This is a genomic window from Streptomyces sp. NPDC026062 (genome assembly GCF_055568375.1).
Genome location: NZ_JBVHOQ010000016.1, coordinates 115,344 through 171,581, shown reverse-complemented (window position 1 = coordinate 171,581; position 56,238 = coordinate 115,344). Strand labels below are relative to the sequence as shown.

General features: G+C 70.9%; 54 protein-coding genes (2 of these 54 running past the window's edge). 34 read left to right on the top strand and 20 right to left on the bottom strand.

The genetic code is table 11. The features are described from left to right. From ACZ4LX_RS17280 to ACZ4LX_RS17265, 4 genes are all read left to right on the top strand, one after another. Positions 1–413, top strand: the 3' portion of a protein-coding gene (locus ACZ4LX_RS17280; RefSeq protein WP_467711153.1) for a GGDEF domain-containing protein. Its footprint begins 739 nt before the window's first position; 413 of the gene's 1,152 nt are visible here — the last part of the coding sequence; its start codon lies off the left edge, out of view; its stop codon occupies positions 411–413. A gap of 131 nt (positions 414–544) precedes the next feature. Next, positions 545–2,083: a histidine ammonia-lyase gene (hutH, locus tag ACZ4LX_RS17275; RefSeq protein WP_467711277.1), complete on the top strand. Its 1,539-nt coding sequence runs from the start codon at positions 545–547 to the stop codon at positions 2,081–2,083. A gap of 218 nt (positions 2,084–2,301) precedes the next feature. Further along, the gene (locus ACZ4LX_RS17270) at positions 2,302–2,505 is read left to right on the top strand and encodes a cold-shock protein (RefSeq protein WP_168510673.1); all 204 of its coding nucleotides are present in this window, start codon (positions 2,302–2,304) and stop codon (positions 2,503–2,505) included. Between the two features lie 134 nt (positions 2,506–2,639). After that, entirely contained in the window at positions 2,640–4,439 is a 1,800-nt protein-coding gene (locus ACZ4LX_RS17265; RefSeq protein ID WP_467711155.1) for a DEAD/DEAH box helicase, read from the top strand. A gap of 203 nt (positions 4,440–4,642) precedes the next feature. Here the strand turns inward: ACZ4LX_RS17265 and ACZ4LX_RS17260 are convergent, their stop codons facing one another. Next, a complete protein-coding gene (locus ACZ4LX_RS17260; RefSeq protein WP_467711156.1) occupies positions 4,643–5,392 on the bottom strand; it encodes a DUF2625 family protein in 750 nt (249 codons plus the stop codon). A gap of 38 nt (positions 5,393–5,430) precedes the next feature. Continuing rightward, a complete protein-coding gene (locus tag ACZ4LX_RS17255; protein WP_467711157.1) occupies positions 5,431–5,748 on the bottom strand; it encodes a hypothetical protein in 318 nt (105 codons plus the stop codon). A 110-nt stretch (positions 5,749–5,858) separates the two neighbouring features. Here ACZ4LX_RS17255 and ACZ4LX_RS17250 point away from each other — a divergent pair, with 110 nt between their 5' ends. Both ACZ4LX_RS17250 and ACZ4LX_RS17245 read left to right on the top strand, forming a co-directional pair. Further along, positions 5,859–6,203 (top strand): hypothetical protein, encoded by a 345-nt coding sequence (locus ACZ4LX_RS17250; RefSeq protein ID WP_095936253.1) that lies wholly within the window; start codon positions 5,859–5,861, stop codon positions 6,201–6,203. A gap of 206 nt (positions 6,204–6,409) precedes the next feature. After that, on the top strand, positions 6,410–7,678 hold the full coding sequence (locus ACZ4LX_RS17245; protein WP_467711158.1) for a L,D-transpeptidase: 1,269 nt from the start codon (positions 6,410–6,412) through the stop codon (positions 7,676–7,678). A 116-nt stretch (positions 7,679–7,794) separates the two neighbouring features. Here ACZ4LX_RS17245 and ACZ4LX_RS17240 read toward each other — a convergent pair whose 3' ends face one another. From ACZ4LX_RS17240 to ACZ4LX_RS17230, 3 genes are all read right to left on the bottom strand, one after another. Next, on the bottom strand, positions 7,795–8,370 hold the full coding sequence (locus tag ACZ4LX_RS17240; RefSeq protein WP_467641913.1) for a TerD family protein: 576 nt from the start codon (positions 8,368–8,370) through the stop codon (positions 7,795–7,797). 149 nt (positions 8,371–8,519) lie between these two features. Continuing rightward, the gene (locus tag ACZ4LX_RS17235) at positions 8,520–8,978 is read right to left on the bottom strand and encodes a peroxiredoxin (RefSeq protein ID WP_467641916.1); all 459 of its coding nucleotides are present in this window, start codon (positions 8,976–8,978) and stop codon (positions 8,520–8,522) included. A gap of 252 nt (positions 8,979–9,230) precedes the next feature. After that, positions 9,231–9,668, bottom strand: a complete 438-nt coding sequence (locus ACZ4LX_RS17230) for a DUF3052 domain-containing protein (protein WP_467641919.1) — start codon at positions 9,666–9,668, stop codon at positions 9,231–9,233. Between the two features lie 616 nt (positions 9,669–10,284). Here ACZ4LX_RS17230 and aceE point away from each other — a divergent pair. Then, a complete protein-coding gene (gene aceE, locus ACZ4LX_RS17225) occupies positions 10,285–13,026 on the top strand; it encodes a pyruvate dehydrogenase (acetyl-transferring), homodimeric type (RefSeq protein WP_467641922.1) in 2,742 nt (913 codons plus the stop codon). Between the two features lie 317 nt (positions 13,027–13,343). On the opposite strand, the gene ACZ4LX_RS17220 is transcribed toward aceE, so the two are convergent. Continuing rightward, entirely contained in the window at positions 13,344–13,706 is a 363-nt protein-coding gene (locus tag ACZ4LX_RS17220; RefSeq protein WP_467641925.1) for a peptidase inhibitor family I36 protein, read from the bottom strand. Between the two features lie 236 nt (positions 13,707–13,942). Then, positions 13,943–15,553, bottom strand: a complete 1,611-nt coding sequence (locus ACZ4LX_RS17215; RefSeq protein WP_467641928.1) for an MFS transporter — start codon at positions 15,551–15,553, stop codon at positions 13,943–13,945. A gap of 128 nt (positions 15,554–15,681) precedes the next feature. On the opposite strand from ACZ4LX_RS17215, the gene ACZ4LX_RS17210 reads away from it, so the two are divergent. From ACZ4LX_RS17210 to ACZ4LX_RS17180, 7 genes are all read left to right on the top strand, one after another. After that, positions 15,682–16,362 (top strand): TetR family transcriptional regulator, encoded by a 681-nt coding sequence (locus ACZ4LX_RS17210; protein WP_467641931.1) that lies wholly within the window; start codon positions 15,682–15,684, stop codon positions 16,360–16,362. Between the two features lie 216 nt (positions 16,363–16,578). Then, positions 16,579–17,790: an alpha/beta hydrolase gene (locus tag ACZ4LX_RS17205; protein ID WP_467641933.1), complete on the top strand. Its 1,212-nt coding sequence runs from the start codon at positions 16,579–16,581 to the stop codon at positions 17,788–17,790. A gap of 115 nt (positions 17,791–17,905) precedes the next feature. Then, a complete protein-coding gene (locus ACZ4LX_RS17200; protein ID WP_467641936.1) occupies positions 17,906–18,871 on the top strand; it encodes a DUF4429 domain-containing protein in 966 nt (321 codons plus the stop codon). A 245-nt stretch (positions 18,872–19,116) separates the two neighbouring features. Next, positions 19,117–20,502 (top strand): sensor histidine kinase, encoded by a 1,386-nt coding sequence (locus tag ACZ4LX_RS17195; protein WP_467641939.1) that lies wholly within the window; start codon positions 19,117–19,119, stop codon positions 20,500–20,502. Then, positions 20,499–21,182, top strand: coding sequence for a response regulator (locus tag ACZ4LX_RS17190; RefSeq protein ID WP_467641941.1), 684 nt, complete (start codon positions 20,499–20,501; stop codon positions 21,180–21,182). Before ACZ4LX_RS17195 ends, ACZ4LX_RS17190 begins: the two co-directional genes overlap by 4 nt. A gap of 310 nt (positions 21,183–21,492) precedes the next feature. Beyond that, a complete protein-coding gene (locus tag ACZ4LX_RS17185) occupies positions 21,493–22,554 on the top strand; it encodes an alpha/beta hydrolase (protein WP_467641944.1) in 1,062 nt (353 codons plus the stop codon). After that, complete coding sequence (locus ACZ4LX_RS17180) at positions 22,551–23,759, top strand: acyltransferase family protein (RefSeq protein ID WP_467641947.1); 1,209 nt, start codon at positions 22,551–22,553, stop codon at positions 23,757–23,759. The genes ACZ4LX_RS17185 and ACZ4LX_RS17180 overlap by 4 nt, the downstream gene beginning before the upstream one ends. Before the next feature lie 105 nt (positions 23,760–23,864). On the opposite strand, the gene ACZ4LX_RS17175 is transcribed toward ACZ4LX_RS17180, so the two are convergent. The 3 genes from ACZ4LX_RS17175 to ACZ4LX_RS17165 form a co-directional block, all read right to left on the bottom strand. Continuing rightward, positions 23,865–24,881 carry an aldo/keto reductase gene (locus tag ACZ4LX_RS17175; RefSeq protein ID WP_467641950.1) on the bottom strand — a complete coding sequence of 339 codons (1,017 nt, stop codon included), beginning with the start codon at positions 24,879–24,881 and terminating at the stop codon, positions 23,865–23,867. After that, entirely contained in the window at positions 24,881–25,375 is a 495-nt protein-coding gene (locus ACZ4LX_RS17170; RefSeq protein ID WP_467641953.1) for a MerR family transcriptional regulator, read from the bottom strand. The genes ACZ4LX_RS17175 and ACZ4LX_RS17170 overlap by 1 nt, the downstream gene beginning before the upstream one ends. A 100-nt stretch (positions 25,376–25,475) precedes the next feature. Then, positions 25,476–26,294 carry an isocitrate lyase/PEP mutase family protein gene (locus tag ACZ4LX_RS17165; RefSeq protein WP_467641956.1) on the bottom strand — a complete coding sequence of 273 codons (819 nt, stop codon included), beginning with the start codon at positions 26,292–26,294 and terminating at the stop codon, positions 25,476–25,478. A 179-nt stretch (positions 26,295–26,473) separates the two neighbouring features. Here ACZ4LX_RS17165 and ACZ4LX_RS17160 point away from each other — a divergent pair, with 179 nt between their 5' ends. After that, the gene (locus ACZ4LX_RS17160) at positions 26,474–27,289 is read left to right on the top strand and encodes a serine hydrolase domain-containing protein (protein WP_467641959.1); all 816 of its coding nucleotides are present in this window, start codon (positions 26,474–26,476) and stop codon (positions 27,287–27,289) included. Here the strand turns inward: ACZ4LX_RS17160 and ACZ4LX_RS17155 are convergent. Continuing rightward, complete coding sequence (locus tag ACZ4LX_RS17155; protein WP_467641962.1) at positions 27,255–27,716, bottom strand: ATP-binding protein; 462 nt, start codon at positions 27,714–27,716, stop codon at positions 27,255–27,257. The genes ACZ4LX_RS17160 and ACZ4LX_RS17155 overlap by 35 nt on opposite strands. An 84-nt stretch (positions 27,717–27,800) precedes the next feature. Between ACZ4LX_RS17155 and ACZ4LX_RS17150 the strand changes: the two genes are divergently transcribed. From ACZ4LX_RS17150 to ACZ4LX_RS17130, 5 genes are all read left to right on the top strand, one after another. After that, a complete protein-coding gene (locus ACZ4LX_RS17150) occupies positions 27,801–28,649 on the top strand; it encodes a helix-turn-helix domain-containing protein (RefSeq protein ID WP_467641965.1) in 849 nt (282 codons plus the stop codon). Beyond that, positions 28,609–28,884 (top strand): DUF397 domain-containing protein, encoded by a 276-nt coding sequence (locus ACZ4LX_RS17145; RefSeq protein ID WP_467641968.1) that lies wholly within the window; start codon positions 28,609–28,611, stop codon positions 28,882–28,884. Before ACZ4LX_RS17150 ends, ACZ4LX_RS17145 begins: the two co-directional genes overlap by 41 nt. Before the next feature lie 139 nt (positions 28,885–29,023). Beyond that, a complete protein-coding gene (locus ACZ4LX_RS17140; protein ID WP_467641971.1) occupies positions 29,024–29,803 on the top strand; it encodes a VOC family protein in 780 nt (259 codons plus the stop codon). A 294-nt stretch (positions 29,804–30,097) separates the two neighbouring features. Further along, positions 30,098–30,745 (top strand): RNA polymerase sigma factor, encoded by a 648-nt coding sequence (locus tag ACZ4LX_RS17135; RefSeq protein ID WP_467641973.1) that lies wholly within the window; start codon positions 30,098–30,100, stop codon positions 30,743–30,745. Between the two features lie 77 nt (positions 30,746–30,822). Further along, on the top strand, positions 30,823–31,650 hold the full coding sequence (locus ACZ4LX_RS17130; protein ID WP_467641976.1) for a hypothetical protein: 828 nt from the start codon (positions 30,823–30,825) through the stop codon (positions 31,648–31,650). Positions 31,651–31,791: 141 nt separating this feature from the next. On the opposite strand, the gene ACZ4LX_RS17125 is transcribed toward ACZ4LX_RS17130, so the two are convergent. Beyond that, complete coding sequence (locus ACZ4LX_RS17125; RefSeq protein ID WP_467641979.1) at positions 31,792–33,900, bottom strand: alkaline phosphatase family protein; 2,109 nt, start codon at positions 33,898–33,900, stop codon at positions 31,792–31,794. 311 nt (positions 33,901–34,211) lie between these two features. On the opposite strand from ACZ4LX_RS17125, the gene ACZ4LX_RS17120 reads away from it, so the two are divergent. Both ACZ4LX_RS17120 and ACZ4LX_RS17115 read left to right on the top strand, forming a co-directional pair. Further along, the gene (locus tag ACZ4LX_RS17120) at positions 34,212–34,802 is read left to right on the top strand and encodes a GNAT family N-acetyltransferase (protein ID WP_467641982.1); all 591 of its coding nucleotides are present in this window, start codon (positions 34,212–34,214) and stop codon (positions 34,800–34,802) included. A gap of 103 nt (positions 34,803–34,905) precedes the next feature. Further along, positions 34,906–35,220 carry a hypothetical protein gene (locus ACZ4LX_RS17115; RefSeq protein ID WP_467641985.1) on the top strand — a complete coding sequence of 105 codons (315 nt, stop codon included), beginning with the start codon at positions 34,906–34,908 and terminating at the stop codon, positions 35,218–35,220. A 93-nt stretch (positions 35,221–35,313) separates the two neighbouring features. Here ACZ4LX_RS17115 and ACZ4LX_RS17110 read toward each other — a convergent pair whose 3' ends face one another. Next, positions 35,314–35,970 (bottom strand): pirin family protein, encoded by a 657-nt coding sequence (locus tag ACZ4LX_RS17110; protein WP_467641988.1) that lies wholly within the window; start codon positions 35,968–35,970, stop codon positions 35,314–35,316. Between the two features lie 140 nt (positions 35,971–36,110). Between ACZ4LX_RS17110 and ACZ4LX_RS17105 the strand changes: the two genes are divergently transcribed. From ACZ4LX_RS17105 to fabF, 5 genes are all read left to right on the top strand, one after another. After that, on the top strand, positions 36,111–37,310 hold the full coding sequence (locus ACZ4LX_RS17105; protein ID WP_467641991.1) for a PucR family transcriptional regulator: 1,200 nt from the start codon (positions 36,111–36,113) through the stop codon (positions 37,308–37,310). An 89-nt stretch (positions 37,311–37,399) separates the two neighbouring features. Continuing rightward, positions 37,400–38,314 carry an ACP S-malonyltransferase gene (locus ACZ4LX_RS17100; protein WP_467642204.1) on the top strand — a complete coding sequence of 305 codons (915 nt, stop codon included), beginning with the start codon at positions 37,400–37,402 and terminating at the stop codon, positions 38,312–38,314. Positions 38,315–38,327: 13 nt separating this feature from the next. Then, a complete protein-coding gene (locus ACZ4LX_RS17095) occupies positions 38,328–39,359 on the top strand; it encodes a beta-ketoacyl-ACP synthase 3 (RefSeq protein WP_467641994.1) in 1,032 nt (343 codons plus the stop codon). 63 nt (positions 39,360–39,422) lie between these two features. Further along, positions 39,423–39,671 carry an acyl carrier protein gene (locus ACZ4LX_RS17090; RefSeq protein ID WP_467641997.1) on the top strand — a complete coding sequence of 83 codons (249 nt, stop codon included), beginning with the start codon at positions 39,423–39,425 and terminating at the stop codon, positions 39,669–39,671. A gap of 77 nt (positions 39,672–39,748) precedes the next feature. Continuing rightward, positions 39,749–41,011 carry a beta-ketoacyl-ACP synthase II gene (gene fabF, locus ACZ4LX_RS17085; RefSeq protein ID WP_467641999.1) on the top strand — a complete coding sequence of 421 codons (1,263 nt, stop codon included), beginning with the start codon at positions 39,749–39,751 and terminating at the stop codon, positions 41,009–41,011. A 96-nt stretch (positions 41,012–41,107) separates the two neighbouring features. Here the strand turns inward: fabF and ACZ4LX_RS17080 are convergent, their stop codons facing one another. After that, complete coding sequence (locus ACZ4LX_RS17080) at positions 41,108–41,602, bottom strand: DUF3145 domain-containing protein (RefSeq protein ID WP_467642002.1); 495 nt, start codon at positions 41,600–41,602, stop codon at positions 41,108–41,110. A 357-nt stretch (positions 41,603–41,959) separates the two neighbouring features. On the opposite strand from ACZ4LX_RS17080, the gene ACZ4LX_RS17075 reads away from it, so the two are divergent. From ACZ4LX_RS17075 to ACZ4LX_RS17065, 3 genes are all read left to right on the top strand, one after another. Continuing rightward, entirely contained in the window at positions 41,960–42,874 is a 915-nt protein-coding gene (locus ACZ4LX_RS17075) for an SGNH/GDSL hydrolase family protein (RefSeq protein WP_467642003.1), read from the top strand. An 11-nt stretch (positions 42,875–42,885) separates the two neighbouring features. Further along, positions 42,886–43,884, top strand: coding sequence for an aldose epimerase family protein (locus ACZ4LX_RS17070; protein WP_467642005.1), 999 nt, complete (start codon positions 42,886–42,888; stop codon positions 43,882–43,884). A gap of 258 nt (positions 43,885–44,142) precedes the next feature. After that, the gene (locus ACZ4LX_RS17065) at positions 44,143–46,095 is read left to right on the top strand and encodes a flavin monoamine oxidase family protein (RefSeq protein WP_467642206.1); all 1,953 of its coding nucleotides are present in this window, start codon (positions 44,143–44,145) and stop codon (positions 46,093–46,095) included. 16 nt (positions 46,096–46,111) lie between these two features. Here the strand turns inward: ACZ4LX_RS17065 and ACZ4LX_RS17060 are convergent, their stop codons facing one another. The 6 genes from ACZ4LX_RS17060 to ACZ4LX_RS17035 all read right to left on the bottom strand — a co-directional run bounded on the left by ACZ4LX_RS17060 (position 46,112) and on the right by ACZ4LX_RS17035 (position 52,977). Next, entirely contained in the window at positions 46,112–46,954 is an 843-nt protein-coding gene (locus tag ACZ4LX_RS17060; protein ID WP_467642007.1) for an EI24 domain-containing protein, read from the bottom strand. 53 nt (positions 46,955–47,007) lie between these two features. Then, positions 47,008–48,525, bottom strand: a complete 1,518-nt coding sequence (gene arfA, locus ACZ4LX_RS17055) for an arabinosylfuranosidase ArfA (protein WP_467642009.1) — start codon at positions 48,523–48,525, stop codon at positions 47,008–47,010. Between the two features lie 38 nt (positions 48,526–48,563). Then, entirely contained in the window at positions 48,564–49,433 is an 870-nt protein-coding gene (locus tag ACZ4LX_RS17050; RefSeq protein WP_467642011.1) for a carbohydrate ABC transporter permease, read from the bottom strand. Next, on the bottom strand, positions 49,430–50,371 hold the full coding sequence (locus ACZ4LX_RS17045; RefSeq protein WP_467642013.1) for a carbohydrate ABC transporter permease: 942 nt from the start codon (positions 50,369–50,371) through the stop codon (positions 49,430–49,432). The genes ACZ4LX_RS17050 and ACZ4LX_RS17045 overlap by 4 nt, the downstream gene beginning before the upstream one ends. Further along, complete coding sequence (locus ACZ4LX_RS17040; protein ID WP_467642015.1) at positions 50,368–51,726, bottom strand: extracellular solute-binding protein; 1,359 nt, start codon at positions 51,724–51,726, stop codon at positions 50,368–50,370. Before ACZ4LX_RS17040 ends, ACZ4LX_RS17045 begins: the two co-directional genes overlap by 4 nt. 231 nt (positions 51,727–51,957) lie before the next feature. Then, positions 51,958–52,977, bottom strand: a complete 1,020-nt coding sequence (locus ACZ4LX_RS17035; RefSeq protein WP_467642017.1) for an NADP-dependent oxidoreductase — start codon at positions 52,975–52,977, stop codon at positions 51,958–51,960. A 127-nt stretch (positions 52,978–53,104) separates the two neighbouring features. Here ACZ4LX_RS17035 and ACZ4LX_RS17030 point away from each other — a divergent pair, with 127 nt between their 5' ends. From ACZ4LX_RS17030 to ACZ4LX_RS17015, 4 genes are all read left to right on the top strand, one after another. Beyond that, entirely contained in the window at positions 53,105–53,536 is a 432-nt protein-coding gene (locus ACZ4LX_RS17030) for a MarR family winged helix-turn-helix transcriptional regulator (protein WP_467642019.1), read from the top strand. A gap of 53 nt (positions 53,537–53,589) precedes the next feature. Then, on the top strand, positions 53,590–54,168 hold the full coding sequence (locus ACZ4LX_RS17025) for a hypothetical protein (protein WP_467642021.1): 579 nt from the start codon (positions 53,590–53,592) through the stop codon (positions 54,166–54,168). A 137-nt stretch (positions 54,169–54,305) separates the two neighbouring features. Then, positions 54,306–55,343 carry a rod shape-determining protein gene (locus tag ACZ4LX_RS17020; protein ID WP_467642022.1) on the top strand — a complete coding sequence of 346 codons (1,038 nt, stop codon included), beginning with the start codon at positions 54,306–54,308 and terminating at the stop codon, positions 55,341–55,343. 16 nt (positions 55,344–55,359) lie between these two features. Next, a protein-coding gene (locus tag ACZ4LX_RS17015; RefSeq protein WP_467642024.1) for a GAF domain-containing protein crosses the window boundary here: on the top strand, positions 55,360–56,238 show its 5' portion. Its footprint extends 705 nt past the window's final position; 879 of the gene's 1,584 nt are visible here — the first part of the coding sequence; its start codon is at positions 55,360–55,362; its stop codon lies beyond the right edge, outside the window.

Genomic DNA, 56,238 nt, shown 5'->3' with positions numbered 1-56,238 from the left:
TCCTCGAACGGTTCGGGTCGGTGCTGTCCCTGTGCGGGGCCATGCTTCCGGGCACCCTGGCCGCCCGCCTCGGCGGCGACGAGTTCTGTCTGCTGGCGGTGGGCCCGCCGGCGGCGGACGTGGTCCGGATCGCCGACGAACTGTGCCGCCGTGCGGCCGAGTTGGAGCTCGGCGAGGGTGTGGCGTGCGGGGTCGCCTCGACCGAGGAGGCGATCGGGCCCGTACGGTCCGCCCGCCGGCTGTTCAGGCTCGCGGACGCGGCCCAGTACCGGGCCAAGGCCGTCCGCGCGGCACGGCCCGTCGTCGCCGGGCGTGAGGGCCCCGACGACCCGGTCGTACAGCTGGCGGACGCTCCGTCGCCCACCGAGGGGGAGCGCCGCCGCTTCCGCGGACGCCACCAGCTGCGCCCCTGACCTGCCCGCCGTCGTGGACCGGGTGGCCCGGACGTCCGGAGGTCCGCTGTGACGTTCGCCGGAGTAAGGGGTCAACCCGGCACCCACTAGTGACATCAACGAATTCACTGCGTACGCTCCTGAATATGGATATGCACACTGTGGTGGTGGGGACGTCCGGGGTGACCGCGTCCGACGTTCTTGCCGTGGCGCGCGACGACGCCCGGATCGAGCTCTCCGGCGAGGCGGTGGCGGCCCTCGCCGCGGCCCGCGAGATCGTGGACGCGCTGGCGGCCAAGCCGGAGCCCGTCTACGGCGTCTCCACCGGGTTCGGCGCCCTCGCGACCCGGCACATCAGCCAGGAGCTGCGCGCCCAGCTGCAGCGCAACATCGTCCGCTCGCACGCGGCCGGGATGGGTCCGCGCGTCGAGCGCGAGGTCGTCCGCGCGCTGATGTTCCTGCGGCTCAAGACCGTCTGCTCCGGCCACACGGGCGTACGCCCCGAGGTCGCGCAGACCATGGCGGACATCCTGAACGCCGGCATCACCCCGGTCGTCCACGAGTACGGCTCGCTCGGCTGCTCCGGCGACCTGGCGCCGCTGTCCCACTGCGCGCTCACGCTGATGGGCGAGGGCGACGCGGAGGGCCCCGACGGCACCGTGCGCCCCGCCGGCGAACTCCTCGCCGAACACGGCATCACCCCCGTGGAGCTCCGCGAGAAGGAGGGGCTCGCCCTCCTGAACGGCACCGACGGCATGCTCGGCATGCTGGTCATGGCCCTCGCCGACCTGGAGGCGCTGTACAAGTCGGCCGACGTCACGGCCGCCCTCTCGCTCGAAGCGCTGCTCGGCACCGACAAGGTCCTCGCGCCCGAACTGCACGCCATCCGCCCGCACCCCGGACAGGGCGCCAGCGCCGCCAACATGCTGGCCGTGCTGAAGGGTTCGGAGCTCACCGGGCACCACCAGGACGACGCCCCGCGCGTCCAGGACGCCTACTCCGTGCGCTGCGCGCCGCAGGTCGCCGGCGCGGGCCGCGACACCCTCGCCCACGCGCGCACGGTCGCCGAGCGCGAGCTGGCCTCGGCGGTCGACAACCCGGTCGTACTGCCCGACGGCCGCGTCGAGTCGAACGGCAACTTCCACGGCGCCCCCGTCGCCTACGTGCTCGACTTCCTCGCGATCGCCGCCGCCGACCTCGGCTCCATCGCCGAGCGCCGCACCGACCGGCTCCTCGACAAGAACCGTTCGCACGGCCTGCCGCCCTTCCTCGCGGACGACGCCGGTGTCGACTCGGGCCTGATGATCGCCCAGTACACGCAGGCCGCCCTGGTGAGCGAGATGAAGCGCCTCGCCGTCCCGGCGTCCGCGGACTCCATCCCGTCCTCGGCGATGCAGGAGGACCACGTCTCCATGGGCTGGTCCGCGGCGCGCAAGCTGCGCACCGCCGTGGGCAACCTGACCCGCATCGTCGCCATCGAGCTGTACGCCGCCACGCGCGCGATCGAGCTGCGTGAAGGCCTGGCCCCGGCCCCCGCGACGCAGGCGGTCATCGACGCCGTCCGCGCGGCCGGCGTCCAGGGCCCCGGGCCGGACCGCTTCCTCGCCCCCGACCTGGAGGCGGCGGACGCGTTCGTGCGCGCGGGCGGGGTGCTGACGGCCGTGGAGCCGGTCACCGGCCCGCTCCAGTAGCGGACCCCGTGGCACGCGGAGGGGCGCCGTCCGCCGGCGCCCCTCCGCACCGGGCCGCCCTCCCCGGTGTGCTAGGGTCTCGCATTGATACGTTTTGGTACCCATTTACTTTGTGCGCCTGATCGGAATCTTCCGCAGGCGCGTTTTGTTTTACCGGCATCTCCGGCATTTTCCCGGTGCAGCTCCGGATGGGACCCTTACCTGTTCGGGAGAACAACATGGCTACAGGAACCGTGAAGTGGTTCAACTCGGAAAAGGGCTTCGGCTTCATCGAGCAGGACGGCGGCGGCCCCGACGTCTTCGCCCACTACTCCAACATCGCCAGCTCCGGCTTCCGTGAGCTGCTGGAGGGCCAGAAGGTCTCGTTCGACGTCGCGCAGGGCCAGAAGGGCCTGCAGGCGGAGAACATCGTCCCCGCCTGATCCGGGGTCGCGCTTTTCCAGAGCCGGGGCCCGCACCTTCGGGTGCGGGCCCCGGCTCGTGCTGTGAACGCCCGTCCGCGGACGGGCTCGGTGCGTGCAGTCCGTGGGGCCCAGGAAGGAAAACCAGATCCAGCATGACTCGATCCGAACGTCCCGCCCGTAAGCGGCCGACGCGCGCACGTGGCGACGTCCAGAACGGCGGCGCCGCCCACAACGGCGGTGCCACGAGGAGCGGCGGCGCCGTGAAGAACAGCGGCGCGACGTCCGACGGCCCGGCACGCGGCGGTGGTTCCGCGAGGACCGGCGGTTCCGCCAGGTCCGGCGGTCCGGCTCGGACGGGTGGTGCCGCGCGGAACGCGGGCCGCGGCGCCGGCCGTGGTGCGGGCAGGGGCGCGACCCGCCCGGTCACGCCGCCGCAGGAGTTCTCCCTGCCCGAGACCCTCACGCCCGCACTGCCCGCCGTCGACTCCTTCGACGCCCTGGACATGCCGGCCGCGCTGACGAAGACCCTCGCCGCGAACGGTGTCACCGAGCCCTTCCCGATCCAGGGCGCGACCCTGCCCAACTCCCTCGCGGGCCGTGACGTCCTCGGCCGCGGCCGCACGGGATCGGGCAAGACGCTGGCCTTCGGGCTCGCCCTGCTGGCGCGCACCGCGGGCCGCCGTGCCGAGCCGAGGGCGCCGCTCGCCCTCGTCCTGGTGCCCACCCGTGAGCTGGCCCAGCAGGTCGACGACGCGCTGACGCCGTACGCGACCTCCGTCCAGCTGCGCGTCGCCACGGCCGTCGGCGGGATGTCGATCGGCCGCCAGGCCGGTGCGCTGCGCCGCGGCGCCGAGGTGCTGGTGGCCACTCCGGGCCGCCTCAAGGACCTCATAGAGCGGGGTGACTGCGTCCTGGACCAGGTCGCGATCACCGTGCTCGACGAGGCCGACCAGATGGCCGACATGGGCTTTCTTCCGCAGGTCACGGCGCTGCTGCGGCAGGTCGAGCCGGGCGGTCAGCGGCTGCTGTTCTCGGCGACGCTCGACAAGAACATCGACCGTCTCGTGCGGATGTTCCTCACCGACCCCGTGGTGCACTCCGTCGACCCGTCGGCGGGCGCGGTGACCACCATGGAGCACCACGTGCTGCACGTGGCCGACGAGACCGACAAGAAGGCCGTCGCCATGCGGATCGCGGCGCGCGACGGCCGGGTGATCCTGTTCGTCGACACCAAGCGCGGCGCCGACCGCTTCACCAAGCGGCTGCTCGCCAACGGCGTACGGGCGTCCGCGCTGCACGGCGGGCGCAGCCAGCCGCAGCGCAACCGCACCCTCGACCAGTTCAAGAACGGCCAGGTCACCGCGCTGGTCGCCACCAACGTGGCGGCCCGCGGCATCCACATCGACGACCTCGACCTGGTCGTCAACGTGGACCCGCCCACCGATCACAAGGACTATCTGCACCGCGGCGGACGCACCGCGCGCGCGGGCGAGTCCGGCAGCGTCGTCACCCTCGTACTCCCGGAGCAGAAGCGGGAGATGACCAGGCTGATGGCCGACGCCGGCATCACCCCGCGCACCGCCCGTGTCAGGTCCGGCGACGAGGAGCTGACCCGTCTGACCGGAGCGCGCGAGCCCTCCGGCGTGCCCGTGGTCATCGAGGTGCCGCAGCCCGCCGAGCAGCCGAAGCCGCGTGCCAGGACCCGCCCCGGCACGGGACGCCGCGGCGGTTCCGGTGACGGCGGCGGACGCCGTACGCCGGCCGAGGGCGGTACGGGCTCGGCCCGCACGGACGGCGCCGGGCGCGCTCCGCGACGCCGCACGGGTCGCGGCCAGGACGCCGTGGCGCAGAGCGGCGGCGGTCGCGGGCGCGGCGGGCAGAACCGCGGTGGCGCCGGCCGTGGCGGCAGGGACGGCGGAGGCAGGGACGGCGGCGGCCGCAGGGCCGCGTAGCGCGCCCGCGGAAGCCCGTCGGCGGCTCCGGGCAGAACGGCCGGTGCCGCGCCCCGAGGAGACGTGGTGGCGGCCCGGTGCGCGACGGCTCTCGGGCCGTCCCGCCGGCCCGTCCCGGTGAGCCGCCCGGCCGGGCCGCCGCGCCGGGCGGGTGGCGCCGCACCGACCTGGGGACCCCGGCGGGCCCTGTGCCCGGACCGGTGTCAGGGGCTGCCGAAGAACCCGGGGTCGACCTTGTCGAGCTTCAGGGCGAAGTCCCGGTGGAGCTGGAGGATTTCGGCCAGCGGCACCGCGCGGCGGCTGGTCGAGTGCAGGTCGCGGCGCGCCTCGGCCGACCACAGGAACGGGACGACGGAGAGGCCCTGCGTCCCGCCCAGGAGGCCGGACTCGGCACGCCAGCCCGGCCAGCGCAGAGTGTCGTAGAACCGGTCGGTGCCCTCGCGCAGGAACCAGTCGAGCCACTCCCCGTGGCCCACTTCGAGGGCCTCCCAGCGCAGCGAGTCCGGCGCGAAGTAGACGATCTCGCCGGGGCGTCCGGGGCGGCCCGCCGCTGCCGGGTCGGCGCCGTTGACGAGGAAGACCCCGCCCAGCACGTCATGGCCGACGACGAGTCCGTTCGCGGGGCGCCAGGACGGGTCGAACCGCTCGGGGAACTCGTTGACCTCGGCGAGGCTCGGCAGGTCCGCCGACGCGCCGGGCAGTCCCGTGGAGGTGTCGGCGGCCGGGCTGCCGTAGATGCGCAGCCAGCCGCTGTCCAGCACCAGGCCGCCGCAGTTGAGCACCAGACCGCCCAGCCAGGAACGCGCGGTGACCTGGAGCTGGAGCAGGGTGGCGCGCCCCAGTGCCGGGTCCGCGGGCAGGACGTCCATGGACACCCCGCTCGCGGCGAGTGCCTCGGACAGGAGCGGCCAGGAGGGCTCCTCGACGTCGGTCAGCTCGGTCAGGTCTCGCATGGATTCCCCGTGGGTCGGTCCGGACCGGAGTACTGCGCTCAGCAGGCCATCGTGCGCTCGCGGCGCACCGAGTACGTCACGAATCCGGCGCCCAGGGCGAGGAAGAGGGTGCCGCCGACGACGTACGGCGTCGTGTCGACGCTTCCGGTGTCGGCGAGTTGGGTGTGGGCCCCGTCGGACTGCGTGTCCGAGTCCGTCGCGGTGCGCGCCTCGGGGGTCGTCGTCGCGGTGGCCGACGCCGAGACGCCCGGACTGGGTTGGTCCTGGGTCGCGTTGGCGGACGGGACGAACCACAGGGCACCCAGGAGGGTCCCGGCTGCGGTGGCGGTCAGCAACGATCGACGTGCGGCGGACACGAAATATCGATCCCCTTGTGGCGCGGGCGAATTGGCCGTGTGGGGCGATGCTAATGAAAGGCGCGGGTCGTGGGAAAGTCGCGCAACCCCTGGGCCTTACGCTCCGTCCCATGAGTACTCCTGAGACATCACAGTTTGTACGGCTTCGTGTCGAACTCGTGCTGGAGATCGACGACGCCGACGCCGTCACCAAGGCCGCGCTGCGGCGTATCGCCGGGGACACCGACATGCCCGCGGACGAGCGCGCGCACGCCGAGAACGCAGTGACGGAAGACACGGCCGAGGCCCTCGCCTATCTGGTGGACCCGTTCGACCTGGTCAGCGAGGTGCCCGGGATCGAGCTCGCGCAGGCGTCGTGGAGCAGCGAGCCCATCGAGTACGACCCCGATTCGCCCGACTGGGACCTCGACGAGGATGATGCTGACGAGGACGACGAGGAAGACACGCTCGGCTGACGCGGCTTGGGGAAACGTGACCCCGGGCGGCAACCGCCGTCCGGGGTTTCTTCGTCTCAACAGACGCACTGACCACATCGGCACCACGCGGCGCATGTCCGAACGTGGTGTGCCCCACACTTCCGAGGAGTGTGGAACGGGACGAACCGGTCGTAGCGTTGATGGTTCCTACGGGGCCATTCGAGACATTTGGTTATTCGGCGACGATGGAGAAGCGTGTGATGACGGACAGTAAGCGGCGCAGGGGCCTGATGGCCGCGTCCGCACTGCTCGGCGGTGTTCTGGTGCTCTCTGGCTGCAGTGACGGCGACGCCAAGGCCGACGGCGACGGCGGCAGCGACAGCTCGTCGCAGGCCAAGGTCGACGAGGCGGCAGCCAAGAAGACCTCAGAGGCCCAGATCAAGATCACACCCAAGGACGGCTCCGACAACGCCTCCATCAACAACGGCACCGCGGTCACGGTGAGCAAGGGAACGCTCACGTCCGTCACCATGCAGACCGCGGAGGGCACCGCGGTCGCGGGCCAGATATCCGCCGACAAGAAGAGCTGGAAGCCCACCGGGCAGCTCCAGCGGGCCACCACCTACAAGATCGCCGCCGAGGCCGCCGACTCCGAGGGCCGCACCGCCCACGAGAACACCTCGTTCACGACGGTCTCCCCGGCGAACAGCTTCATAGGTAACTTCACGCCGGAGGACGGCTCCACCGTCGGCGTCGGCATGCCGGTCTCGATCAACTTCAACAAGGCGATCACCAACAAGGCCGCCGTGCAGAAGGGGATCACCGTCTCCTCCAGCAGCGGCCAGGAGGTCGTCGGACACTGGTTCAACGCCAACCGTCTGGACTTCCGGCCCGAGAGCTACTGGACCGGCGGCTCCACCGTGACCCTGAAGCTCGCCCTCGACGGCGTCGAGGGCGCGAGCGGCGTCTACGGCGTGCAGCAGAAGACGGTCACCTTCAAGATCGGCCGCAACCAGGTCTCGATCGTCGACGCCAAGACCAAGACCATGAAGGTCACCCAGGACGGCAAGACCATCAGGACCATCCCGATCTCGGCGGGCTCCCCCGAGAACAAGACGTACCAGGGCCAGATGGTGATCTCCGAGAAGTTCAAGGAGACCCGGATGGACGGCTCGACCGTCGGCTTCACGAACGACGACGGCAAGGGCGAGTACGACATCAAGGACGTGCCGCACGCCATGCGTCTGTCGAACTCCGGCACGTTCATCCACGGCAACTACTGGGGTGCCAAGTCCATCTTCGGCGCGGTGAACACCAGCCACGGCTGTGTCGGCCTGTCCGACACCAAGGGCGCCGGCGACAAGAACACCCCTGCCGCGTGGTTCTACGACAACTCGCTCATCGGTGACGTCGTCGTCGTGAAGAACACGGGCGACAAGACCATCGCCCCGGACAACGGCCTCAACGGCTGGAACCTGAACTGGACGGCGTGGAAGGCCGGCTCGGCCGTCTGAGCCCGCTGAACCCGCCGAGGCGGGGGGGGGCCCCCCCAGGGGGGGGGCCGCGGGCGGGTAATTGTGGTTCAACAGGGGGGGCCGCCCCCGGGGGGCCCCCCACCCCGGACCGCTGTCTAGACGTTGACGCCGAAGTCCTGCGCGATCCCGCGCAGACCCGAGGCGTAGCCCTGACCGATGGCGCGGAACTTCCACTCCGCACCGTTGCGGTACAGCTCGCCGAAGACCATGGCGGTCTCCGTCGAGGCGTCCTCGCTGAGGTCGTAACGCGCGAGCTCGGTGTTGTCGGCCTGGTTGACCACGCGGATGTACGCGTTGCGCACCTGGCCGAAGCTCTGCTGGCGGGACTCGGCCTCGTAGATCGAGACCGGGAAGACGATCTTGTCGACGTCGGCCGGGACACCGGCCAGGTTCACGTTGATGACCTCGTCGTCGCCCTCGCCCTCACCGGTGAGGTTGTCACCGGTGTGCTCGACGGAACCGTCGGGGCTCTTGAGGTTGTTGAAGAAGACGAAGTTGCCGTCGTTGCCGACCTTGCCCTCGGCGTTCGTCAGCAGGGCGCTGGCGTCGAGGTCGAAGTCGCCGCCGGTGGTGGTACGAGCGTCCCAGCCCAGACCCACGATGACCGCGGTCAGGTTGGGCGCGGCCTTGGTCAGCGAGACGTTGCCGCCCTTGCTGAGGCTGACTCCCACGAGTCCTCCCATTGGTTTCTTTGGGGGCCGGCCGGTGCCGGCGCCTCCACGTCGTGTTGGCATCCGATCAACGAATGGATCCTAGTGACCGGTTCCCGGCCAAAACAGGCTTTTGGCCCGGGCCGCCGCCGGATCCACCGCATCACGGATCAGAGAGCGCCGAGCGCCTTGATGTACTCGTTCAGGTCGCGCGCGTCCGGCAGGCCGTTGACGACCGTCCAGCGCACCACGCCCTCCTTGTCGATGATGAAGGTCCCGCGCACCGCACAGCCCTTGTCCTCGTCGAACACGCCGTAGGCGCGCGAGGTCTCGCCGTGCGGCCAGAAGTCCGAGACCAGCGGGTACTCCAGACCCTCCTGCTCGGCGAAGACGCGCAGGGTGTGGATGGAGTCGTTGGAGACGGCGATCAGCTGTGTGTCGTCGTTCTCGAAGCGGGGCAGCTCGTCGCGCAGCGCGCAGAGCTCGCCCGTGCAGACGCCGGTGAAGGCGAACGGGTAGAACAGCAGCACCACGTTCTTCTCGCCGCGGAAGTCGGAGAGCTTCACGGTCCGGCCGTGGTTGTCCTTCAGCTCGAAATCCGGGGCCTTGGTGCCGACCTCGATCGCCATGAAACGCGTCCCTTCGCTACGTCGCCGGGCTGGGCTGTCCGGGTGACGCCCACCCTACGCAGAGGCGCGGGGCGGCCGTGCGGCACCCGTGGAAGGTTCCCGCGGACGGACGGAGAACGGGCGGGGAAGGCGGACGGGGAAACGGACGTGCGGCGGGACCGCGCGGGGCCCCGGTGCTCGGGCGCGGGGGGGGAATGTACGAAGGCCCCGGACGGCGTGATGCCGTCGGGGGCCTTCAGGGGCGAGTGCGGTTCAGCGCTTGGCCTTGGCCGCCTTCGGCGTGACCAGACGGCTGCCCGTCCAGTCCTTGCCCGCATTGATGCTCTTGGTCTGGGCGAGACCGGCTGTCTGGGCAGCCTCGTTGATATCGCTCGGCTCGACGTATCCGTCACGGCCGGTCTTCGGCGTCATCAGCCAGACCGTACCGCCGTCCTCGAGCAGACCAATGGCATCCACCAGCGCGTCCGTAAGGTCGCCGTCCTCGTCGCGGAACCAGAGCAGGACGACGTCTGCGACGTCGTCGTACTCCTCATCGACGAGATCCTGGCCGGTAGTGGCCTCAATGCCCTCACGGAGCTCCAGCTCGACGTCGTCGTCGTAGCCGATCTCCTGGACCACCTGTCCGGGCTCGAACCCCAGGCGTGCTGCCGGGTTGGTCCGCTCCTCCGCGTGGTCCGCGGTCGCGCTCACGGGTTGCCTCCTGATCATGTTTCGGAAAATGCTTCAGCCACGCGCGTGCGCGGGGCGTTGGCCGTAGTCCACACGGGAGCGGCGGATCGCGCAAGTACCCAGCGCACGAGACCGCCTAAACGGTGACGTTCCCTGCCACGTCACCGCACTGTCGGCGGATCCCTCCGCGGGAGCCGGCGCTGCCGTCCACACCCTTTACGTCCTTGCACAGCTTATGCGGTTTCGGTCCGGCATTCGGAGTCGAACAGCATTTGGGGATGCTTGGAAGCCTTGGGCGTATGGTTACGGTTTGGCATGACCCATCCTGCCCGACTCATCCTGCCTGATGCCTCCTGCCCGGTGCCTCCCGCTTGATGCCTCCCGCCCGATGCCGCGCTGTGCCCGGCACTCGGCCCGGCGGCTCCTGCCGCGCCGGACACCCGGTTCGATACCCACCGCGGCGGGGTCCGTACGCCCGTCCGGGACAAGGAGTCGCGAAAGTCGCCGGTTACCTCTGGGTAGAGATGACGTTTGCGCCCTCGCGGTACACGATGGGTTGGCGTACGCGCGACACACCGGGGGGACCACTCCCCGTGCCCAGGCCCCGTAGAGCACCACCGAACAGCGAAGGAACAGCGTGGCTTCCGGATCCGATCGCAACCCGATCATCATTGGCGGCCTTCCGAGTCAGGTCCCGGATTTCGATCCCGAAGAGACCCAGGAATGGCTCGACTCCCTCGACGCCGCCGTCGACGAGCGAGGCCGTGAGCGGGCCCGCTACCTCATGCTCCGGCTCATCGAGCGCGCGCGCGAGAAGCGTGTCGCCGTGCCGGAGATGCGCAGCACGGACTACGTGAACACGATCGCCACGAAGGACGAGCCGTTCTTCCCCGGCGACGAGGAGATCGAGCGCAAGGTCCTCAACGCGACCCGCTGGAACGCGGCCGTGATGGTGTCGCGCGCCCAGCGTCCGGGGATCGGCGTGGGTGGTCACATCGCCACGTTCGCCTCCTCCGCCTCGCTGTACGACGTGGGCTTCAACCACTTCTTCCGCGGCAAGGACGACGGCCGGGGCGGCGACCAGATCTTCTTCCAGGGGCACGCCTCCCCCGGGATCTACGCCCGCGCCTTCCTGCTGGACCGGCTGAGCGAGGCGCAGCTCGACGCCTTCCGCCAGGAGAAGTCGAAGGCGCCCAACGGACTGTCCAGCTACCCGCACCCGCGGCTGATGCCGGACTTCTGGGAGTTCCCGACCGTGTCGATGGGCCTCGGCCCGCTCGGCGCGATCTACCAGGCGCGGATGAACCGCTACATGGAGGCGCGGGACATCGCCGACACCTCCGATTCGCACGTCTGGGCGTATCTCGGCGACGGCGAGATGGACGAGCCGGAGTCGCTCGGGCAGCTCTCCATCGCCGCCCGTGAGGGCCTGGACAACCTGACCTTCGTCGTCAACTGCAACCTCCAGCGCCTCGACGGACCGGTGCGCGGCAACGGCAAGGTCATCCAGGAGCTGGAGTCGCAGTTCCGGGGTGCCGGATGGAACGTCATCAAGCTGGTCTGGGACCGCTCCTGGGACCCGCTGCTGGCGCAGGACCGCACGGGCATCCTGGTCAACAAGCTGAACACGACGCCGGACGGCCAGTTCCAGACGTACGCCACCGAGACGGGTGCGTACATCCGGGACCACTTCTTCGGTGACGACCCCCGGCTGCGCGACATGGTCAAGGACATGACCGACCAGCAGATCCTGCACCTCGGGCGCGGCGGTCACGACCACAGGAAGGTCTACGCGGCGTACGCGGCGGCCAAGGCCCACAAGGGCCAGCCGACGGTGATCCTGGCGCAGACGGTCAAGGGCTGGACGCTGGGGCCGAACTTCGAGGGCCGCAACGCGACCCACCAGATGAAGAAGCTCACGGCCGAGGACCTCAAGCGCTTCCGCGACCGGCTGCACATCCCGATTCCGGACTCCCGGCTGGAGGACGGCAACCCGCCGTACTACCACCCGGGCCGCGACTCGGAGGAGATCCAGTACATGCACGACCGCCGCAAGGGTTTGGGCGGTTATGTCCCGACCCGTGTGGTGCGGGCGAAGCCGCTGCCGCTGCCCGAGGACAAGACGTACGCGACCGCGAAGAAGGGTTCGGGACAGCAGTCGATCGCCACCACCATGGCGTTCGTCCGCATCCTGAAGGACCTCATGCGGGACAAGGAGATCGGCAAGCGTTTCGTGCTGATCGCGCCCGACGAGTACCGCACCTTCGGCATGGACGCGTTCTTCCCGAGTGCGAAGATCTACAACCCGCTGGGTCAGCAGTACGAGTCGGTGGACCGCGATCTGCTGCTCGCGTACAAGGAGTCGCCGACCGGGCAGATGCTGCACGACGGCATCTCCGAGGCGGGGTGCACGGCCTCGCTGATCGCCGCGGGTTCGGCGTACGCCACGCACGGCGAGCCGCTGATCCCGGTGTACGTCTTCTACTCGATGTTCGGTTTCCAGCGCACGGGTGACCAGTTCTGGCAGATGGCCGACCAGCTCGCGCGCGGCTTCGTGCTGGGCGCGACCGCCGGCCGTACGACGCTGACCGGTGAGGGCCTCCAGCACGCGGACGGGCACTCGCAGCTGCTCGCCTCGACCAACCCGGCCTGTGTGGCGTACGACCCGGCGTTCGGGTACGAGATCGCGCACATCGTCAAGGACGGTCTGCGCAGGATGTACGGCGGGACCCCCGACGAGAACGAGGACGTCTTCTACTACCTCACCGTCTACAACGAGCCGATCCAGCACCCGGCCGAGCCCGCCGACGTGGACGTCGAGGGCATCCTGGCGGGCATCCACCGCTACAGCGCCGGTGAGCGGGGCGAGATCCCCGCCCAGATCATGGCGTCCGGCGTGGCGGTCCCCTGGGCCGTCGAGGCGCAGCGGATCCTCGCCGACGAGTGGAACGTGAAGGCGGACGTCTGGTCGGCGACCTCCTGGAACGAGCTGCGGCGCGAGGCCGTGGACGTCGAGCGGCACAATCTGCTGCATCCGGAGGAGGAGCAGCGCGTGCCGTATGTGACGCGCAAGCTGTCCGGGGCGCAGGGGCCGTTCGTGGCGGTGTCCGACTGGATGCGGTCCGTGCCCGACCAGATCGCGCGCTGGGTGCCCGGCGCGTACCAGTCGCTGGGCGCGGACGGGTTCGGTTTCGCGGACACGCGCGGGGCTGCCCGGCGGTTCTTCCACATCGACGCGCAGTCGATCGTCCTCGCGGTGCTCACCGAGCTCGCGAAGGAGGGCAAGATCGACCGGTCGGCCCTGAAGACCGCGGTCGACCGTTACGAGCTGCTGGACGTGGCCTCGGCGGACCCGGGCGCCGCGGGCGGCGACGCGTAGCCACGGACGGAACGTCCGGGACGGACCGACGAACTGCCGCGGGGCGGCGGGGGCGGGGCCGCGGCCGCCCCCCCCCGGGGGTTTGCGGGACCCCCCCGTTGGGTTGGCGGCGCCCCCGGGGGCTTGCCCCGGCGCGCGCGGGCGCCCGGGGCGTGGTGCGGCGCCCCCCCCCCCCCCCCACCCCGCGCCCCCCCCCCCCCCCCCGCCGGGGGGGGGGGGGCCCCCCCCCCCCCCCCCCCCCCCCGCGGCGTTTTCCGTCACCCCCCGATGCGTTGTCCGTCGCCCCCGGGCGATTCCCCGGACGCGGTCGGTCGCGGTCAGTTCTCCCAGATCTTGAAGGCCCGTACCTGGTACGGGGCGTGCGGGAGCCAGGTGCCGTCTCCCGGGTAGGTGTCGAACTCGCCCGTCTCGTCGCACTCCGCCGACTGGTAGGCGGTGACGGGCCGGCCCGTGCGGTTGGCCAGCGCCTGGGCGGTGGCGCCCGGCTTCAGCGGTACACAGCTCTCGATGTCGATGGTGGAGAGTTCGTGGACCTGCCGGGCGCCGGTGAATTCGGGTTTCGCCCAGAGACAGAGCTGGCCGCTCCCGCAGTCCCCGAGCCGGCCGGTGGCGGCTTGGGCCGGAGCCAGTGGGAGGAGCGCGGTGGCGGCCAGGGCGGCCGCGACAACGGTCGTACGCACAGAAATCAACCCCCGTGTTGATGTGGATCTTCCTCGCCCACCCTCGGCTGCGCGGCATTGGCGGGGGAAGGGGCCAGGGGGCGGGACCACCCTGATAGGCGACAGCCCCGCCGGAACGTTCCGGCGGGGCTGTTGTACGCACTGTGTTGACACCGCGAGGCGCCCGGGAGGCCGGGGTGGATACGGCCGTCGGCCCGGAGGACGGGCGGGACACGGCCGGAGGCCCGGCGGACCGGTCAGATGTGACCGACGCCCGCGCCCGCCTCGGCGTTCTCCCCACGCTTGGTCAGCATGGCGACCAGCGCGGCGATCACGGAGACGATGCCGGCGACGATGAACGCCGTGCTCATGCCCGAGACGAAGGTGTCGTGAGCGACGCCCACGATCTTGCCCGCGACATCCGGCGGGGTCCCCTCGGCGACCGGCGGCATGCCGACCTTGATGGCGGAGGACGCCTGGTCGAGCTGTTCGGGCGTCAGCGGCGGAAGCTTCGCCTCCGTCCAGTTGCCGGGGAGCTCGGAGTCGACCCGGGCGGCCATGATCGCGCCCAGGACCGCCGTACCGAGGCTGCCGCCGACCTGCATGGCGGCCTGCTGAAGACCACCGGCGACACCGGAGAGCTCCATCGGGGCGTTGCCCACGATGACCTCGGTGGCGCCGACCATGACCGGCGCGAGGCCGAGGCCGAGCAGGGCGAACCAGACCGACATGGTGACGGTGCCGGTGCCGACGGTCAGCTGGGACATGCCGAACATCGCGACGGCGGTGCACACCATGCCTCCGACGAGCGGAACCCTCGGGCCGAACTTGGTGATCATGGCGCCCGCGACCGGCGAGGCGACGATCATCATCGCGGTCAGCGGCAGCAGGTGCAGACCGCTGTCGACGGGGCTCAGCCCGTGCACGTTCTGGAGGTAGAAGGTGACGAAGAACAGGCCGCCCATGAAGCCGAAGGCCATCAGCACCATCAGGACCGTGCCCGCGGAGAGCGGTACGGAGCGGAACATCGCGAGCGGGATCAGCGGCTCCCTGACGCGCTGCTGAACGAGGGCGAACGCGGCGAACAGGACGACGGCGCCCACCAGGAAGCCGACCGTCCTGGCGTCGCCCCAGCCCCATTCGGCACCCTTGATGAGCGCCCAGATCAGGCAGAACATCGCCCCGGACAGCAGCACGATGCCGCCGATGTCGAAGGAGCGCGGGGCGTTCTCGGCGCGGTGGTCCTTGAGGATCATCACGCCCATGACGAGGGCGATCACGCCGACCGGCACGTTGATGAAGAAGACGGACTGCCAGCTGACGTGCTCGACGAGCACACCACCGAGGATCGGGCCACCCGCGGTCGAGGCGCCGATCACCATGCCCCAGATGCCGATCGCCATGTTCAGCTTCTCGGCCGGGAAGGTGGCGCGCAGCAGGCCGAGCGCGGCCGGCATCAGAAGGGCGCCGAAGAGGCCCTGGAGCACCCGGAACGTGATCACCAGGACCACGCTGCTGGAGAAGCCGATGGCGCCCGACGCCGCGGCGAAGCCGACGACGCCTATGAGGAAGGTCTGGCGGTGGCCGAACCGGTCACCCAGCTTGCCCGCGGTGATCAGGGAGACCGCGAGGGCGAGCATGTAGCCATTGGTGATCCACTGGACATCGGCGAGCGAGGCACCGAGGTCCTGCTGGATCGCGGGGTTGGCGATCGCGACGATCGTGCCGTCGAGCGCGACCATCATCACGCCGATGGCCACGGAGAAGAGCGTCAGCCAGGGGTGGCCACGCAGTCCTTTGACAGGTGCGGAGCCGGCAGGGCCCTGGGGCCCCTGCGACGCCTTCTCAAGGGTGGGCTGACTAGTCATACGCGGGAGATTAGTGTCAGTCACTGACAGTTGACAAACCAAATGACGAGTCGGTAACTGTCTCGTAGCTCACAGGTAGGCTGAGCTGGACAAAGCCTGGACAAAGCAGGGAAAAGAGGGCCAGTTCAGTGACCGAAGGGCAGCGAGCCGCGAGCCTTCCGACCGGGCTGCGCGAACGCAAGAAGCGCCGCACCCGGGACGCTCTGATCCGCGCCGCCCTCGACCTGTTCACCACCCAGGGGTACGACGAGACCACCGTCGACGAGATCGTCGATGCCGTCGAGGTCTCCCAGCGCACCTTCTTCCGCTACTTCGCGGGCAAGGAGTCGGCCGTCTTCGCCGTCCAGGACATGGTGGAGTCGCGCTTCATCCTCGAACTGCGTCAACGTCCCACCGGCGAACCCCCTTTCGAGGCAATGCGCCGCGCGGTCATCTGCGCCTGGAACAGTATCGGCGACGCCATCGAGGCCATCGTCCCGGTCGACCTCCATATGCGGACGTACCGGATGATCGAGTCCACGCCCTCCCTGCTCGCCGTCCATATGCGGCGCGGCGTCGCCGTGGAGGATCAGATCGCCGGGCTCATCGCCGAGCGCGAGGGCCTGGACATGGCACGGGACCCCCGGCCGCGTGTCGCCGTCGCCGCGTTCTGCGGGGTGATGCGGGTGACCGGGCAGCTCTGGGGGCGGGGCCACGACGGCACCATGGACTCGCTGCGGTCGCTGACCGAGACGTATCTGGACCAGCTCGGCCCGGCACTCGCCGGGGACTGGCGCGCGCACCCCGCCGACAAGGCGCACCTCAACTGAGGCGGTGTGCCGTACGCCTCGGCCACGGCACATGACCGTCCTCACAACAGGCGGGCCACGACGCCCCGATGCGGCACCCCGGGGAAGCCGGGCGCGTCGGAGCGTGCCGAGTGGCCGAACACAGCGTGAGCGAAACGGCGTTCTCCTCCCCACAGTCGAGTGATGTGCCTCACCCGCTCGACGTCGGCCCGCGCGCGTCTCCTAATGTGGGCCGGAGTGACTTCCTTCGACTCCTCCCCCACGCTCACCGCCTGGCGCGCCCTGCTCGCCGTCGCGGTCGTGTTCGTGATGCTGGCGACCACCGGCTGGACCGCCGTGCGTCACCAGCGATCCGACGCGCCACGCACCCTCGCACTCGCCTCCTGGGCCAAGGGATCAATAGCGGGACAGCCGCTGCCCTCGGCAGATGCTCCGGCCTACAAGCTGGCGCACTTCTTCGCCGCCCTCACGGACGAGCAGAGCGCCGGTCTCGCCCGCAAGTACCCGCTCGTGGTGGGGAATCTGAACGGCGCCCCGGTCACCCTGCGCTACCGGGCCAACCGGCTGGCGCTGGAACAGGCGCGGACGACCGAGCGGAAGCGGGCGCACGACCAGCGCCTCTCGCCCGACGGCCGCGCCGAGGCGCAGCGCCGGGCGGACCGCTTCCGCTCGATGCTCGCGGCCGGCCGGCACTTCCTCGCCTTCGACCCGACGGGCCGCGGCCACGCCGCCGAGGTGTTCGGCGACCTGGACCGGGCCGAGCGGGTCTCGGTGATCGTCCCGGGCGTCGACACGAACCTCCTGACGCTGGAGCGCACGGGAAGCAAGACCAACGCCGCGCCGGTCGGCATGGCCAAGTCCCTGTACGCGGCCGAGCACTCCGCACATCCCGGTGTGCGGACCGCGGTGATCGCCTGGGCCGACTACACCGCACCGGCCGGCATCGGCATGGACGCGGCCCTGGGCAACCTCGCCGAACGCGGGGCGGTCAGGCTCGACGCACTCGTCGGGGCGCTCCCGGGGACCGCTCCCGTCTCGCTGTTCTGCCACAGCTACGGCTCCGTCCTGTGCGGCGTCGCGGCGGACGAACTGCCCGCCCGGGTGACGGACATCGCGGTCGCGGGCAGCCCCGGCATGCGGGCCGACAACGCCGGCCAGCTGCACACCCGGGCCAACGTGTGGGCGATGCGGGACCGCGACGACTGGATCGAGGACGTGCCGAACCTGGAGGTCGGGGGCCTCGGCCACGGTGCCGACCCGGTGGATCCGGGCTTCGGTGCGCGGATCGCGTCGGCGGGCGACGCGGTCGGCCACAGCGGTTATTTCGAGCCGGGTACCGAGAGCCTGGACAACTTCGCCGCGATCGGTGCCGGCGCCTACTCCTCCGTCATCTGCGCCGAGTCCGGCCAAGGCTGCCACGAACAGATTTCCGGCCACGCGACGGTCTGACGGGCGCAACCACCGCACGAACCGAACTGACGCGCGTAGAGAACGGCGACCGGCCACGCAATGCGAGGGCCTCCGAGGGGGGACGAGCGGGCAAGTGCCGCATACGATGAGGCACATGGGTGATGTGCTGGCCGGAATTCATGCCACCTGGGAGTTCGACACCGACTCCCTGCTCATCCGCTTCGAACGGGGTATCCGTACGCCGAGACTCCTCCAGAGCCTCCGTGAGCGCCGCGTGCCGCACGCTGCGCTGTCGTCGGTGACGCTGACTCCGGGCAAGCGGGGCACGGTGGTGCTGCGCGCGGTCCCGAGACCCGGCGCGGACCCACTGCTGGAGGCGGCGGCGGGTCAGCTGAAGGATGGCTGGGATCCGTACCGTCTGGTGCTCCCCGCCGAGCGCGAGACGCTCGCCGAGTACTACGCGGACGAGCTGCGCGCCCAGCTGGGTCCCGATGCGGGCGAGCCCGCCGACCGCTTCCTGGTCGCGGCCCCCGAGGCGCCGATGCGTTTCAAGGCGTACGACGGCCGGGCGAGCTTCGACGGGGACCGGATCTCCTTCCGCTGGTTCTGGACGGGTGCCTCCTCCGAGAAGTGGAAGGCGGGCGACCAGACGTTTCCGGTCACCGAGCTGAGCGGGGTCGAGTGGCGTTCGCCGGACGGCTTCGAGGGCTATCTGCGGCTGCTGCCGCGCGGGCCCGCTCCCGTGGGACCGGCAGCCGGTACGGGCGGCGGACCGTCGGCCACCGGCCCCGGCGCGGGCCTGCTGACGAGCGCCGCGCCGAGCGCGCAGCCGATGGCGGCGGCGCTGCCCCGCGTGGACCAGGACCCGGCCGCGGTGATCTTCGGCCTCGGCTACGGCCCGGTGCACGAGTCGCTGCCGTTCGCCGCGGCCGTGCTGGAATCCGTGCGCAGGAGGCAGTCCGCCCCCGTGGCGGCGGCTGCCGCCCTGGTGAACGCCGTACGGCGGGACCCGGCCGACATCGCGGAGCGGATCCGCCACCTCGGGGAGCTGCACCAGGCGGGTCTGGTGACGGACGACGAGTTCCGCGCGAAGAAGGCACAGCTGCTCGCGGAGCTGTAGGGAGCCGCGGGGAGCGGGGGCGCGTGTCTCCGTACGACGGCGGCGCGGCCCCGGCTCCTCCCGTGCCGACCGCACCGACCGCACCGACCGCACCGACCGCACCGACCGCACCGACCGCACCGGGAGCGTGTCTCGCCTCGGCTTGCGTGCGACCCGGGTAGTACCCCCGTACGACAGAGGCGGCGGCGGACCGCAACCCTGGTATGACGCCGTGGCACGGCTTCGCTGCCTACGCTGATCACGCCATGCCGACCTCTTCCTCTCCCCCGCCCCCGCCCTCACCGCCGACGCCCGAGCACCCGCCGGTGGACGGCCCGCTGAGCGCCGCCCGACGCAATCTGCGCGAGCTCGGCCGGGCGCTGGCCCACCCGTCCCATCCCCCCACGCCGCTGCTGGCCACTGCGCCGCGACGGTGGCAGCGCCTGCTGCCGTACGTCGTCGTGGTGGCGCTCGGCGCCGTCTTCATCCCGGTCACCAGCGTCGTCCTCGCGAACCAGTACGGTCTGAACGGCGGTCTCGTGGCCGCGCTCGCCATCGCGCAGGCCGCGCCGTTGCTCATGCTGGCGCACCGGCCGCTGCAAGCCTGGTGGATCATCTTCCCGGCCCAGATCGTGGGCGCGATCGTGCTGCTCGGCCAGGACGGCGGGCAGGACTCGGCCTGGCCGTGGACACCACCCGGCCTTGTCAGCTACCTCTGCCTGCTCCTGGCGCTGGGCCTGCGCGAGCAGCGGCGGACCCTCGTCGCCGTCTGGCTGTCGACGGCGGCGGCGGGGATCATCCTCTATCTGGTCTCCCCCCGTCACGGCAGCGACGACTCGGTTCTGCTCGTCGTCCTCGGTGCCGTGGTGCTGGTGATCGGCGCCGCGATCCGCGAACGCGGCGTCGCCCAGCACCGCCTCCGGGAGCAGGAGACCATCAGCGAGGCCGAGCGGGCGCAGCGGACGCTGCTGGAGGAGCGGACCAGGATCGCCCGCGAGCTCCACGACGTGGTCGCGCACCACATGTCGGTGATCACGGTCCAGGCCGACTCGGCCCCGTACCGGATCCAGGGGCTGTCGGACGAGGCGTGCGAGGAGTTCGGTTCGATCGCCGCGAGTGCGCGGGAGTCCCTCACCGAGATGCGGCGCCTGCTGACGGTGTTGCGCAGCGAGGGTACGGAGGGTGAGCGGGCGCCTCAGCCGGGGCTCGACCGGTTGCAGCAGCTGGTGGAGGCGACGGTACGGGCCGGGCTGCCGGCCGAGCTGTCGATGCCCGCCGGGCTGACGGGTGTCCCGCAGGCGGTGGACCTGTCCGCGTACCGGATCGTGCAGGAGGCCCTGGCCAATGTGGTCCGGCACGCGCCGGGGGCCAGGACCCGGGTGTCGGTCGGTTCCGACGGCGCGCATCTGACGGTGCTGGTCGTCAACGACCCGCCGGAACACACGGGTTCGTCGCTCGCCCCGCGCACCCCCGTGGAGACGACGGGGACGGGCCACGGGCTGGTCGGCATGCGCGAACGCGTACGGTTGACCGGCGGCACGCTCGACACCGGGCCGTTGCCCGAAGGCGGATTCCGGGTCGCCGCGCGGCTCCCACTGCCCCCGGCCGCCGCGCCCGATTCCGCCCCGCCCCCGCGACCGGAGGACTCTTGACCATCCGTGTGATCATCGTCGACGACCAGGCCATGGTGCGGGCGGGGTTCGCGGCACTGCTGGCGGCGCAGGCCGACATCGACGTGGTCGGTGAGGCACCGGACGGCCGCCAGGGCGTCGACGTGAGCCGCCGCACTCATCCGGACGTGGTCCTGATGGATGTGCGGATGCCCGGGACGGACGGCCTGGCGGCGGCCCGCGAGCTCCTGAACCCGCCGGTGGGCGTGGTGCACGTGCCCAAGGTGCTGATGCTCACGACGTTCGACGTGGACGACTACGTGTACGAGGCGCTGCGCGCCGGCGCGTCCGGGTTCCTGCTGAAGGACGCCCCGCCGGCCGACCTGATCTCGGCGGTCCGGGTGGTGGCGGCCGGCGACGCGCTGCTGGCGCCCTCCGTGACGCGACGGCTGATCGCGGACTTCGCCCGGCAGCGGCCGTCCTCGGCCGGACGCGGTGGACCGGCGCTGCGGCTGAACGGGCTGACCCCGCGCGAGACGGAGGTGCTGGAGCTGATCGCGCGAGGGCTGTCGAACCAGGAGATCGCGGGGCATCTGGTGCTGGCCGAGCAGACCGTGAAGACCCATATCGGGCGGGTGCTGGCCAAGCTGGACCTGCGCGACCGCGCCCAGGCGGTGATCTTCGCGTACGAGGCGGGGCTGGTGGTGCCGGGCGAGGGGTAGGCGCCGGGTCGTCGTCCGGCGAGGGAGAACGCCTTTCGGTCCGCCCCGCGGTTGAGGACCGGCCCGCCCGGCCATTGATGACCTCCCCCGGCCCGTCCGGCGATTGAGGACGTCCCCACGCCCGTCCGGCGATGCGAGGTCACAGGCGTCCGCCGGACGCCCCCGGCACCGCCCCGTACACCCCCTACCCCGGTATCACTCCGCACTTGGCCCCCCGGTGTGACGCCTGCGCACCCACCCTCTTCCTACCTTCCTCCCCGTCGCGCCGATCGGCGTACGGGAGCCGGTTCAGCCGGAGAGGGAGGGTCGGATGCGCCGCTATGCGAGGACCTTGGTCGCGGTCGCCCTGGCGACCACCATGGTGACGGGGACCGCCGGCTGGGTGTCGGGGAACGCCCAGCACGCGCTGACGGGGCCGCCGCCCGGCACCGCCGCCTGGCGGTCGGACCACGTGCTGGGCCGGGAGCTGCCCGATCCGGAGCGGACCGCGCCCGCCGAAGTGGCCCGGTTCTTCGCGGGGTTGAGCGAGCAGGACCGGCAGAGCCTGGCCGTCCGGCATCCGCTGGTCGTCGGGAACCTCGACGGCGTACCCGTCGAACTGCGCTACCGGGCCAACGCCCTTTCCCTGAAGGCCGTTCACGACCCCCGGTACGCGGGCCTCGCCTCGGACCCGCACCGCCGCATCCTCGCCTTCGACCCGCGCGGCCGTGGCCAAGTGGCCGAGGTGTTCGGTGACTTGACCACCGCCGACCGGGTGTCCGTCGTGGTGCCGGGTTCGGACATCGACGCCGGGACCTTCGACCGTACGAACGATGTGTACGGGACACCGGCCGGCATGGCCAAGTCGCTGTACACGGAGACCGGTCCGGGCAGTGCGGTGATCGCCTGGGCCGGGTACACCACCCCCGTCGGCATCGGCCTGGACGCCGCCACCGGTTCGCTCGCCGAGGCGGGTGCGGACCGGCTGACCCGGTTCACGGACGGGCTCACGGCCACCGGTGTGCCCGAGCCGACGGTGTTCTGCCACAGCTACGGCTCCGTCGTCTGCGGTCTCGCCGCATCCCGGCTGCGCGCCGGCGACCTGGTCGTCCTCGGGTCGCCCGGGATGCGCGCCGACACTGTCGAGGACCTGCGCACCGAGGCCCGGGTGTGGGCCGCCAAGGACCCGGACGACTGGATCGACAACGTACCGAACGTCGAGTTCGCGGGGCTCGGCCACGGCGCCGACCCGGCCTCCCCCGAGTTCGGCGCCCGCCGGGTGCCGGCCGCCGACGCCCACGGCCACACCGGCTACTTCGCCCCCGGCACCGAATCCCTGCACGCCTTCGCCGCCATCGCGAACGGCACGTACCCGGAAGGGGATGCCCGATGAGCCTGCGCGCCCTCGCCTCCCGTATCGAATCCCGTACCCCCGCCCACCGCGACCGCGCCCTCGACGGGCTGCGTGCCCTGGCCCTGCTCGCCGTGCCCACCGGGCACTGGCTGCTCGGCGGATTCACGCTCGACGGCGACGGGGCCCTGCACAACGCCAGTCCGCTGTCGTCCTTCGGCGCGCTCGCCCCGTTCAGCTGGGTGCTCCAGATGCTGGGCGTCTTCTTCCTCGTCGGCGGCTACGCCTCGGTGCTCTCCTACCGTCGGAGGAAGTCCACGACGGGGGCCTGGCTGCGGGGCAGAATGGCCCGCCTGGGCAGGCCGGTGCTCGGGGTGACGGCCCTCTGGGCGGTGATGATCCCGGTACTGCACCTGCTGGGTGTGTTGGGTGACACGCTGCGGACCGGGTCGAAGCTGGTGATCCAGCCGCTCTGGTTCGTCGGCGTGTACGCGGTGGTCACCGCGCTGACGCCGTACTGCGTCCGGATGGCGAAGCGGCTCGGCGGCTGGGCCGCGGCCCCGCTGCTCGGCGCGGTCGCCGTCGTCGACCTGCTGCGCTACGGACCGCTCGCCGATGCCATGCCCTCCTGGCTGAGCATGCTGAACATCGTTCCCGGCTGGCTGTTCGCGTACCAGCTCGGCGTCTCCTGGGCCGAGGGCCGGATCGGGAGGCGGGGCGCCCGGCTGCTGCTCGTCGGCGGTGGGGTGCTGTTCGCCGCCCTGCTGCTGCTCTTCCACTACCCGGCGTCGATGGTCGGGGTGCCGGGTGAGGCCCGTACCAACTCGCATCCGCCGTCGCTGCTGGTCCTCGCGCTGGCCGCCGCGCAGAGCGGCGCGGCGATCCTGCTGCGCGGCCGGATCGCCGGGCTGCTGCGCAGGCCGCTGGTGTGGGCGCCGGTCGTGGTGATCAACCTGTCGGCGATGACGATCCTGTGCTGGCACCAGACGGCGATGCTCGCGGCGGCGGTCCCGGCCTCCTTCGCGGGCGAGGTGCCCGGACTGACGACGGGTCCGGACACGCTCGGCTGGGTGGTGGCGCGGCTGGCCTGGATGCCGGTGTTCGCGGGGCTGCTGGTGCTGATCGCGCGGTACGCCCGGCGGTTCGAGGCACCGTGGAAGGCGGGAACGCGCGCCGCGAACGCCCGCCGCGCGATGGCGGGGGTGCTCGCGGCGGGCTTCGCGGTCTTCGCCCTGGGGCTGGCGTGAACGGCCCTCGCCGCCCCGGGGGCGACGTGAGCGGTCCTCGGTGCCCCAGGCCCCGGCCTGAACGGTCCCCGCCCCCGGACCGACGGGAAGGGGAGTGCCGGTCCCCTACTCACGGGCCGCCGACGTCGAGCTCATGTCCGGGTAGCGGTCCCCCGCCACCTGGCCCGCGATGGGCTCCAGCAGTGCCAGTTCCTCGGCCGACAGCGTGAGCCGGGTGGCACCGGTGTTCTCCAGCAGCCGGCTGCTCCTACGGGTGCCGGGGATCGGCACCACGGCCAGCCCGTGCACCTGGGCCCGCTGCTGGACCCAGGCCAGCGCCACCTGGGCCGCGGTCGCCCCGTGCGCGGCGGCGATCTTGTGGACGGGTTCGAGGAGCGCGGCGTTCGTCTTCGCGTTGTCGCCGGTGAAGCGCGGCTGGAACTGCCGGAAGTCGTTCTTCGCCAGCTCCTTGCCCGCGTCCGCGAACGCCCCGGTCAAAAAGCCCCGGCCGAGCGGCGAGTACGGCACGAACGTCACCCCCAGCTCCACGGCGGCGGGCACGGCGCTGCGCTCGACGTCCCGGCTGAAGAGCGACCACTCGGACTGGAGGGCGGCGATCGGGTGCACGGCGTGCGCCTCACGCAGTTCCGCCCCGGTCACCTCGCTCAGCCCGAGCTGCTTGACCTTGCCCTGCGCCACCAGCTCGGCCATCGCGCCGACGGACTCGGCGAGCGGCACGGCCGGGTCGCGGCGGTGCATGTAGTAGAGGTCGATCACGTCGGTGTCCAGCCGGCGCAGGCTGTCCTCGACCGCCTTGCGGATGTACGCCGGGTCGTTGCGCACGCCCCGGTAGTGCGGGTCGTCCTCGCGCCGCTCGATGGCGAACTTCGTGGCGAGGGTGATCTCGTCCCGGTGCGCGCCGACGAAGGGCGCGATGAACGTCTCGTTGGCGCCGCTGCCGTAGATGTCGGCGGTGTCGAAGAGCGTGACACCGGCGGCGAGGGCCGTCTCCAGGGTCTCGCGGGCCGCGGCCTCGTCGGTGTCTCCGTAGAACTCGCTCATGCCCATGCAGCCGAGCCCCTGGACACCGACCTGCGGGCCGCCCCTGCCGAGCTCCGTGGTGGCGATCTTGTTGTCAGTCATCAGACACTGGGCCTTTCCGGCGCCCGGCGGGCGCCCGCATAGAACTCGATCTTGTGGTCGAGGACGGCGAGGGTGTCGTGGAGCTCCGCGATCCGCGTCCTCACGTCGCGGCGGGTCGCCTCCAGCAGCTCCTGGCGTTCCTCGAAGGTGTGGTCGCCCTCGCGCAGCAGTTCCGCGTACCGGACCATGTCGGCGACCGGCATCCCGGTCAGCCGCAGCTTGCCGACGAAGGCGAGCCAGTCCAGGTCCGCGTTGGTGAAGCGGCGCTGCCCCGTGTGCGACCGGTCGACGTGCGACATCAGCCCGATCCGCTCGTACCAGCGCAGTGTGTGGGCGCTCAGTCCGGTGAAGGCGGCCACCTCACTGATGGTGTAGCGGTCCTGGCCCTCGGGACGCGGATGGGACCGGGGAGCCTCCGTCGTACAGGCGTCCGCCCCTGCCGAAGTGATCTCCGTCTGCGTCTGCGCCTGCGTCCCCGTCTCCGTCACCGTCATGCCCTCCACGCTAGAACCTTGGAGCGCACTCTAAGCAAGCGCAATCGGATGCGAGTTTCGGCCACGCCCGTACACCGCCCCGTTCAGGGGGCGGCCGGGGTCAGTGGGACCGGGCGAACAGTGCGTCGAGTTCCGGGAAGGCGATGCTCTCGGTGAGGGAGTCGTAGCTCCCGGTGCCGAGGAGTTCCCGAGCGGTGCGGCGGGCGGCGGCGTAGGCGGCCTGTGCGACGCCGGAGCCGAGACTGACGCGGGCCACTCCGAGGGCGCCCAGCTCGGAGACGGCCGGGGCGCCGGGACCGGCCATGACGTTCAGCGGTACGGAGATGCCCCCGGCCAGCGCCGCGATGGTGGCGGAGTCGGTGACACCGGGAACGAAGATGCCGTCCGCGCCCGCCTCGACGTACCTGTGCGCGCGGGCCAGGGTCTCCTTCAGCCGGGTCTCCGGGTCGCCGAGCCCGAGCAGGAAGGTGTCGACACGGGCGTTGAGGAACAGGTCCGCACCCGCCCGGTCGGCGCTCCGCCGGGCCGAGGCCAGCCGCGCCGCGAGTTCCGCCGGCGGCCGGGTTCCGTCCTCGATGTTGACGCCCGCGGCACCGGCAGCGAGCACCCGGGCCACGGTCTCGCCGACCCCGGCGGCGTCCGTCCCGTAGCCGCCCTCGATGTCCGCGGTGACCGGAACGCCGACGGCGGAGACGATGCGGCCGATCAGTTCCAGCGCCCGGTCACGGGTGAGGAAGCCGCCGTCCGGGGAACCCAGCGACCAGGCGGCTCCGGCGCTGGTCGTGGCTATCGCCGGGGCGCCCTCGGCCTCGATGACGCGAGCGCTCGCGACATCCCAGGCGTTGGCGAGAGCCAGGGGCGCGGACGCGGTGTGGAGCGAGCGGAAAACGCGCGCATTGTCCTGCTGTGCGGTGGTCATGCCGCCATCAAACATCGGCTGCCGCCCGCCTTCCGGCAGGAATCCGACACCTACGTAGGCCCCGGGGACCGGCACCCATGCCCCCACCTCATGCCCCCACCTCCGGAGTCGCCCCCGGAATCGACCTCCGGAGTCGACCTCCGAAGGCCGTCCCGGGCCGACCATTTACTCTCGTACGTATGCAGAGCCTGGCGATGATCGACAACTGGCCCGTCCCCACCGCGGCGACGGCCGTCGTACGAGCGGACGGGACCGTCGTCGGCACCCGCGGCCCGACCGCGCACCGCTTCCCGCTCGCCTCCGTCACCAAGCCGCTCACGGCCTACGCGGCGCTGGTGGCGTACGAGGAGGGCGCGGTCGAACTCGACGAACCGGCCGGGCCCGAGGGCTCCACGGTCCGGCACCTGCTGGCCCACACCAGCGGCCTCGCGTTCGACGAGCACCGGGTCACGGCCCCGCCCGGCAATCGGCGGCTCTACTCGAACGCGGGCTTCGAGGTGCTGGGCGACCACATCGCGAAGGCGACGGACATCCCGTTCCCGGAGTACCTGCGCCAGGCGGTGCTGGAACCCCTGGGGATGACGGCGACCTCACTGGACGGCTCGCCCGCCCGCGACGGCGTCTCGACCGTCGACGACCTGGCGCGGTTCGCGGCGGAGCTCCAGGCGCCCCGGCTCCTGGACCCGCGCACGGTGCTGGAGGCGCAGACCGTCGTCCACCCCGGGCTGAAGGGCGTCCTGCCGGGCTACGGCCACCAGAACCCCAACGACTGGGGTCTCGGCTTCGAGATCCGGGACCACAAGTCGCCGCACTGGACCGGCTCTTCCTCCTCCCCCGGGACGTTCGGGCACTTCGGGCAGTCGGGCACGTTCCTGTGGGTCGACCCGGTGGCGGGAGCGGCCTGCGTGACCCTCACAGACCGGGCCTTCGGCCCCTGGGCCGCCGAGGTGTGGCCGCCGTTCACGGACGCGGTGCTGGCGGAGCTGAGGCCGTGACCGGGGCGGCGGCCAGGCACTCGAACCACACCGCCTTGCCGCCGCCGTCGCGGCGCACCTCCACACCCCACTTGTCGGTGACGGCAGCCACCAGCACCAGCCCCCGCCCGCCCTCGTCGAGCACATCACCCTCGGTCACGACGGGCAGCGCCGGGCAGGCGTCCGCCACTTCGACGCGTACGCCCGCGCCCTCCGGGAGCCGGAAGACGAACGTCTGGCAGCGGCGTCCCGGCACATGCCGGACGACGTTGGCGATCAGCTCGGTCAGCGCGAGTTCCGCCGCTTCGGCGACCTCCGGCATGCCCCACCCCTTGAGGTAGAGGCCCAGAATGCGCCTCAGATGCCGGGCGGAGTGCTCCCCCATGGCGAAGTCGGTGCGGTAGACGGGCTCTTCGGACTCGGCCCGGGGAGCAATTACGTGATTCATGTCACCATGATGCGAGCGCATGACTACGCTCGGCTACGTACGGAACCGAACGCCGCGAGGCGTTGCACATCGGAGGTCCCTGCCGTGGCCAACATCCAGACGCTCGACCCCAGCGCCTCCCCACTGGACTACTACGGCTGGGAATTACGCCGTCTGCGCGAGGCCGCCGGCCTGAACCAGGCCCAGTTGGGCGACATCATCTTCTGCACGGGCTCGCTGATCGGCCAGATCGAGACGACGAAGAAGCTGCCCACCCGCGACTTCTCCGAACGGGTCGACGCCGCGCTGGGCACGGGCGGGACGTTCTCCCGGCTGATGGGCCTGGTCCTGCGCAGCCAGCTGCCGACATGGTTCCAGCCGTACGCGGACATGGAGGCCCGCGCCACCTACATCTCCACGTACCAGGCGCAGTTGGTCTACGGGCTGTTGCAGACGGAGGACTACGCGCGAGCTGTCCTGGCCACCGGTATGCCCGACGATCTGGAGGGCCTGCTCGCCGCCCGGATGGAGCGTCAGCGCATCCTGGAGCGCGAACGGCCACCGCTGACCTGGGCCGTACTGGACGAGGCGGTGCTGTATCGGGTGATCGGCGGCCGGGAGGTCATGCGGGCCCAACTGTCGCGGCTGTTGGACTTCACCACCAACCGGTGGATGCGCATCCAGGTGCTGCCCTTCGTGGCAGGCGAACACGCAAGCCTCGAAGGCTCGTTCACCATCATGCGCTTCGACGACGATCCGGACATCATCTACACCGAGGACATCATCTCCGGCCATATGACCGCCAGCCCTGACATGGTCCGGGAGGGCTCGCTCCGATACGCTCACTTGCAGGCTGCCGCCCTATCTGTAGAGGATTCGGCAGCTCTGATCGCCCGTGTGATGGAGGAGCGTTATGGAGACCGGCCCCGACCTGAAGAGCGCGCAGTGGCGTAAATCCAGCTACAGCGGAAGCTCTGGCGGTGAATGCGTCGAGTGCACCGTGACCGGCGGCGCCACCTGGCGCACATCCTCGTACAGCGGCAACACCGGCGGCGAGTGCGTCGAGGTCGCCGCGGGCGTCTCCTGTGGTTCCGTGCCCGTCCGCGACAGCAAGGTCCACGACGGGCCCGTCATCGTCGTCGGGGCAGCGGCCTGGCGCGGCTTCGTGGACAGCCTCTGCGCGAAGTGAGCTCGCCCGGGAAGCCGTCGGCGCGGTGGGCGACATGGAGCAACCTGCTCACCTGCGGTGACGGTTCCGGCGTGTCGTGAGGCGGGCGTTCCCGGCACGCCCCGAGGGTGGCGGGAGACCTCACGAGAAGGGGCGAGAGATGCCCGAAGTCACCACCCCGTACGCGACCGGCACACCGTGCTGGGTCGATCTGATGGTGAAGGACCAGCAGGCCACTCTGGACTTCTACCGCGACCTGCTCGGCTGGCAGGGGCAGCCCAGCCCGGCCGAGTTCGGCGGGTACGCGGTGTGCGAGCTGAACGGCAAGGCGGTGGCCGGCATCGGCAGGACGGCGGTTCCCGAAGGGACGCCGGAACCGCCGACCGTGTGGACCAGCTACCTGGCCTCCACCGATGCCCAGGCCACCCAGGACGCCATCGTCGCCGCCGGGGGCACCCTGCTGGCCCCGGTGACCGACATCGGTGACATGGGGCGGATGCTGATCGCCGCCGACCCGCAGGGCGCGGTGTTCGGAGTGTGGCAGCCCGGCACCTTCTCCGGTGCCCAGGTGGTCAACGAGGCCGGTGCGCTTGTCTGGAACGAGCTCCACACCAGCGATGCGCTCGCCGCCACCGCCTTCTACGGCGAGGTGTTCGGCATCGAGTTCCGGCCGCTGAGCGGGGCGGACTCCTACTGGGAGGTCCGGGTCGGCAACCGCGCGGTCGGCGGTGCCACCCTGCTGGCCGACGACCCGCCCGGCACCCCGGCGCACTGGCTGACCTACTTCGCGGTCGACGACGTGGACTCCTGCGTGGACGCGCTGGTCCGGCAGGGCGGCAGCGTCCTCACACCGCCGTTCGACATGATGGCCGGCCGGATGACCGTGGTCACCGATCCGCAGGGCGGCGCGTTCGCGATGATCAAGCCGACGCCCATGTGAGCCCCCCTTCTCCTCGCACATCGCGCATACGCGTGTGGCCCGCCCGGAGCTCCGGGCGGGCCACACGCGTATGTGCCGGGCACCCCTCCCCGGCAGGGGACCCGTCATCGGCGGCCCGGTACGTTCCCGCGTGAAGAAGCAGCGCTTCCGCAGGGGTGGGGCCCGTACCGAAAGAGGATCAAGCCATGACACATCGACCGGAGGATTTCCTTCGCGGCAGGGCCGGATCCGTCCGACGGCACGGAGATCAGGCCCGGCGGGAACCTTCGGCCCGGTGCCGGACACGTACAGGGCATGGAACTGAACGACGCTGATCCCGCAGGCCCGGTCGGAGCGATATCCGACCGGGCCCTGTGGGCGAGGGCCGTCGAAGGGGACCGGGAGGCGTTCGGCCGGATCTTCGACCGGCACGGGAAGACCGTCTACAACTATCTGTTCCGGCGGACGGCCGACTGGTCCGAAGCCGAAGACCTCACGTCGACCGTGTTCCTGCACGCCTGGCGCCGACGGTCGGAGACCGTACTCGACCGCGACTCGGCCCTGCCGTGGCTGCTCGGCATCGCCGACCGCCTGGTGTCGAACACCAGACGGCGGCTGAGGCGGGCCGAGGCGTTGCTGCACCGGCTCATCTCGCACGACGAGCCGGTGGGCGACCACGCGGAACGCGTCGCTGTCCGGGTCGACGACGAGCGTCGTATGTCGGAGATCCACCGGGCGCTGGCCCGGCTGCCGCGCCACGAACGCGAGGTCATCGAGCTCTGCGTGTGGTCGGGCCTGGACCAGCAGGCAGCCGCGGCAACGCTGCGGGTGGCCGTCGGAACGGTGAAGTCCCGACTGCACCGGGCCCGGCGGAGACTGGGGGCCGATCTCATCGAAGGAGCCATGGCCGAGGCGTCGTTCAGTTCCAGGAATCCCGTCAACGCGGAAGAGGTCGCACGATGAATGACAGGCAGGGCATTCCTGCGGCTCCTTCCGATCGTGATCTGCCGAATCATCGGCGGACCCGAGAGGAGCTACTGATGAAGATCGACTCAGAGGGCAACCAGGCCTCGGTGCGCAGCAGATGGGGAGTGCCGCTGGGGGTCGCCGCCGGCGTCGCGGCACTGAGCGTCGGGGCCGTGACCTTCCTCGGCGGGGCAGGGGAAGCCCAGCCGGCTCTCGCCTCGCCCGCCGGAAACCCGACGCCCGCCGCCGCGTCACCGAGCGCGGGCGCCACGCCCGGCTCCACGTCGGGCGGAACCGGCGAGGCTCCGTCGTCGGGTCAGGCGTCTTCCGCACGGGACGGCTTCACCGTCACCAGCGGGAAGACCACCCCGATCGACGCGGGAACCGTCAGCAGGATCCTGTCCTCCTGCCTGGGTGCGGACGCATCGCGCTACCACGCGGTGATCGGGGTCCGTACCCCCCTCGCCTCGAAGGACTGGGACGGCGTGGTCGTCGCCGTCGACTCCGCCGGCCAGTACGTGCAGTGCGAGTCGAAGGGCGACAAGGGCAACAGCCCCGACTCCCCGCCCACGTTCATCAACAACCGCCTGTGGGGCACCGGTCGTACGATCTCGTACTTCGACTCCATCGGCGCGTTCGTCGGCAAGAAGAAGCTCGTCATGGTGGGCGCCGGGCACTACACGTCCGGCGTCGCCAGGATCACCATCAGCTACGGCGACGACCCGAAGCAGTACCCGGCGGTCATGGCAGGCGGCGCGTTCGCCTACGCGGCGGCTCTCTCCACCGACTCGTCCGACCTCGACCCGCGGGACGCGGCGGGCCCGAACCCCTACGTCCATGCCTTCGACGCGTCCGGCAAGGAGATCTACAACCAGGCGAAGGACCCGCAGTTCGCCGGCTAGCAGCGAGCCCGGGGCCGGGGCCGTCACGAACTCGCCCCGGGCGGCGGCGAGGGGAGGGATCCCGGCCCTGCGGCGGGCCGGGATCCCTCCCCTCGGTCAGCGGTCGTTCAGCGGTCGTTCAGCGCTCCGTCACCGCCGTCGTCAGACCGTCGCCACACGTCCCGCGTACCGCTGGGTCCAGCCGGTGCCGGTGTTGGCGGTGAGCACCACGTCGTAGTAGCCGTGCTCGGTGGGCCAGTGCACGAGGGTGGAGGAGCCGCCGGGGACGACGAACTTCCGGGTGCCGCCGAGGTAGTCGTTGGCCTTCAGGGTGTAACGGACGGGGTGCCTGCCGTCGTTGTGCAGCCGCAGCCGGACCTCGGCGCGACGGCCCCGGACCAGCTCCGCCCCGACGCGCGGAATACCGATGTGCTTCCGGCTCTCGCCTTCGGGGACCACCTTTCCGGCGAACGAGCGCAGGAAGCCGTCGGGACCGTAGACGGAGAACGCGTACCTGCCGCCGGTCTCGTTCGTGTCCCAGGTGTACGAGCGCGGGGCCGCCGCGCTCACCGTGTACGGCGTGTTGTCGAAGGCGAGGTACTGGTCGGGGAAGACCTGGAGGCTCACCGCCTTGCCCTCCGGGCCTCCGGCCAGCGTCATGTACGCGGTCACCGTGCCGGTGGAGCGGTCCTCGGTGAACGTGGTGTGCGGGTGGAAGGAGAGGCCGCGCGGCTTCATCCTGTCCTCGGGCAGCTTCGGCGGGGTCCCGGTGACGGGGTCGGCGATGACGACCGGACCCGGCCGGGGGTGCGCGAAGTCGATCGCGCTGGTCAGGTCACCGGCGATGGAGCGGCGCCATTCGGTGATGTTGGGGCAGGTGAACGGCTTGCCCAGATGGGCGGCCCAGGTCTCCAGGAACTTCACCGTCGAGGTGTGGTCGAACACCTCCGACGCGACATGTCCGCCCCGGGTCCACGGCGAGACCAGCAGCATCGGCACCCGGGGGCCGAAGCCGTACGGAGTGGTGCCTGAGAACTCGCCGGGAGTTCCCGCCTCCGGGCGCGGGGGCAGGACGTGGTCGAACTTTCCGTCGTTCTCGTCGTACGTGATGATCACGAGGGTGTGGTTCCAGATGTCCTCGTTGCTCTGGAGCGTCTTGAGGACCTTGTTCATGTACCGCTCGCCGTGCACCGTGTCGAAGCCCGGGTGCTCGCTCCACGCGGCGGGCATGACCACCCAGGAGACCTCGGGGAGCGGGTGCTCCGCGCCGGGCTCGCAGGCCGCGATGAGGTCGCGGAGCACCGCGTCGAGGTTCGCCTCGGAGTCGTCGTCGGGCGTGGTGGCACCCTCGTAGACGAAGGAGTTGGCCTTCCATATCTTGCCGGTGCCCGGTGCGAGGTCGGCCTCGTCCGCCGTGCGGGGGTCGAAGGAGGAGAAGCTGTTGGTGACGTTGCAGCCGTACTCGCCGATGTAGCCGCCCTGGAGGCTGCCCCGGACACCGTTGCCGCTGTTGTCGGAGTAGACCCGCCAGTCGATACCGGCCTGCTGGAGCTGCTCGGGGACGGTGGTCCAGCTTCGGCTGTAGTCGTTCTGCCGGGCGTTGGTGACCTCGCCGCCCGCCGAACCGGTCATCAGGTAGTAGCGGTTGGGGATGGTCGGCCCGTGCAGCGAGCAGAAGTTCATGTCGCAGACGGTGTACTGGGAGGCGAGCGAGTACATCCACGGCATGTAGTCGGGCGTGTAGTACCACATGCAGTGGTCGCCCTTGTCCTTCACCCAGGTGTTCCAACGCCCGTCGTTGGCACCGTAGAAGTTGTGGTTGTCGCTCCAGGTGGCGGTGGACACGGCGGGCTCCACGATGGTGCCGGAGGCGTCGCGCTGCTGGAAGACGCCGGTGCCGTCCTGGAATCTGAGGGCCTGCTTGTCGTGGTGCCCGCGCACTCCGGGCAGCTGGCCGAGATAGTGGTCGAAGGACCGGTTCTCCTGCATGAGGATCACCACGTGCTTCAGATCGGAGATGTCTCCGTTGAAGCCCTTGGGCAAGTGGTATTCGGCCGCACCGGCCTGCGCCCCGCCGACCGCTTCGGCGACCGGGCCGGCGGCGATCGCGCCGAGTCCGACGGCGGCGGTCTGGAGCATCCGGCGCCGGCTGATGCGGAATTCGCCGGCGGGGCTCATGGGGTGCGTGGAGCTCGCGGGGTTCACGGGGTTCACGAGGTTCACGGGGCTGTCGATGTCGGGACATGCGGTTTCGGTGATGCTGACAGTCATCAGGGGGACCTCTGGGGGAGAGTGATTCAGGGAGCAAACGTCGCCGCTTGCCTGCGAAAACTAGGCGGCCAGGGCGAACGGCGGGCGAACCAAGGGCGTATTCCTGAGGCACCGGAAGATTTCCATGGGGCTCGACGCCGAGTCGAGACGCGGCGCGGTGATAGCCGAAACTCGCGCCCGGTTGGCCGGTCGGCCGGTCTTGTCATCGCCCTGTCCGGAGATCACGGGTCTCGTCAACGCCCTGTCCGGAGGTCGCCGGTGTTGTCATCGCTCTGTCCGGAGATCACGGTGAACCGCTACCGTCCCCGGCCATGACCGACATAGTCCGCGCCACCGCATCCGACGTCCCGGTACTCGCCGCCGTCCTCGCCAGCGCCTACGCCGAGGACCCCGTGTGGTCCTGGCTGATGCCCCACGACCGGGACCGCAGGCTGCGGCTCCTGTTCACCGCGCACCTGGCCCAGCAGGTGCCGGCCGGCCGGGTGTGGACCGACCAGGACCGGACGGTGGCCGCGGTGTGGGCGGAGCCCGGACAGTGGAAGCTCCCGGCGACCTACCTGCTGCGCAACGCGGGCACACTGCTGCGCGCCGCTCGGGCCCAACTCCCCAGGACCGGAATGCGGTTGCTCGCCCTGGAGCACCGCCATCCGGCCGCCCCCGCACACTGGTACGTCGAGTACATCGGCACCCACGCCGACGCGCGCGGCACGGGGCGCGGGTCGGCGGTGCTGGGCGGGCTGCTGGAGCGGGCCGACGCGGACGGGCGGCCGGTCTTCCTGGAGTCCAGCAACCGGCGCAATCTGACGTTCTACGAGCGGCACGGGTTCACCGTGCACGAGGAGATGGCGTTCCGCTCCGGGCCGCCGATGTGGGCGATGTGGCGCCGGGAGACCGAACGCTGAGAAAGGCCTTTGCGCGGCAGGCCGCCTCCCGCCCATGCTGACCGGGTCGTTCCGGGCCTCAACCAGGTCCAGGGACAAGGTGGCCAGCGAGAGGTGCCCCGATATGGGTGTGTACGACCGGCTGTTCGTTCCCGCGCCGTCCCCCTGCCCGCAGTGCGGTTCGCGGGAGGACATGGTGATCCAGTTCCACTTCGGCGACGTGTACCTGAACAAGTACCGGATCGGGGACTCGATCGCCTGGTCGCCCACGGCCAAGGGATCCCCTCGGACCGGCCGCTTCGAGATACCCGGCTACCCGGAATGGTGCAAGGAGTGCGGGCAGGACGACAACGGCTTCTGCATCGTGCAGTTCGACGGTGACATGATCACCGGCTTCCGCAGGGCGACCGAGGAGGACATGGAGAGGTTCGAGTGGTGAACGGTGGCAGACCCGGCGCCGCCCATCACCGGCCGGGCGGCGGGGCCTGACACCGTTCCTCGCCTGCCGCAGGGCGCGCCCGGCGGCGACGCCTCAGCCCGGGAGCTCCCAGACCAGCACCTCGGCCGCCCCGCCCGCGACCAGCTCCAGGCCGTGCTCCCCGGCGATCCGCGCCGCGTCGCCCGCCGCCAGCTCCTCGTCACCGATCCCGACGGTCCCGGCCACCACGTGGACGTACACCTTCGGCGAGTCCGGCAACGCCGTGCGCTCCCCCTCGGCCAGCCGCCGCACATGGAGCATCGCGCCGGCTTCCGGCAGGGCGTACGGGGTGGAGTCGGCGATGCCGGGGACGGCCGTGTACGAGGGTTCGCCGCCCGGCTCCAGGGGCGCGAGCCACATCTGAAGGAACGTCAGCGGGCCTTCCCCGTCGTTGCGTTCGACGTGCCGGACACCGGAGGCGGCGCTGAGGTGCTGGACGTCCCCGGGCCGTACGACCGTGGCGTGACCGGCCGAGTCCCGGTGGGTCAGCTCGCCCTCCACGACCCAGGTGACGATCTCGGTATGGCTGTGCGGGTGCTCCTCGAAACCGGCGCCGGGGGCGAGGCGCTCCTCGTTGCAGGCCAGGACCGGCCCGAAGCGGAGGTTGTCGGGGTCGTAGAAGGTGCCGAAGGAGAACGAGTGCCGGGACTCGATGCCGGCCGCGCCGTCCCCGCCCCTGAATCGGTCGCCGGAGCGACGTACGGAAATCACCCGTTCACGGTAGCCCGCCCCGGGCACCCGGGGACCGGCCACCCGGGAACCCCGGAACCCGGGGCGGGCCACCCGGCGGTTCGGCCCGCCACCCGCCCCGCCCCTTCGGGCACCCGTCCGGATAGGGCAGTCTTGTCACCGTGCCCCGACCCGATCCTGATCAGCCCGATGCGAACGCCGCCCATCTCCATGCCGCGACCCTGAAACGACTGGAGCAGTCCTCCGGCCGCCTGGCCGCGAACGCGATCGCCCGCATGGACGAGTCGCTGCCCTGGTACCGGGCGATGCCCCCGGAGAACCGGTCCTGGATCGGCCTGGTGGCCCAGGCCGGTATCGCCGCGTTCACCGAGTGGTTCCGGCATCCGGAGACCCCGCAGGCCATCTCGACCGATGTGTTCGGTACGGCTCCGCGCGAGCTGACCCGGGCGATCACACTGCGGCAGACCGTCGAGATGGTGCGGACGACCATCGAGGTCATGGAAGCCGCGATCGACGAAGTCGCCGCACCCGGAGACGAGTCGGTCCTGCGTGAGGCGCTGCTCGTCTACGCGCGGGAGATCGCCTTCGCGACCGCCCAGGTGTACGCGCAGGCCGCAGAGGCCCGGGGCGCCTGGGACGCCCGCCTCGAATCGCTCGTGGTCAACGCGGTGCTGTCCGGGGAGGCCGACGAGGGCGCCGTGTCCCGGGCCGCCGCACTCGGCTGGAACTCCCCCGAACACGTGTGCGTACTGCTCGGTACGGCTCCGGACGGCGACAGCGAACTGACCGTGGAGGCGATCCGCCGGGCCGCCCGGCACGCCAAGCTCCAGGTCCTGACCGGGGTGCTGGGCAACCGCCTGGTCGTCATCGCGGGCGGCAGCGACAACCCGCTCCAGGTCGCGAAGGCACTGATCGGCCCGTACGCGGCAGGTCCGGTCGTCGCCGGTCCCGTGGTGCCGGACCTGCTGGCGGCCACCCGGTCCGCGCAGGCGGCGGCGGCCGGCCTCAAGGCGTGCGGTGCCTGGCAGGACGCTCCTCGGCCCGTGCTCGCGGACGATCTGCTGCCGGAGCGCGCGATGGCGGGAGACCCGGCCGCGCGGGATCAGTTGGTGGAGGAGATCTACAGACCGCTCGAAGAAGCAGGTTCTGCCCTCCTGGAGACGCTGAGTGTGTATCTGGAACAGGCGAGCAGCCTCGAAGGCGCGGCCAGAATGCTGTTCGTCCACCCCAACACCGTGCGCTACCGGCTTCGACGTGTGACAGACGTCACCGGCTGGTCGCCCTCCGACGTCCGCTCCGCGTTCACCCTGCGGATCGCCCTGATCCTGGGGCGCCTGGCCGACAGAGATCTCCAGTCCTAGACTTTTGTCGGACATCAACAATTCCCCCCACGGTTCTTCGTCCCTGTCCCCACGGGCGTTCCGGACCGTTCACAAGAGAGAGTGTGAGGGTGCTCGTACTCGTCGCTCCCGGCCAAGGCGCTCAGACGCCCGGCTTCCTGACTCCCTGGCTCGACCTCCCCGGTGCCTCCGACCGCATCGCGGCCTGGTCCGACGCCATCGAGCTCGACCTTGCCCACTTCGGCACCAAGGCCGACGCGGAGGAGATCCGTGACACCGCGGTGGCTCAGCCGCTGCTGGTCGCCGCCGGTCTGCTCTCAGCCGCCGCGCTCAACGCGTCGCCGGGTGTCGTCGCAGGTCACAGCGTGGGTGAAATCACCGCAGCCGCTCTCGCCGGGGTCATCGGCGACGAGGCGGCGCTGCGTTTCGTACGCACCCGGGGACTCGGTATGGCCGAGGCCGCCTCGGCCACCGAGACCGGCATGGCCGCGCTGCTCGGCGGCGACCCGGAGGTCACCGTCCCGCACCTGGAGAAGCTCGGTCTGACACCGGCGAACGTCAACGGGGCCGGTCAGATCGTCGCCGCCGGCACCGCCGAGCAGATCGCCGCGCTCACCGAGGACAAGCCCGAGGGCGTGCGCCGGGTGGTCCCGCTCAAGGTCGCCGGCGCGTTCCACACGCACCACATGGCTCCCGCCGTCGAGCGTCTGCGTGAGGCCGCCACGGCGCTGAAGGTATCCGACCCGGCCGTGACATATGTCTCGAACGCCGACGGGCAGACCGTCGCCACCGGCACGGAGGTCATCTCCCGGCTGGTCGGCCAGGTCGCCAACCCGGTCCGCTGGGACCTGTGCATGGAGACGTTCAAGGCGCTGGGCGTCACCGCGCTCATCGAGGCCTGCCCCGGCGGCACGCTGACCGGTCTGGCCAAGCGCGCGCTGCCCGGAGTGCAGACCCTGGCCCTCAAGACCCCCGACGACCTCGACGCGGCCCGCGCGCTCATCGCTGAGCACGCGGGTGCCTAAGGAGCCCGAGAGCATGTCGAAGATCAAGCCCAGCCAGGGCGCCCCGTACGCACGGATCATGGGTGTCGGCGGCTACCGCCCGACCCGCGTCGTGCCCAACGAGGTCATCCTCGAAACGATCGACTCGTCCGACGAGTGGATCCGCTCCCGGTCCGGCATCGCCAGCCGCCACTGGGCCTCCGAGCAGGAGACCGTGTCCGCGATGTCCGTCGAGGCATCCGGCAAGGCCATCGCCGACGCCGGGATCACGCCGGAGCAGATCGGCGCGGTCATCGTCTCCACCGTCTCGCACTTCAAGCAGACCCCGGCCATCGCGACCGAGATCGCCCACAAGGTCGGCGCGGGCAAGCCCGCCGCCTTCGACATCTCGGCCGGCTGCGCGGGCTTCGGCTACGGCCTCACGCTCGCCAAGGGCATGATCGTCGAGGGCTCGGCCCAGTACGTACTGGTGATCGGCGTGGAGCGGCTGAGCGACCTCACCGACCTGAGCGACCGCGCGACGGCGTTCCTGTTCGGCGACGGAGCCGGTGCCGTGGTCGTCGGCCCGTCCAAGGAGCCGGCCATCGGCCCGACGGTCTGGGGCTCCGAGGGCGACAAGTCCGACACGATCAAGCAGACGGTGGCGTGGGACGAGCTGCACGTCGGCGACGTCTCGAAGCTGCCTCTCAACGACCGCGGCGAGATCAAGTTCCCCGCCATCACCCAGGAGGGCCAGGCGGTCTTCCGCTGGGCCGTCTTCGAGATGGCGAAGGTCGCCCAGCAGGCGCTGGACGCGGCCGGAATCGCCCCGGAAGACCTGGATGTCTTCATCCCGCACCAGGCCAACATGCGGATCATCGACTCGATGGTGAAGACCCTGAAACTGCCGGAGCACGTCACGGTCGCCCGTGACATCGAGACCACCGGCAACACTTCCGCCGCCTCGATTCCGCTCGCAATGGAGCGGCTCCTGGCGACCGGTCAGGCGAAGAGCGGCGACACCGCGCTCGTCATCGGCTTCGGGGCGGGTCTCGTCTACGCCGCGACGGTCGTTACCCTCCCCTAGGCACACCGGGTCTTTTCGCCCGGACGTCCGAACCCAGCAGATACACACCGAAGGAGCGCCAACATGGCCGCCACGCAGAAGGAGATCGTCGACGGTCTCGCCGAGATCGTCAACGAGATCGCCGGAATCCCGGCCGAGGACGTCGAGCTGGACAAGTCCTTCACGGACGACCTGGACGTCGACTCGCTGTCCATGGTCGAGGTCGTTGTCGCCGCCGAGGAGCGCTTCGACGTCAAGATCCCCGACGAGGACGTCAAGAACCTCAAGACGGTCGGCGACGCCGCCGAGTACATCCTCAAGCACCAGGCCTGATCCAGCCGGCTCGTGTGTCGCCACCCGGCGGTGGCGCCGCTGATTCACGACCCTCTACACGTGGAGAAGATTTTCCAGTGAACTCGACCAATCGCACCGTGGTCGTCACCGGTATCGGCGCAACCACTCCGCTGGGTGGCGATTCCGCATCGACCTGGGAAGGTCTGATGGCCGGCCGTTCCGGCGTCAAGCCCCTTGAGGGCGAACGTTTCGCCGAACTGCCCGTCCGGATCGCGGCCCTCGCGGCCGTCGACCCGGGCGACGTCCTGCCCCGCCCGCTCGCCCGCAAGCTGGACCGCTCGGCGCAGTTCGCGCTGATCGCGGCCCGTGAGGCGTGGGCGGACGCGGGCTTCACCGGTCCTGCCGGTGAGGACGAGAAGATCCAGCCCGAGCGGCTGGGTTCGGTCATCGCCTCCGGCATCGGCGGCGTGATCACCCTGCTCGACCAGTACGACGTGCTGAAGGAGAAGGGCGTACGCCGCGTCTCCCCGCACACCGTGCCCATGCTCATGCCCAACGGCCCGGCCGCCAACGTGGGTATCGAGGTGAACGCCCGCGCGGGCGTTCACACCCCGGTCTCCGCCTGCGCGTCGGGTGCCGAGGCGATCGGGTACGCCGTCGAGATGATCCGCACCGGCCGTGCCGACGTGGTCCTCGCCGGTGGCACCGAGGCGGCGATCCACCCGCTGCCGATCGCCGCGTTCGCCAACATGATGGCGATGTCCAAGAACAACGACGAGCCCGAGAAGGCCTCGCGTCCGTACGACACCGGCCGGGACGGTTTCGTCCTCGGCGAGGGCGCCGGCGTCGTCGTCCTGGAGTCCGCGGAGCACGCCGCCGCGCGCGGCGCCCGGATCTACTGCGAGGTGCTGGGCCAGGGGCTGTCCGCCGACGCCCACCACATCGCCCAGCCCGAGCCGACCGGGCGCGGCATCGCCGCCGCGATGCAGAACCTGCTGGACCAGACGGACCTCAAGCCGTCCGAGGTCGTGCACCTCAACGCGCACGCGACGTCCACGCCGCAGGGCGACGTCGCGGAGCTGAAGGCACTGCGCCAGATCCTGGGCGACGACCTGGACCATGTAGCGATCTCCGCGACGAAGTCGATGACGGGTCACCTGCTCGGTGGCGCGGGCGGTATCGAGACCGTCGCCACGGTCCTGGCCCTGCACCACCGGATGGCCCCGCCGACCATCAACGTCGAGAAGCTCGACGACGCGGTCGAGGCGGACATCGTGCGGGACGCCCCCCGGGCGCTGCCCGAAGGACCGATCGCGGCGATCAACAACTCGTTCGGATTCGGTGGGCACAACGTGGTGCTGGCGTTCCGCAGCGTGTGATCTTTTCCGCTCAGCGTGAAGCCCGTCTCCCCCGTGGAGGCGGGCTTCACGCGTGTCGCGGGCCCTTCCGGGGGCGGGTCGGTGCCCCGGCCGGGTTCACACCACCTGGTGGAGCCACCGGACCGGCGCGCCCTCACCGGCGTACCGGAAGGACTCCAGCTCGTCGTCCCAGGGCTTGCCCAGGAGTCTGGCGATCTCGGCCTCCAGGTCGCTCTCCCCGCTCCGCGACCGCGCCAGCGCGGCCCGCAGCCGGTCCTCGGGGACCAGGATGTCGCCGTGCATGCCGGTGACCGCGTGGAAGATGCCGAGCTCGGGGGTGGAGCTGTAGCGCTCGCCCTCCGCGGTCGGCGACGGTTCCGCCGTCACCTCGAAGCGCAGCAGATCCCAGCCGCGCAGCGCGGAGGCGAGCTCTGACGCCGTGGCCGGTCCGGCCTGCCAGGAGAACTCGGAACGCCAGGTGCCGGGCGCGGCCGGCTGTCTGATCCAGTCGAGCTGGACCCGCACGCCGAGTACGCCCCCCACCGCCCATTCGACGTGTGGGCAGAGCGCGCGCGGGACTGAGTGGACGTACAGGACTCCACGTGTCGTCACGGGGACCTCCAGTGTCGGACGAGGTTCGCCTTCCCCAGCGGCCTCGCGCCGTACCGCCTCTTGCCGGCCGGTTCCCGAGGCTGTCATCAGTTAACAGTATCGGGAGTTAATGTCCGGATGAGGGAGGGTATGTGACGTGATGTGATGTTCGTGGGCCACCCGAGTGGAGCCGGGTGGCCAAAAGCCACTGGTTCGACGTGGAAAAGCTACCGTGCGGCGGCGCCCGAGGTGTGACGTACCGTCGGTCCCGGGCCCACGATTCGCTCCGCATTCGTCCTGCGGGGCACGCGGCCCCGCCGGCCGGTGCCGCACGGGTGTGCCGGAGGCATGGGACAGGAACTGGAGGGGACGAGAGCAATGCCGGATCGCTCCGTAAGGCACCGTTCGCGCACCGCGCTGGCCGCACTGGCCGCCGTGTCGTGCCTCGGCACGGCCGTCCTGACGGCCTGTGACTCCGGGTCCGACCGGACGACGAAGGGCGCCACGGCCGACGCGGGCAGACAGCCGGCGGCCGCACCGCTCTGGGACCGCAGTCCGAAGTCGGTCGCCGCGGTCGGGGACTCCATCACCCGCGGCTTCGACGCCTGTTCCGTACTGGCCGACTGCCCCGAGGCCTCCTGGTCGACCGGCACCGACACCGGGGTGCGCAGCCTGGCGGTGCGGCTCCTCGGCGCCTCGGGCGTGGCGGACCACAGCTGGAACCACGCCGAGACGGGCGCCCGGATCGCACAGCTGCCCGAACAGATGGCGCTGGCCGCGAAGGAGGACCCCGCTCTGGTGACGGTGATGATCGGCGCCAATGACGCCTGCCGGGACTCGGTGCGGTCCATGACGCCGGTGGCTGATTTCCGTGCCTCGTTCGAGGTGTCGATGCGCCGGCTGCGCAGCACGGCACCGAAGGCCCAGGTGTACGTGTCGAGCGTGCCGGACCTCAAGCGGCTCTGGTCGACCGGTCGGGGCAGTCAGCTGGGCAAGCAGATCTGGAAGCTGGGCATCTGCAAGTCGATGCTGGCCGACGCCGACAATCTGGGCGCATCGGCGGTGGCCCGGCGGGCGGCCGTTCAGGACCGCGTGATCGCGTACAACGAGGTGCTGCGCGAGGTGTGCGCGAAGGACGCGCGCTGCCGCTACGACGGCGGGGCGGTGTTCGACTACCGGTTCACCGGCAAGCAGCTCAGCCAGTGGGACTGGTTCCACCCGGGGCGCGACGGGCAGGCACGGCTGGCCGAGATCGCCTACCGCAATGTCACGGCGGCCCGGCCTCCCGCGTAAAGTTCGCGATCATGGAGACGGGTTCGAACACGGTGATACGCACGGAACACTTCGGCACCCTCGGGGACGGCACCGCCGTGGACCGCTGGACGCTGGAACGCGGCAGCACGCGCGTGCGTGTGCTGACGTACGGCGCCACCGTGCAGTCGGTCGAGGTGCCGGACCGGGACGGCGCGCAGGACGGGGTGGCCCTCGGGCTGTCCGATCTCGCCTCGTACGTCCGGTACACCGGGCCGTATTTCGGCGCGCTGGTCGGGCGGTACGCGAACCGGATCGGCGGGGCGGCGTTCGTCCTCGACGGGACGACCCATCACCTCACGCGCAACGAGGGCCGCAACCATGTGCACGGCGGGACCGTCGGCTTCGACAAGCGGGTGTGGGACGCCCGCGAGATCACCGGCGGGGTGGAGCTGACCCTGGTCGCGGCGGACGGCGAGGAGGGTTTCCCGGGGCGGCTGGAGCTCTCGGTGGCCTACACGCTGGACGAGGACGGGGCGCTGCGGATCGCGTACCGGGCGACGACGGACGCACCGACCGTGCTGAACCTGACGAACCACACGTACTGGAACCTGGCGGGCGCCGGCTCCGGCAGCGCGCTCGGCCAGCGGCTGCGGATCGCGGCCGGGCGGATCACCCCGGCCGACGCGGAGTCGCTGCCGACGGGTGAGTTCCTGCCGGTGGACGGGACCCGGTTCGACTTCCGGGAGCCCCGGCCGGTCTCCAAGGAGTACGACCACAACTTCGTGCTGGACGAGGGCGTGACGGGACCGGTCGCCGAGCTGTACGACGAGGTGTCGGGGCGCGTCCTGACCGTCACGACGACGGAGCCGGGCATGCAGCTGTACACCGCGGACCACTTCGACGGGCGGCCGTTCGGCCCGTGTGCCGGGATCGCGCTGGAGACCCAGCACTTCCCGGACTCGCCGAACCGGCCGGAGTTCCCGAGCACGGTGCTGCGGCCCGGCGAGGAGTACGTGTCGACGACGGTGTACGGATTCTCGGCGCGCTGAGCCGGCGTGGCCGGCCCCGGCATCCCCGGACGGGCCGGAGGTGGGCGATCCGCCCCGGTCCGGTCCGGCCACGTCCGCTCCGGCCTGACCTGGTCTGACCCGGTCTGACCTGGCGTGTTGGAACGCCGATCGCACAAGATCGCTAAGTGGCACCTGGGAGTGATTCCGGGCGTTCTACGCGCGTTCGCGCAATGCGCCCCTTTACGCGCCCCCCAGGGTTGCCGCATGACTTCCAAGCCCGCCGAACCGACGTCCGGCATGTCCTCCCACGCCCCGTCCATCCCCGGTGCGCCCGCCGCCGGTCTGCCCTCCAGGCGCACCATGATCGCGGGCGCCGCCGCGGGTGCCGCCGCCCTCGCGGCGACCACCACGAGCGCGGCGCACGCGGCGGCCCCCGGCACCCTCGCGGCGCCCGTCGCCGCCTCCGCCGCGGCCCCCGGCTCCGACTGGGAGGCCTGCCTGACCGTCGCCCGCGCCGTCCTCGTACGCGACGAGCAGGACGAGTCGCTGGTGCCGCTCTACCGCGACATCCTGCTCACCAAGGGCCTGCCGCGCAGCCGCAGGGACCCGAAGAAGGTCCTGGTCATCGGCGCGGGGCCGGCCGGGCTCACCGCCGCCCGTCTGCTCCGCGAGGCCGGGCACACGGTCACCGTGATCGAGGCCAACGGCAACCGGGTCGGCGGCCGGATCAAGACCTTCCGCACGGGCGGCCACGAGAAGGCGAAGTCTCCCTTCACCGACCCGAAGCAGTACGCCGAGGCCGGGGCGATGCGCATCCCGGACAGCCACCCGCTGGTCACCGGGCTGATGGACAGCTTCGAGCTGAAGCGCCGCCGCTTCCACCTCGTCGACGTCGACGCCGAGGGCAAGCCCGTCAACCACACCTGGATCCACGTCAACGGCATCCGGGTCCGCAAGGCGGACTACGCCCGCCGGCCGCAGGCGGTCAACCGTTCCTTCGGCGTTCCCGCGGAGTACGAGGACAAGACCGCGGCGTCCATCGTGCGGGAGGCCTTCGCCCCCGTACGCGAGGAGTTCGAGGGCAAGGAGGGCTCGGAGCTCGTCCAGGGCTGGGCCCGGGTCATCCAGAAGTACGGCCACTGGTCGATGTTCCGCTTCCTGACCGAGGCGGCCGGGCTCGACGAGCGCACCATCGACCTCATCGGCACCGTCGAGAACCTCACCTCGCGGCTGCCGCTCGCCTTTGTGCACAGCTTCATCGGGGCCTCCCTGATCAGCCCGGACACCGCGTTCTACGAGCTGCCCGACGGCACGGCGACACTGGCCGACGCGATGTACGCACAGGTCAAGGACCTCGTACGGCTGGACCGCCGGGCCGCCAGGATCAGCCACGGGAAGGACGGCGTCCGGGTCGAGACGGTCTCGGAGGGCCGTGACGGCAAGGTCGTACGGGAGACCTTCACCGGGGACCGGGCGATCGTCACCGTGCCGTTCTCCGGTCTCCGGCACGTCCCGGTCACGCCGCCGCTCTCGTACGGCAAGCGGCGGGCGATCACCGAGGTGCACTACGACACGGCCACCAAGGTGCTGCTCGAATTCAGCCGTCGCTGGTGGGAGTTCGAGGAGAAGGACTGGAAGAGGGAGCTGGACAGGGTCCGGCCCGGTCTGTACGACGAGTACCGGCTCGGCAAGGCACCGGCCGACGGCTCACTGCTGGGCGCGCACCCCTCCGTACCGTCCGGCCACATCCCGCCCAACCAGCGCGTGCACTACGCGGCGTACCGCGCCACCGCCCGCAACCAGCCCGAAGCGGCCCATGTCATCGGCGGCGGATCGGTCACCGACAACGCCAACCGCTTCATGTACCAGCCCTCCCACCCGGTCGAGGGAAGCCGGGGCGGGGTGCTCCTCGCCTCGTACAGCTGGGCCGACGACGCCCTGAAGTGGGACTCCCTGGACGACGACGAGCGCTACCCGCACGCCCTGGGCGGGGTCCAGGACGTGTACGGGCAGCGCGTCGAGGTCTTCTACACGGGCGCCGGTGCCACCCAGTCGTGGATGCGCGACCCGTACGCGTACGGCGAGGCGTCCGTACTGCTGCCCGGCCAGCACACCGAACTGCTCGCCGATGTGCGCTCGGTCGAGGGGCCGTTGCACTTCGCGGGCTGCCACACGTCCGTCAAGCCCGCCTGGATCGAGGGGGCTCTGGAGTCGGCGGTCCGTGCGGCGCTGGAGGTCCACACGAGCTGACCCTCCCGCGGAGGGCTCAGCCGTCGAGGCCGGCCGGCGAGGAGGAGGGCACCGTTCCCCCGCCCTCCTCCTCGTCTCCGTCGTCGGAGTCGTCGGGGTCGCCGGAGTCGTCGTCCGTATCGTCGTCGCCCACCAGTTCGCGCGCCAGCAGGGTCGCCCCCGCGACGGCCCCCGGCATGAGGAGGACGGCGACGAACGGGACCAGGAAGACCAGCCCCAGCGGCACACCGAAGCCGAGGATCAGCAGACGGCGGCCGCGCAGCAGGACGAGCCGGTCCTTCAGCACCATGCCCCGGCGCTGGAGGGCGACGGCGGTGAGTTCCTCGGCGAGGAAGTACCCGGTGACGCAGAACCCGAGGAACGGGACGACGGTCTGGCCGGCGACCGGGATGAATCCGAGGGCGAAGAGCAGGACCGTGTAGAACGCGACACGCACCAGGATGCGCACGCTGTCGCGGGCGGAGATCCACAGTTCCCGCCAGAGCGGCAGCCCGGACTCGGGGACCTCGCCGCCCTCGGCACGGTCCACCTCCTCGGACAGCGACTCGTAGAAGGGCTGTCCGACGAGGAGGGTCACGGCGGTGAACGTGATGACGGCCAGGAAGAGGCCGAAGGCGAAGACCAGCACGGTCAGGGTGTTCCGGAGCAGCCCGAGCCAGGGCGAGGACCAGTCGTCGGCGAAGGGTGTCGCCCACTGCGCCAGGTCGTCTGCCCCGTAGCCGAGGCCGACGAGGGCACCCGCGTACAGGACGAGGGTGATCAGGCCGGGCAGCAGCCCGATGCCGAACCACTTGCCGTGCTGGGCGACCCAGCGCTGCCCCTTGATCAAATGGCCGAGGCCCGCCCCGAGATCACGCATGGCGTCACCTTAACGGGATCGGGGCGGGCCTCTTCGCGGGAGGGGTGCCGCGGTCAGACGAGGCGGATCACATTCCAGGACATCGGCTCCAGGGTGGCCCGAAGCACTCCCCCGTCGAGCACCGTGCCCTTCGCCGGGTGCGGGGCGACGCGTCCGGGCTCATCAAGGGTGTTGCGGGCGTCCGGGTCCGCGTCGGCGAGGACCTGGTGCTCGGCGAGCTCCGTCAGGTCGAGGCCGTGCAGGGCGACTTCGAGCGGGAGGGCCGCGTCCTGGCCCCGGTTGACGGCGAAGACGGTGACCGCGCCGCTCTCCGGGTCGCGGACGGCGGTGGCGTGCAGCAGGTCCGTCTCGCCGTACTTGGCCGTCCCGTACGTGGGCGAGTCCACCCGGACGTCCAGGACCTGGCCCCTGCCGTACCGGGCCGCCTGGGCGAACGGGAAGAAGGTGGTCTGCCGCCAGGCCGGGCCGCCGGGCTCGGTCATGATCGGGGCGATCACGTTGACCAGCTGGGCCAGGCAGGCCACGGTGACCCGGTCGGCGTGGCGCAGCAGGGCGATGAGCAGGGTGCCGAAGACGACGGCGTCGGTGACGGAGTAGTTGTCCTCCAGCAGGCGGGGGGCCTCGGGCCAGTCGAGGGGGTTGGCCTCCGCCTCCTGCTGGCTGCGGGCCATGTACCAGACGTTCCACTCGTCGAACGAGAGGTTGATCTTCTTCGTGGACTTCAGCCGCGCCCCGACGTGGTCGCAGGTGGCGACGACGTCCTCGATGAAGGACTCCATGTCGACGGCGGATGCCAGGAACGAGTCCCGGTCGCCGCCGACTTCCTCGTAGTAGGCGTGCAGGGACACGTAGTCGACGAGGTCGTAGGTCTCGGCGAGGACCGTCGCCTCCCAGGCGGCGAACGTGGGCATGGAGCGGCCGGACGAGCCGCAGGCGACGAGTTCGACGGACGGGTCGATCTGCCGCATCGCGCGGGCCGTCTCGGCGGCGATCCGGCCGTACTCCTCGGCGGTCTTGTGGCCGGTCTGCCAGGGGCCGTCCATCTCGTTGCCCAGGCACCACAGCCTGATGCCGAACGGGTCCTTGTCGCCGTGCGCGATGCGGCGCTCGGAGAGTTCGGTGTCGGCCGGGTGGTTGGCGTACTCCTGGAGTTCGATGGCCTCCTGGACGCCCCGGGTGCCGAGGTTCACGGCCATCATGGGCTCGGCCTGCGGGCCGACCTTCCGGCAGAAGGCGATGAACTCGGAGAGCCCGAAGCGGTTCGTCTCGGTCGAGCGCCAGGCGAGGTCGAGGCGGCGCGGCCGCTGGTCGGCGGGGCCGACGCTGTCCTCCCAGCGGTAGCCGGAGACGAAGTTGCCGCCGGGGTAGCGGATGGCGGTGACGCCGAGTTCGCGGACCAGCTCCAGGACGTCGGTGCGCAGGCCGGCTTCGTCGGCGGAGGGGTGGCCGGGCTCGTAGATGCCGTCGTAGACGCAGCGGCCGAGGTGTTCCACGAACGAGCCGAAGAGACGGGGGTCGACATCGCCGACGGTGAACGCGGGGTCGAGGGTGAAGCGGGCGGTGCGGGTCATGACTTCCTTCGGGGTGTGGGTAGGGGGCTCGGTGCGGGTCACTGGCCCGCGAGGCCGGTGTGGGCGACGCCGCTGACGATCTGGCGCTGGAAGAAGACGAAGACGATGATCAGCGGCAGTCCCGCCATGAGTCCGCCGGCCATGAGCTGGGCCCACTGGATGCCGTAGGAGTTCATGACGGTCGCGATGCCGTTCGGCATGGTCATCAGGTCGGGGTTGTTGGTCACCATGTACGGCCACAGGAAGTTGTTCCAGGACGCGATGAAGGTGAAGATGCCGACCGCGGAGAGGGAGGGCCGGGCCAGCGGCACGATGATGGTGAAGAACACCCGCCAGCGGCCCGCGCCGTCGATGTACGCGGCCTCCTCCAGTTCCTTCGGGATGCTCTGGAAGAACTTGTAGAGGATGTAGACCATCGCCGCCGGAGCACACTGGGGCAGGATCATGCCCCAGTAGGTGTCGACCATGCCCATCTGCTGGACGGTGGTGAACAGGGGGACGCCGAGTACGGCGGGCGAGACCATCAGACCGGCCATCACCACACCCATCAGGGCCGCCCTGCCCTTGAACTCGGTGCGGGCGAAGCCGTATCCGGCGAGCGCGCTCACGAGCAGCACCACCGAGGTCACACACACCGAGACGACGAGCGAGTTCACGAACCAGTTGGTGATGTTGCCGGTCTCGAAGAGGGCCTTCCACGCCTGGCCGGTCCAGTCGTCCGGCAGCCAGTGCGTCGGCACCTCGACGGCCTCGGTCTCCGACTTGAGGGAGGTGAACAGGGCCCAGGCCAGCGGTGCCAGGAAGACGGCGGAGACCACGGCGCCGATGAGGGTGAGCACGATCTGGCTCGGCGTCCAGGGCCTGCGGGGGCGGGACTTGAGACGTATGTGTGCGGCGCCGGTGGTCATCGGCCGCCCTCCTCACGGTTGCGCAGCAGCCACATCCGCGCGAGAGCGACGGCCGCGATGATCACGAAGAAGATGATGGAGATGGCGGAGGCGTAGCCCACGCGGTAGCTGGTGAAGCCCTCTTCGAGCGTGTACTGCACGAAGGTGCGGGTCGACCCCTCCGGTCCGGGGCCGAAGTCCTGCATCACGACGGCCTGGTCGAAGACCTGGAGCGAGGCGAGGATCTGGAGCGCGATCACCAGACCCGTGATGTTGCGCAGCATGGGCAGGGTGATGTGGACCATGCGGTGCCAGGCGTTCGCACCGTCCAGTTCGGCGGCCTCGTAGAGGTGTTCGGGGATGCCCTGGAGCGCGGCGAGGTAGAGCAGGAAGCTGAAGCCGACCGTCCACCACAGGGTGGTGATGACGACGGCGAGCATCGCGTACGACTTGTCGGTCAGCCAGGGTGTGTCGAGGCCGAAGACGTGATTGACCATGCCCGTACCGGGGTTGAACAGCCACTGCCACAGGTTGCCCGCGACGGTCGACGGCAGCAGGAACGGTACGAAGAAGCACAGCCGCCACAGCCACTGGGCGCGCTCGATGTGGTGGGCGAGCATCGCCAGGAGGAAGGAGAGCACCGTGATGCACGGCACGACGAGCAGCGTGAAGTAGGCGCTGTGGCCGAGCGCGTCCCACATCAGCTGGTCGTGCAGTGCCTCACGGTAGTTGTCGAGGCCGATGAAGCCCTCACCGTCGCCGGAGATGTTGGCATCGGTGAAGCTGAGGTAGAGGCCGCGCAGCAGCGGCCAGATGACGAAGAGCACGAAGAGCACGAGGAACGGGGCGACGAACCAGCCCCCGTGCTGGAGGCCCTGCTTGCGGCGGACCGGGACGCTGTCGGCGGTGGCCCGCGCGCGGGCGGGCGTGAGGACGGTCTGCGGGCTGGTCGTCGTCATGCGGCCGCACCTCCCTGTGCCGCGGTCCTGCCGTCCATGGGGTTCTTCGAGGCGAGCAGTTCGGTGAGCATGCCCTTCATGCGGCGGGCGGCGGTCTCCGGCCCGGCCGAGCCCAGCGTCGACGACACGACGATCGGGCCGACACGCTGGGCGAGGATGCCGGTGGAACCCGCGAACCACACCTTCGGCTCGGTCGCCTGGTGGTCCATCGCGGAGACGTACTCGTTCTGCGGGCTGAGCTGCTTGTACGCGGCCGTGGACAGCGTCGGCGTGTACGCGGGGATGTGCCCGCCGACGGCCCACTGCCGCGCGTGCCGGACGACGTAGGCGGCGAGCCGGTGGGCGCCGTCGTTGGTGTCGCCGCCCCGGCCGGCCTGGTGGGGCAGCACGAAGGCATGCGACTCGGCGTGCGTGGCCGGCTTGCCGAAGACGGGCGGCAGTGGGGTCGCGCCGTACTCGACCTTCGCCCCGGAGAACACCGGCACCGACCAGTTGCCCTCCCAGCAGAACGGGGAGCCGTTGATGAACTGTTCGGCACCGGCGCCGCCCGCGAAGCCCGGGTCGGAGTACCCGTCGGTGATGTGCCGGCGCATGAACTCCAGTACCTGGGTGGCCTTTTCGGTGTCGAAGGTGACATCGGTGTCGGCGGCGTCGAACCAGGTGCCGCCGAGCTGGGTGTAGAAGGCGACGAAGAACCACCACTGGAAGTTCTGGTCGCTGGCCCACATCCCGATGGTCTGGAGGCCTTTGCCGGTGGCCTTCTTCGCCTTCTTGAGCACGTCGAACCACTCGTCTGTGGTGGTGACGGGCACGATCCGCCCGTCGTCGCCGAGCAGGCCGGCCTTCCCCAGTACGTCCTTGCGGTAGAAGCAGAGCTGGACGTGGCTGTCGAGCGGGAGGGCGTAGAGCTTGCCGTCGATGACCGCGCGCTTCCACAACGCGGGGTTGAAGTCAGCCTCCTTCACGCCGTACTTGGCGAGCAGGCCGACGTCCCACGGGTCCAGGAGGCGGCCCGGCGAGAACCCGGTGACGCGGCCCAGGTGCATCACGCCGAGGTCCGGTGCGCGGTTGCCCGCCGCCGCCATGGCCAGCTTGGTGTAGAAGGGGCTGCCCCACTGGAGGGTCGAGTCCTTCACATCGATGCCGGGGTGCTCCTCACGGAAGGCGTCCAGCATCGCGATCATGTTGTAGCCGTCGCCGCCGCTGAAGAGGTTCCAGTAGCGGACCCGGGTGGCGGCACTCGACGCGAGGGCGTCCGCACCGCTTCCCAGCGCCGCGAAGCCGAAGCTGCCGGCGACGGCGGCGCCGCCCAGCCCCGTGATCAGTTGCCTGCGATTCAGGCCAGGTCGTCCCATGCCCGCCCTCACTATTCGAAATATCGAATGCTGCCCGTAACTTCGAACGGACCGTAAAATCGAAGCGCTTGCGCGTCAATGGGTCGCGCAAGAATTCCGAACAATGTCCGGGATACCGAACAGCCATCGAAGGCAGGGGACGCGAAAGGCCGAGTGCCGCCCCCTTTTCGGGGGTCGGCCCTCGGCCTTCGTGTCGGTCGGGTGCGCCCGCGGCGATCCCTGACGGGCGGTTCAGCCCAGGGAGACGACCATCTTGCCGGTGTTCTCACCGCGGAGCAGGCCGAGGAACGCCTCGAAGCCGTTCTCGATGCCCTCGACGACCGTCTCGTTGTACTTCAGCTCTCCGGAGGCCAGCCAGCCGGCCACTTCCTGGACGAACTGCCCCTGGAGATCGGCGTGATCGCCGACGAGCATGCCCTGGAGGCGCAGCCGCTTGCCGATGACGAGGGCGAGGTTGCGCGGACCGGGGCTCGGCTCGGTGGCGTTGTACTGGGCGATCATTCCGCAGATCGTCGCGCGGCCGTGCACGTTGAACGAGGAGATCGCGGCTTCGAGGTGCTCGCCGCCGACGTTGTCGAAGTAGACGTCGATGCCGTCCGGGGCCGCCTCGCGCAGCTGATCCGCCACGGGGCCGTTCTTGTAGTTGAAGGCGGCGTCGAAGCCGTACTCCTCGACGAGCAGCTTGACCTTCTCGTCGGAGCCGGCCGAGCCGATGACGCGCGAGGCGCCCTTGAGCTTCGCCATCTGGCCGACCTGGCTGCCGACCGCACCGGCGGCGCCGGACACGAAGACCGCGTCACCCTCCTTGAAGGAGGCCACGTCGAACAGGCCGGCGTAGGCGGTGAGCCCGGTCATGCCGAGCACGCCGAGGTAGGCGGAGAGCGGGGCGAGGGAGGCGTCGACCTTCACCGCGTGCTTGGCGGGCACGTCCGCGTACTCACGCCAGCCGAGACCGTGCAGGACGTGGTCGCCGACCGCGAAGCCTTCGGCATTGGACGCGACGACCTCGCCGACCGCGCCGCCCTCCATGGGGTGGTCCAGCTTGAAGGGCGGGGTGTACGACTTCACGTCGTTCATCCTGCCGCGCATGTACGGGTCGACCGAGAAGTGCAGATTGCGGACGAGGACCCGGCCCTCCGCGGGAGCGGTGACCGGCGCCTCACGCAGTGCGAAGTCCTCGGCCTTCGGCCAGCCGTGCGGACGGGCGACGAGGTGCCATTCACGGCTGGACGTGGGAAGGGCTGCAGACATGGGCTCGGGGTCTCCTCGAATTCCAAGGGGCGGGAAGCGGTCGGCCGGAGCAGAAAAGCTTCATGACGTGAAACAACCATGCGCTTGGATATTTCACCTTGTCAAGTAACCCGCTATCCTGGGCGTCATGGCCACCCCCCGAACGGACCCACTGACCCTCGAAGTCGTCGAGCTGATCGGCGCGGTCGTGGCGCGCTACTACGAGGAGTACGAGCAGGCCGCGGCAGCTCACAGCCTCACCGGCGCCCAGGCCCGGGTCCTCGGGCTGCTCGCCAGGGATCCGCTGCCGATGCGCCGGATCGCTCAGAAGCTGAAGTGCGAACCGTCGAACGTGACCGGCATAGTCGACCGGCTGGAGGCCCGCGGCCTGGTGGAGCGGCGGCCCGACCCGGCCGACCGGCGGGTGAAACTGGCCGCCCCCACGGAGAAGGGTGTCCGCACGGCCCAGGAGCTGCGCGCCTCCCTCGGCTTCGCCCGCGAGCCCCTGGCCGGCCTCTCCGACACGGACCGCGCGGTGCTGCGGGACCTGCTGCGCCGGATGCTGGGCGTGGAACCGTAGGGCCCCACGACCGCCGCCGCCCGGCGGCGGATCCGGTGTGAAACCGTTGGCCCATGAACGCTGCCGCCCCCTTCGGCCCCCGCGAGTTCCAGCTCGTCCTGCTGCGCCGGATGGCCGACCACCAGCCCGGCCTCGTCGAGGACGCCCGGCACGAGCTGAGCGCCACCCTCGCCGAGATGCGTGAGGCCAACCGCCGCTGGCAGGCCATGACGCGGGCACCCCGGGGGCGGGGGGCGCTGAGCCGCTACCGTTCGGTGCTCGGCGAGCCCGAGGCGTCCCTGCGGCGCACCGTCGGCGACCTGGAGTGCGACGCGCTGTTCTGGCCGGTGCCGCTCTGGCCGGACCTGCGGTTCGAGGTGATGGTGGCACCGGGCGGTGCGGTGTGGAACGAATGGCTGGTCAGGGTCCCGGGCGCGGAGGCCCCCGCGCTCGGCCCGGCGGCGGAGCTGCGCCCCTGGTCGTGCACCGTGAACGAGGTGGCCCGCGCCTTCGCACCGGCCCGCCCCATGGAGGGCAGCGCGCCGACCCGCTGGGCCCTCGCGATCACCGACCCGGCCACCGGCACCCCGTACGTCGCCGAGTTCACCTGGGGGCTGTTCCAGCGGCTGCTCCCCGGCCCGCCCGCCATCTGAGCCACCGGCCGACGCCCCGTCAGCTCCGTACCTCCTCCGGCGTATCCCAACGCGCACGATGCCCCCGAACGGCGCACGATGCGAAGAGAACCGGCTGCCCGTCGGTCCCCCCATCAGCGCTCTCGGGAGAACCTGCCGTGACCGTCAGCCTTGAGCAATTGCGCCGCTGCCATGTCGCCGTCGACCTCGGGGCCGCCCGCACCCGGGTGTACGTGAAAGGGCTCGGGCTCGTCGTCGACGAGCCGAGCGTCGCCGCCGTCAACACCCGTACGGGCTCGCTCATCGCCGTCGGCGCGCTCGCCGAACAGATGACGGGCCGCACCCCCCACTACATCCGGGTGGCCCGCCCGGTCTCCGGCGGAACCGTCGTCGACATCGAGATGGCCCAGCGCATGCTGCGCCATCTGCTCGGCGAGAAGCTCCGCCGCCAGCTGCGCCGCAAGCCCCGGCTGCGCGCGGCCGCCTGCATCCCGCACGAGAGCGACCCGCTCGCCCAGCGCGCCGCCGTCGAGACCCTGGTCGGTCTCGGGGCCCGCCGGGTCGAGCTCGTCGACACCCTGATCGCGGCGGCCGTCGGCTGCGGACTGCCGGTCGAGCAGCCGACCGCCACCATGATCATGGTGTGCGGAGCAGCGACCACCCAGATCGCGGTGCTCTCGCTCGGCTCGATCGTGACGGCGGTACGCATCCCCATCGGCGGCGACGCGATCGACCACGCGGTGATCCAGCACCTGCGCCAGTACCACGAGCTGATGCTCCCCAGCCAGTCCGTACGCCCCCTCCAGCTGGCGCTCAGCGGCAACGGACTGACCCCCAACGGCCCCTCCGTGACCGAGATCCACGGCCGGGACGTGGCGACGGGCCTGGCCCGGTCCGTGCAGGTCGACACCGCGGCGGTGCGGCAGGCGATCCACCGCCCGCTGACCGCGGTCCTCGACGGTCTGGGCAAGGTCCTGCGGGACTGCCCGCCCGATCTGGTGGCCGACCTCGCCGACTGCGGGATCATGATGGTCGGCGGGAGCGCGCTGCTGCCGGGCCTGGACCAGATGCTGCGCGACGCGACAGGGGTGCCGGTGCACATCGCCGAACGGCCCGACGTCTGCACGGTCCTGGGGCTCGGGGACATGATGGAGGGCAGGATCAGCCCCATGGTCCTCGATCCGCTCGCCGGCTGAGCCCCGGGCCCGGCGGATGACCGACGAACCGCACAAGGAGACACCCGGCCGGGGTGTCCCCCGGTCACCACGGCTGCCGGCGCTGCTGGAGGCGGTGCTGCGCGTCGGCACCGCCCTCGAACTGCGGGCCACCCTTCAGCAGATCATCGACACCGCCACCGCGCTCACCGGAGCCCGCTACGGCGCGCTCGGGGTCCTGGACCCCGGGAGCGGAAAGATCAGCGAACTGTTCGTGACCGGCATGAGCGAGAGCGAACGGGCGGCCGTCGGCGGCCTCCCCGACGGGCACACGGGCCTGCTCGGGGACCTCGTCGAAGACGCGCGGCCGCTGCGCTCCGACGACCTGACCACCGATCCGCGCGCCGGTGGTGTGCCGCCCGGCCACCCCGTGATGCATTCGTTCCTCGGCTCCCCGATCCGCGTCCACCACAGGGTGTTCGGGAACATCTACCTCGCCGAGAAGCACACCGGCCGCTTCGACGACACCGACATGACGCTGCTCCGGGTCCTCGCCGCACAGGCCGGCATCGCGATCGGCAACGCCCGGCTGTACGAGAGCGCCCGGCAGCGGGAGCGCTGGATCGAGGGCGCGGCCGCCGTCACCAACACGCTGCTGAACGGCGAGAACGCCTCCGACGCCCTGATGACCGTGGCCGAACGGGCCAGGATCCTCAGCGACGCGTCGGCCGGGGTGATCCTCCAGCCCGACGGGGACGGCGGCATGGAGATCGTCGTCGCGTCCACCCTGGAGGACCCGGCCGGACTCGTGGGCACGGCGATCGCCCCCGGCTCCCCCGTCCTGGTCCAGCTGCTGGGCGGCGAGGCGGTCTTCGTCGACGACTCGGCGACCGATCCCCGGATGACCACTCCGGTACGGTCCCGTTTCGGCCCCAGC

Excerpts from the sequence above, each read along its gene's own strand:
- ACZ4LX_RS17035 (WP_467642017.1), bottom strand. The coding sequence starts at position 52,977 with ATGTCTGCAGCCCTTCCCACGTCCAGCCGTGAATGGCACCTCGTCGCC.
- ACZ4LX_RS17170 (WP_467641953.1), bottom strand. The coding sequence starts at position 25,375 with ATGACGGTGACGGAGACGGGGACGCAGGCGCAGACGCAGACGGAGATC.
- ACZ4LX_RS17145 (WP_467641968.1), top strand. The coding sequence starts at position 28,609 with ATGGAGACCGGCCCCGACCTGAAGAGCGCGCAGTGGCGTAAATCCAGC.
- ACZ4LX_RS17115 (WP_467641985.1), top strand. The coding sequence starts at position 34,906 with ATGGGTGTGTACGACCGGCTGTTCGTTCCCGCGCCGTCCCCCTGCCCG.
- ACZ4LX_RS17215 (WP_467641928.1), bottom strand. The coding sequence starts at position 15,553 with ATGACTAGTCAGCCCACCCTTGAGAAGGCGTCGCAGGGGCCCCAGGGC.
- ACZ4LX_RS17140 (WP_467641971.1), top strand. The coding sequence starts at position 29,024 with ATGCCCGAAGTCACCACCCCGTACGCGACCGGCACACCGTGCTGGGTC.
- ACZ4LX_RS17155 (WP_467641962.1), bottom strand. The coding sequence starts at position 27,716 with ATGAATCACGTAATTGCTCCCCGGGCCGAGTCCGAAGAGCCCGTCTAC.
- ACZ4LX_RS17120 (WP_467641982.1), top strand. The coding sequence starts at position 34,212 with ATGACCGACATAGTCCGCGCCACCGCATCCGACGTCCCGGTACTCGCC.
- ACZ4LX_RS17130 (WP_467641976.1), top strand. The coding sequence starts at position 30,823 with ATGAAGATCGACTCAGAGGGCAACCAGGCCTCGGTGCGCAGCAGATGG.
- ACZ4LX_RS17250 (WP_095936253.1), top strand. The coding sequence starts at position 5,859 with ATGAGTACTCCTGAGACATCACAGTTTGTACGGCTTCGTGTCGAACTC.
- hutH (WP_467711277.1), top strand. The coding sequence starts at position 545 with ATGCACACTGTGGTGGTGGGGACGTCCGGGGTGACCGCGTCCGACGTT.
- ACZ4LX_RS17065 (WP_467642206.1), top strand. The coding sequence starts at position 44,143 with ATGTCCTCCCACGCCCCGTCCATCCCCGGTGCGCCCGCCGCCGGTCTG.
- ACZ4LX_RS17260 (WP_467711156.1), bottom strand. The coding sequence starts at position 5,392 with ATGCGAGACCTGACCGAGCTGACCGACGTCGAGGAGCCCTCCTGGCCG.
- ACZ4LX_RS17160 (WP_467641959.1), top strand. The coding sequence starts at position 26,474 with ATGCAGAGCCTGGCGATGATCGACAACTGGCCCGTCCCCACCGCGGCG.
- ACZ4LX_RS17025 (WP_467642021.1), top strand. The coding sequence starts at position 53,590 with ATGAACGCTGCCGCCCCCTTCGGCCCCCGCGAGTTCCAGCTCGTCCTG.
- ACZ4LX_RS17175 (WP_467641950.1), bottom strand. The coding sequence starts at position 24,881 with ATGACTGACAACAAGATCGCCACCACGGAGCTCGGCAGGGGCGGCCCG.
- ACZ4LX_RS17185 (WP_467641944.1), top strand. The coding sequence starts at position 21,493 with ATGCGCCGCTATGCGAGGACCTTGGTCGCGGTCGCCCTGGCGACCACC.
- ACZ4LX_RS17060 (WP_467642007.1), bottom strand. The coding sequence starts at position 46,954 with ATGCGTGATCTCGGGGCGGGCCTCGGCCATTTGATCAAGGGGCAGCGC.
- ACZ4LX_RS17195 (WP_467641939.1), top strand. The coding sequence starts at position 19,117 with ATGCCGACCTCTTCCTCTCCCCCGCCCCCGCCCTCACCGCCGACGCCC.
- ACZ4LX_RS17200 (WP_467641936.1), top strand. The coding sequence starts at position 17,906 with ATGGGTGATGTGCTGGCCGGAATTCATGCCACCTGGGAGTTCGACACC.
- ACZ4LX_RS17050 (WP_467642011.1), bottom strand. The coding sequence starts at position 49,433 with ATGACCACCGGCGCCGCACACATACGTCTCAAGTCCCGCCCCCGCAGG.
- ACZ4LX_RS17235 (WP_467641916.1), bottom strand. The coding sequence starts at position 8,978 with ATGGCGATCGAGGTCGGCACCAAGGCCCCGGATTTCGAGCTGAAGGAC.
- ACZ4LX_RS17070 (WP_467642005.1), top strand. The coding sequence starts at position 42,886 with ATGGAGACGGGTTCGAACACGGTGATACGCACGGAACACTTCGGCACC.
- ACZ4LX_RS17135 (WP_467641973.1), top strand. The coding sequence starts at position 30,098 with ATGGAACTGAACGACGCTGATCCCGCAGGCCCGGTCGGAGCGATATCC.
- ACZ4LX_RS17090 (WP_467641997.1), top strand. The coding sequence starts at position 39,423 with ATGGCCGCCACGCAGAAGGAGATCGTCGACGGTCTCGCCGAGATCGTC.
- ACZ4LX_RS17095 (WP_467641994.1), top strand. The coding sequence starts at position 38,328 with ATGTCGAAGATCAAGCCCAGCCAGGGCGCCCCGTACGCACGGATCATG.
- ACZ4LX_RS17265 (WP_467711155.1), top strand. The coding sequence starts at position 2,640 with ATGACTCGATCCGAACGTCCCGCCCGTAAGCGGCCGACGCGCGCACGT.
- ACZ4LX_RS17270 (WP_168510673.1), top strand. The coding sequence starts at position 2,302 with ATGGCTACAGGAACCGTGAAGTGGTTCAACTCGGAAAAGGGCTTCGGC.
- ACZ4LX_RS17165 (WP_467641956.1), bottom strand. The coding sequence starts at position 26,294 with ATGACCACCGCACAGCAGGACAATGCGCGCGTTTTCCGCTCGCTCCAC.
- ACZ4LX_RS17245 (WP_467711158.1), top strand. The coding sequence starts at position 6,410 with ATGGAGAAGCGTGTGATGACGGACAGTAAGCGGCGCAGGGGCCTGATG.
- arfA (WP_467642009.1), bottom strand. The coding sequence starts at position 48,525 with ATGACCCGCACCGCCCGCTTCACCCTCGACCCCGCGTTCACCGTCGGC.
- ACZ4LX_RS17045 (WP_467642013.1), bottom strand. The coding sequence starts at position 50,371 with ATGACGACGACCAGCCCGCAGACCGTCCTCACGCCCGCCCGCGCGCGG.
- ACZ4LX_RS17075 (WP_467642003.1), top strand. The coding sequence starts at position 41,960 with ATGCCGGATCGCTCCGTAAGGCACCGTTCGCGCACCGCGCTGGCCGCA.
- ACZ4LX_RS17040 (WP_467642015.1), bottom strand. The coding sequence starts at position 51,726 with ATGGGACGACCTGGCCTGAATCGCAGGCAACTGATCACGGGGCTGGGC.
- ACZ4LX_RS17030 (WP_467642019.1), top strand. The coding sequence starts at position 53,105 with ATGGCCACCCCCCGAACGGACCCACTGACCCTCGAAGTCGTCGAGCTG.
- ACZ4LX_RS17180 (WP_467641947.1), top strand. The coding sequence starts at position 22,551 with ATGAGCCTGCGCGCCCTCGCCTCCCGTATCGAATCCCGTACCCCCGCC.
- ACZ4LX_RS17125 (WP_467641979.1), bottom strand. The coding sequence starts at position 33,900 with ATGACTGTCAGCATCACCGAAACCGCATGTCCCGACATCGACAGCCCC.